Origin of the sequence: Pseudomonas sp. D4-21 (assembly GCF_051132125.1) — a bacterium.
Taxonomy (GTDB): Bacteria; Pseudomonadota; Gammaproteobacteria; order Pseudomonadales; family Pseudomonadaceae; genus Aquipseudomonas.
In genome coordinates, this window is sequence record NZ_CP071664.1 from 5,258,789 (window position 1) to 5,314,386 (window position 55,598).

At 61.7% G+C, this 55,598-nt stretch carries 56 protein-coding genes (2 of these 56 running past the window's edge); 34 read left to right on the plus strand and 22 right to left on the minus strand.

The features are described 5' to 3' along the window. The 5 genes from J3Q04_RS23765 to pilG form a co-directional block, all read right to left on the minus strand. On the minus strand, positions 1-4,194 hold the 5' portion of the coding sequence (locus J3Q04_RS23765; RefSeq protein ID WP_434609050.1) for an Hpt domain-containing protein. It extends 1,734 nt beyond the left edge of the window; the window shows 4,194 of its 5,928 coding nt (coding positions 1-4,194); the start codon lies at positions 4,192-4,194; the stop codon falls past the left edge of the window. A gap of 201 nt (positions 4,195-4,395) precedes the next feature. Further along, positions 4,396-6,456: a methyl-accepting chemotaxis protein gene (locus J3Q04_RS23770; RefSeq protein ID WP_434561815.1), complete on the minus strand. Its 2,061-nt coding sequence runs from the start codon at positions 6,454-6,456 to the stop codon at positions 4,396-4,398. 153 nt (positions 6,457-6,609) lie between these two features. Continuing rightward, positions 6,610-7,149, minus strand: a complete 540-nt coding sequence (locus J3Q04_RS23775) for a chemotaxis protein CheW (RefSeq protein WP_420765020.1) — start codon at positions 7,147-7,149, stop codon at positions 6,610-6,612. 10 nt (positions 7,150-7,159) lie between these two features. Next, positions 7,160-7,525: a twitching motility response regulator PilH gene (gene pilH, locus J3Q04_RS23780; protein WP_420765021.1), complete on the minus strand. Its 366-nt coding sequence runs from the start codon at positions 7,523-7,525 to the stop codon at positions 7,160-7,162. A gap of 45 nt (positions 7,526-7,570) precedes the next feature. Continuing rightward, the gene (pilG, locus tag J3Q04_RS23785) at positions 7,571-7,999 is read right to left on the minus strand and encodes a twitching motility response regulator PilG (RefSeq protein WP_434561813.1); all 429 of its coding nucleotides are present in this window, start codon (positions 7,997-7,999) and stop codon (positions 7,571-7,573) included. Positions 8,000-8,221: 222 nt separating this feature from the next. Between pilG and gshB the strand changes: the two genes are divergently transcribed. The 7 genes from gshB to J3Q04_RS23820 all read left to right on the plus strand — a co-directional run bounded on the left by gshB (position 8,222) and on the right by J3Q04_RS23820 (position 14,259). Beyond that, complete coding sequence (gene gshB, locus J3Q04_RS23790; RefSeq protein WP_420765023.1) at positions 8,222-9,193, plus strand: glutathione synthase; 972 nt, start codon at positions 8,222-8,224, stop codon at positions 9,191-9,193. A gap of 96 nt (positions 9,194-9,289) precedes the next feature. Next, positions 9,290-10,186: an energy transducer TonB gene (locus J3Q04_RS23795; RefSeq protein ID WP_420765024.1), complete on the plus strand. Its 897-nt coding sequence runs from the start codon at positions 9,290-9,292 to the stop codon at positions 10,184-10,186. Positions 10,187-10,366: 180 nt separating this feature from the next. After that, on the plus strand, positions 10,367-10,936 hold the full coding sequence (locus tag J3Q04_RS23800) for a YqgE/AlgH family protein (RefSeq protein WP_186612059.1): 570 nt from the start codon (positions 10,367-10,369) through the stop codon (positions 10,934-10,936). Continuing rightward, positions 10,936-11,373 carry a Holliday junction resolvase RuvX gene (gene ruvX, locus J3Q04_RS23805; protein WP_434609046.1) on the plus strand — a complete coding sequence of 146 codons (438 nt, stop codon included), beginning with the start codon at positions 10,936-10,938 and terminating at the stop codon, positions 11,371-11,373. Before J3Q04_RS23800 ends, ruvX begins: the two co-directional genes overlap by 1 nt. Positions 11,374-11,455: 82 nt before the next feature. Further along, on the plus strand, positions 11,456-11,962 hold the full coding sequence (pyrR, locus tag J3Q04_RS23810) for a bifunctional pyr operon transcriptional regulator/uracil phosphoribosyltransferase PyrR (protein ID WP_420765026.1): 507 nt from the start codon (positions 11,456-11,458) through the stop codon (positions 11,960-11,962). Positions 11,963-11,986: 24 nt separating this feature from the next. Further along, a complete protein-coding gene (locus J3Q04_RS23815) occupies positions 11,987-12,991 on the plus strand; it encodes an aspartate carbamoyltransferase catalytic subunit (protein ID WP_420765027.1) in 1,005 nt (334 codons plus the stop codon). Further along, the gene (locus J3Q04_RS23820; RefSeq protein ID WP_434609044.1) at positions 12,988-14,259 is read left to right on the plus strand and encodes a dihydroorotase; all 1,272 of its coding nucleotides are present in this window, start codon (positions 12,988-12,990) and stop codon (positions 14,257-14,259) included. The genes J3Q04_RS23815 and J3Q04_RS23820 overlap by 4 nt, the downstream gene beginning before the upstream one ends. Before the next feature lie 133 nt (positions 14,260-14,392). On the opposite strand, the gene J3Q04_RS23825 is transcribed toward J3Q04_RS23820, so the two are convergent. After that, positions 14,393-14,821 (minus strand): NINE protein, encoded by a 429-nt coding sequence (locus J3Q04_RS23825; RefSeq protein WP_434609041.1) that lies wholly within the window; start codon positions 14,819-14,821, stop codon positions 14,393-14,395. A gap of 249 nt (positions 14,822-15,070) precedes the next feature. Here J3Q04_RS23825 and J3Q04_RS23830 point away from each other — a divergent pair, with 249 nt between their 5' ends. Then, positions 15,071-15,682: a C40 family peptidase gene (locus tag J3Q04_RS23830; RefSeq protein ID WP_420765030.1), complete on the plus strand. Its 612-nt coding sequence runs from the start codon at positions 15,071-15,073 to the stop codon at positions 15,680-15,682. Between the two features lie 164 nt (positions 15,683-15,846). On the opposite strand, the gene J3Q04_RS23835 is transcribed toward J3Q04_RS23830, so the two are convergent. Then, positions 15,847-16,881, minus strand: a complete 1,035-nt coding sequence (locus tag J3Q04_RS23835) for a type IV pilus twitching motility protein PilT (RefSeq protein ID WP_198796877.1) — start codon at positions 16,879-16,881, stop codon at positions 15,847-15,849. Positions 16,882-16,937: 56 nt separating this feature from the next. Here J3Q04_RS23835 and J3Q04_RS23840 point away from each other — a divergent pair, with 56 nt between their 5' ends. The 9 genes from J3Q04_RS23840 to J3Q04_RS23880 all read left to right on the plus strand — a co-directional run bounded on the left by J3Q04_RS23840 (position 16,938) and on the right by J3Q04_RS23880 (position 23,717). Then, positions 16,938-17,630 (plus strand): YggS family pyridoxal phosphate-dependent enzyme, encoded by a 693-nt coding sequence (locus J3Q04_RS23840; protein ID WP_434609038.1) that lies wholly within the window; start codon positions 16,938-16,940, stop codon positions 17,628-17,630. 27 nt (positions 17,631-17,657) lie between these two features. Then, positions 17,658-18,476 carry a pyrroline-5-carboxylate reductase gene (gene proC, locus J3Q04_RS23845; protein WP_420765033.1) on the plus strand — a complete coding sequence of 273 codons (819 nt, stop codon included), beginning with the start codon at positions 17,658-17,660 and terminating at the stop codon, positions 18,474-18,476. Positions 18,477-18,486: 10 nt separating this feature from the next. Continuing rightward, positions 18,487-19,077, plus strand: a complete 591-nt coding sequence (locus J3Q04_RS23850) for a YggT family protein (RefSeq protein ID WP_420765034.1) — start codon at positions 18,487-18,489, stop codon at positions 19,075-19,077. 281 nt (positions 19,078-19,358) lie between these two features. After that, positions 19,359-20,498 (plus strand): homoserine O-succinyltransferase MetX, encoded by a 1,140-nt coding sequence (gene metX / locus J3Q04_RS23855; RefSeq protein ID WP_420765035.1) that lies wholly within the window; start codon positions 19,359-19,361, stop codon positions 20,496-20,498. Positions 20,499-20,505: 7 nt separating this feature from the next. Next, positions 20,506-21,126, plus strand: a complete 621-nt coding sequence (gene metW, locus J3Q04_RS23860; RefSeq protein WP_420765036.1) for a methionine biosynthesis protein MetW — start codon at positions 20,506-20,508, stop codon at positions 21,124-21,126. Between the two features lie 25 nt (positions 21,127-21,151). Beyond that, positions 21,152-21,586 carry a DUF4426 domain-containing protein gene (locus J3Q04_RS23865; protein ID WP_434561797.1) on the plus strand — a complete coding sequence of 145 codons (435 nt, stop codon included), beginning with the start codon at positions 21,152-21,154 and terminating at the stop codon, positions 21,584-21,586. Further along, the gene (gene rdgB / locus J3Q04_RS23870; RefSeq protein WP_434561795.1) at positions 21,583-22,179 is read left to right on the plus strand and encodes an RdgB/HAM1 family non-canonical purine NTP pyrophosphatase; all 597 of its coding nucleotides are present in this window, start codon (positions 21,583-21,585) and stop codon (positions 22,177-22,179) included. The genes J3Q04_RS23865 and rdgB overlap by 4 nt, the downstream gene beginning before the upstream one ends. Before the next feature lie 62 nt (positions 22,180-22,241). Continuing rightward, positions 22,242-23,375 carry a radical SAM family heme chaperone HemW gene (gene hemW / locus J3Q04_RS23875; protein ID WP_434611495.1) on the plus strand — a complete coding sequence of 378 codons (1,134 nt, stop codon included), beginning with the start codon at positions 22,242-22,244 and terminating at the stop codon, positions 23,373-23,375. A gap of 18 nt (positions 23,376-23,393) precedes the next feature. Continuing rightward, positions 23,394-23,717, plus strand: coding sequence for a DUF3392 domain-containing protein (locus J3Q04_RS23880; protein WP_014340681.1), 324 nt, complete (start codon positions 23,394-23,396; stop codon positions 23,715-23,717). Positions 23,718-23,846: 129 nt separating this feature from the next. On the opposite strand, the gene trmB is transcribed toward J3Q04_RS23880, so the two are convergent. From trmB to J3Q04_RS23900, 4 genes are all read right to left on the minus strand, one after another. Next, positions 23,847-24,572: a tRNA (guanosine(46)-N7)-methyltransferase TrmB gene (gene trmB / locus J3Q04_RS23885; protein ID WP_434609033.1), complete on the minus strand. Its 726-nt coding sequence runs from the start codon at positions 24,570-24,572 to the stop codon at positions 23,847-23,849. A 9-nt stretch (positions 24,573-24,581) separates the two neighbouring features. Then, positions 24,582-25,376, minus strand: coding sequence for a thiazole synthase (locus J3Q04_RS23890; protein WP_060740195.1), 795 nt, complete (start codon positions 25,374-25,376; stop codon positions 24,582-24,584). Positions 25,377-25,430: 54 nt separating this feature from the next. Beyond that, positions 25,431-25,631, minus strand: a complete 201-nt coding sequence (gene thiS, locus J3Q04_RS23895) for a sulfur carrier protein ThiS (protein ID WP_420765040.1) — start codon at positions 25,629-25,631, stop codon at positions 25,431-25,433. A gap of 91 nt (positions 25,632-25,722) precedes the next feature. Then, positions 25,723-26,103 carry a DUF423 domain-containing protein gene (locus J3Q04_RS23900; RefSeq protein ID WP_434609031.1) on the minus strand — a complete coding sequence of 127 codons (381 nt, stop codon included), beginning with the start codon at positions 26,101-26,103 and terminating at the stop codon, positions 25,723-25,725. A gap of 74 nt (positions 26,104-26,177) precedes the next feature. On the opposite strand from J3Q04_RS23900, the gene mtgA reads away from it, so the two are divergent. Beyond that, positions 26,178-26,900, plus strand: a complete 723-nt coding sequence (mtgA, locus tag J3Q04_RS23905; RefSeq protein ID WP_434609029.1) for a monofunctional biosynthetic peptidoglycan transglycosylase — start codon at positions 26,178-26,180, stop codon at positions 26,898-26,900. 193 nt (positions 26,901-27,093) lie between these two features. On the opposite strand, the gene rpoH is transcribed toward mtgA, so the two are convergent. The 4 genes from rpoH to ftsY all read right to left on the minus strand — a co-directional run bounded on the left by rpoH (position 27,094) and on the right by ftsY (position 31,176). After that, on the minus strand, positions 27,094-27,948 hold the full coding sequence (rpoH, locus tag J3Q04_RS23910; RefSeq protein WP_003177476.1) for an RNA polymerase sigma factor RpoH: 855 nt from the start codon (positions 27,946-27,948) through the stop codon (positions 27,094-27,096). 113 nt (positions 27,949-28,061) lie between these two features. Continuing rightward, positions 28,062-29,084: a permease-like cell division protein FtsX gene (gene ftsX / locus J3Q04_RS23915; RefSeq protein ID WP_420765043.1), complete on the minus strand. Its 1,023-nt coding sequence runs from the start codon at positions 29,082-29,084 to the stop codon at positions 28,062-28,064. After that, a complete protein-coding gene (gene ftsE / locus J3Q04_RS23920) occupies positions 29,081-29,752 on the minus strand; it encodes a cell division ATP-binding protein FtsE (protein ID WP_024778908.1) in 672 nt (223 codons plus the stop codon). Before ftsE ends, ftsX begins: the two co-directional genes overlap by 4 nt. Then, a complete protein-coding gene (ftsY, locus tag J3Q04_RS23925; protein ID WP_434561787.1) occupies positions 29,749-31,176 on the minus strand; it encodes a signal recognition particle-docking protein FtsY in 1,428 nt (475 codons plus the stop codon). The genes ftsE and ftsY overlap by 4 nt, the downstream gene beginning before the upstream one ends. A 344-nt stretch (positions 31,177-31,520) precedes the next feature. Here ftsY and J3Q04_RS23930 point away from each other — a divergent pair, with 344 nt between their 5' ends. Genes J3Q04_RS23930 through J3Q04_RS23945 form a run of 4 tightly spaced genes read left to right on the plus strand, consistent with a single transcriptional unit; the run spans position 31,521 to position 36,000 of the window. Next, entirely contained in the window at positions 31,521-32,876 is a 1,356-nt protein-coding gene (locus J3Q04_RS23930; protein WP_420765045.1) for a M16 family metallopeptidase, read from the plus strand. Further along, positions 32,869-34,359 carry a M16 family metallopeptidase gene (locus J3Q04_RS23935; protein WP_434609027.1) on the plus strand — a complete coding sequence of 497 codons (1,491 nt, stop codon included), beginning with the start codon at positions 32,869-32,871 and terminating at the stop codon, positions 34,357-34,359. Before J3Q04_RS23930 ends, J3Q04_RS23935 begins: the two co-directional genes overlap by 8 nt. Then, positions 34,359-34,970: a 16S rRNA (guanine(966)-N(2))-methyltransferase RsmD gene (rsmD, locus tag J3Q04_RS23940; protein ID WP_434609025.1), complete on the plus strand. Its 612-nt coding sequence runs from the start codon at positions 34,359-34,361 to the stop codon at positions 34,968-34,970. Before J3Q04_RS23935 ends, rsmD begins: the two co-directional genes overlap by 1 nt. A gap of 31 nt (positions 34,971-35,001) precedes the next feature. Further along, positions 35,002-36,000, plus strand: a complete 999-nt coding sequence (locus J3Q04_RS23945; protein ID WP_434561781.1) for a hydrolase — start codon at positions 35,002-35,004, stop codon at positions 35,998-36,000. Between the two features lie 122 nt (positions 36,001-36,122). Here J3Q04_RS23945 and J3Q04_RS23950 read toward each other — a convergent pair whose 3' ends face one another. Next, complete coding sequence (locus J3Q04_RS23950; RefSeq protein ID WP_434609023.1) at positions 36,123-36,977, minus strand: sulfurtransferase; 855 nt, start codon at positions 36,975-36,977, stop codon at positions 36,123-36,125. A gap of 37 nt (positions 36,978-37,014) precedes the next feature. After that, positions 37,015-37,686, minus strand: coding sequence for a TetR/AcrR family transcriptional regulator (locus J3Q04_RS23955; RefSeq protein WP_434609022.1), 672 nt, complete (start codon positions 37,684-37,686; stop codon positions 37,015-37,017). 148 nt (positions 37,687-37,834) lie between these two features. Between J3Q04_RS23955 and J3Q04_RS23960 the strand changes: the two genes are divergently transcribed. The 5 genes from J3Q04_RS23960 (at position 37,835) to J3Q04_RS23980 (ending at position 42,475) form a co-directional block, all read left to right on the plus strand. Further along, positions 37,835-39,265, plus strand: coding sequence for a coniferyl aldehyde dehydrogenase (locus J3Q04_RS23960; RefSeq protein WP_434609020.1), 1,431 nt, complete (start codon positions 37,835-37,837; stop codon positions 39,263-39,265). A 27-nt stretch (positions 39,266-39,292) separates the two neighbouring features. Further along, the gene (locus J3Q04_RS23965; RefSeq protein WP_434609018.1) at positions 39,293-39,838 is read left to right on the plus strand and encodes a twin-arginine translocation pathway signal protein; all 546 of its coding nucleotides are present in this window, start codon (positions 39,293-39,295) and stop codon (positions 39,836-39,838) included. 49 nt (positions 39,839-39,887) lie between these two features. Continuing rightward, complete coding sequence (locus J3Q04_RS23970) at positions 39,888-41,483, plus strand: GMC family oxidoreductase N-terminal domain-containing protein (RefSeq protein WP_434609016.1); 1,596 nt, start codon at positions 39,888-39,890, stop codon at positions 41,481-41,483. Positions 41,484-41,598: 115 nt separating this feature from the next. Beyond that, on the plus strand, positions 41,599-42,078 hold the full coding sequence (coaD, locus tag J3Q04_RS23975) for a pantetheine-phosphate adenylyltransferase (protein WP_007897855.1): 480 nt from the start codon (positions 41,599-41,601) through the stop codon (positions 42,076-42,078). 145 nt (positions 42,079-42,223) lie between these two features. Then, positions 42,224-42,475, plus strand: coding sequence for a YfhL family 4Fe-4S dicluster ferredoxin (locus J3Q04_RS23980; RefSeq protein WP_009683359.1), 252 nt, complete (start codon positions 42,224-42,226; stop codon positions 42,473-42,475). 130 nt (positions 42,476-42,605) lie between these two features. On the opposite strand, the gene J3Q04_RS23985 is transcribed toward J3Q04_RS23980, so the two are convergent. The 3 genes from J3Q04_RS23985 to J3Q04_RS23995 are packed head-to-tail and all read right to left on the minus strand — an operon-like array spanning position 42,606 to position 44,695. Beyond that, complete coding sequence (locus tag J3Q04_RS23985) at positions 42,606-42,926, minus strand: multidrug transporter (protein ID WP_420765054.1); 321 nt, start codon at positions 42,924-42,926, stop codon at positions 42,606-42,608. Positions 42,927-42,982: 56 nt separating this feature from the next. Continuing rightward, complete coding sequence (gene mutM / locus J3Q04_RS23990) at positions 42,983-43,795, minus strand: bifunctional DNA-formamidopyrimidine glycosylase/DNA-(apurinic or apyrimidinic site) lyase (RefSeq protein WP_420765055.1); 813 nt, start codon at positions 43,793-43,795, stop codon at positions 42,983-42,985. 30 nt (positions 43,796-43,825) lie between these two features. Beyond that, positions 43,826-44,695 (minus strand): HDOD domain-containing protein, encoded by an 870-nt coding sequence (locus tag J3Q04_RS23995; RefSeq protein ID WP_434609013.1) that lies wholly within the window; start codon positions 44,693-44,695, stop codon positions 43,826-43,828. A gap of 178 nt (positions 44,696-44,873) precedes the next feature. Between J3Q04_RS23995 and J3Q04_RS24000 the strand changes: the two genes are divergently transcribed. The 6 genes from J3Q04_RS24000 (at position 44,874) to ilvD (ending at position 52,466) form a co-directional block, all read left to right on the plus strand. After that, the gene (locus tag J3Q04_RS24000) at positions 44,874-45,413 is read left to right on the plus strand and encodes a type 1 glutamine amidotransferase domain-containing protein (protein ID WP_434561773.1); all 540 of its coding nucleotides are present in this window, start codon (positions 44,874-44,876) and stop codon (positions 45,411-45,413) included. A 109-nt stretch (positions 45,414-45,522) separates the two neighbouring features. Next, entirely contained in the window at positions 45,523-46,719 is a 1,197-nt protein-coding gene (locus tag J3Q04_RS24005; protein WP_434609011.1) for a class I SAM-dependent rRNA methyltransferase, read from the plus strand. Positions 46,720-47,141: 422 nt separating this feature from the next. Continuing rightward, positions 47,142-48,209 carry a SagB family peptide dehydrogenase gene (locus J3Q04_RS24010; RefSeq protein ID WP_434609009.1) on the plus strand — a complete coding sequence of 356 codons (1,068 nt, stop codon included), beginning with the start codon at positions 47,142-47,144 and terminating at the stop codon, positions 48,207-48,209. Beyond that, positions 48,206-49,159, plus strand: a complete 954-nt coding sequence (locus J3Q04_RS24015; protein ID WP_434609007.1) for a diiron oxygenase — start codon at positions 48,206-48,208, stop codon at positions 49,157-49,159. The genes J3Q04_RS24010 and J3Q04_RS24015 overlap by 4 nt, the downstream gene beginning before the upstream one ends. Next, entirely contained in the window at positions 49,152-50,357 is a 1,206-nt protein-coding gene (locus J3Q04_RS24020; RefSeq protein WP_434609005.1) for an MFS transporter, read from the plus strand. Before J3Q04_RS24015 ends, J3Q04_RS24020 begins: the two co-directional genes overlap by 8 nt. A 267-nt stretch (positions 50,358-50,624) precedes the next feature. Next, complete coding sequence (gene ilvD / locus J3Q04_RS24025) at positions 50,625-52,466, plus strand: dihydroxy-acid dehydratase (RefSeq protein WP_420765062.1); 1,842 nt, start codon at positions 50,625-50,627, stop codon at positions 52,464-52,466. 124 nt (positions 52,467-52,590) lie between these two features. Here ilvD and J3Q04_RS24030 read toward each other — a convergent pair whose 3' ends face one another. Beyond that, positions 52,591-53,646, minus strand: a complete 1,056-nt coding sequence (locus J3Q04_RS24030; protein ID WP_434609003.1) for a haloacid dehalogenase-like hydrolase — start codon at positions 53,644-53,646, stop codon at positions 52,591-52,593. 241 nt (positions 53,647-53,887) lie between these two features. On the opposite strand from J3Q04_RS24030, the gene J3Q04_RS24035 reads away from it, so the two are divergent. Further along, positions 53,888-55,279 (plus strand): L-cystine transporter, encoded by a 1,392-nt coding sequence (locus tag J3Q04_RS24035; protein ID WP_434609001.1) that lies wholly within the window; start codon positions 53,888-53,890, stop codon positions 55,277-55,279. Positions 55,280-55,328: 49 nt separating this feature from the next. Here the strand turns inward: J3Q04_RS24035 and J3Q04_RS24040 are convergent, their stop codons facing one another. Next, a protein-coding gene (locus J3Q04_RS24040) for a dihydrofolate reductase (protein WP_434608999.1) crosses the window boundary here: on the minus strand, positions 55,329-55,598 show its 3' portion. 243 nt of this gene lie beyond the right edge of the window; the window shows 270 of its 513 coding nt (coding positions 244-513); its start codon lies beyond the right edge, outside the window — the gene reads right to left on this strand; its stop codon occupies positions 55,329-55,331.

Sequence of the window (55,598 nt, forward strand, 5' to 3'; positions counted from 1 at the left end):
TTGCTCGATACGGCCACGGAAGATCGATGTTTCGCCAGCGAGGTTGACCAGGTCGTCGAGCAATTCGGCGGAGACCTTCACTGTGTCCACGCCGTCGCCCGACATTGCGGGCTCGGGTCGCGACGGCAGCGTTGCTGGCGCCTGGATCGAGGCAGGCTCCGGTGTTGCAACAGGTTCGGGCGCCTCGTTCTCCTGCGGATGGCCCACCGCGTGGATCCGCGCGATCAACCGATCGCCTGGCGGACACGGCTGCCCTGCGCGGACCGCGTCGAGCATCTGCGCCAGTCGGTCATGACTGCTTTGCAGCAGGACAAATAGCTCGGGGCCCGGTTGCAGCAGACCCGCCGACAGGCCTTCGTAAAGGTTTTCCAGTTCATGGGCGAGATCGCCGATGGGGGCGATTTCCACCATCCGTGCGCCGCCCTTGAGGGTATGCAAGTCCCTCAGCAAGGTTTCCACGGCCTGGCGGTTGCCCGGGTCTTCCTGCCAGCGCAGCAAAGCAGCGCCGGAACTGTCGAGGATGTCGAAACCCTCCTCGAGAAAGATTTCCAGCAGCTCCGGGTCATGCCCCGTGGCATCGCTCGGACTCGCCCCCGGTGTCTCGATGGCGTTCGGCCGGTCCTGGCGGAACCGGTGGATAGCGTCGATCAGCGCAACGGGATCGCCCAGTGGCTGGCCTTGCTGCAACTGCCCGAGCAAAAGATCGAGGCGCGCATGGCTGCTGTCGAGCAGTTGCGCCAGTTCCTCGCTGTAGCTGTAGCGGCGATCCACCAGTCCCTCATAGAGGCTTTCGAGCTCCTGGGCGAGGTCACTGACCGGCCGGATATTCGCCATGCGCGCGCCGCCCTTGAGCGTATGCAGATCGCGCTGCAGCGACGACAGCGGCGCGCCGTTGTCCGGATCGGCGAGCCAGCGCTGCAAGGCCTGGGCGGCGCTTTCCAGGATGTCCTGCGCCTCTTCGAGGAAGATCGAGGCGATGTCGTCGTCGACCGAGGTCTCGGTGGTCGCGCCCTGCTCCATTTCGGCGGTCGCCTGTCCCAGCTCGCGGATGCTAAGGGTGCGACTGCCGTCGCTGCGAATCAGCCCCGTGGCGGCTGGGTCGAGACTCTCTTCGAGCAGTTTGCGCAGGGCTTGCACCCGCTCGGACCGCGAATGCACATGCTGGCCGGCCGCCAACTCGTCGAGCATGTCGATCAACGCTTCGTGGGCGCGTTGCGCTTCCTGGAAAAAGGCGTCGCTGACTGCGAGGCTGCTTTCCTCCACCGCGCCGTAGAGGTCGAGCAACGCTTCGCAGAGCTCGTCCACCGGGTGCAGGTCGGCCAGGTGCGCGCCTTCGCCCAGGGTGGTCAGCTCATCGAGCAAGGCACTCAATTCCTGGCTTTCAGCGGGATGCTGCTGCCAACGCTGCAACAGGTTCTCTGCGTCCAACAGGATATCCATGCCTTGGGCGAGGAAGTTATTGATCAACTGCGGATCACGCTTGGTCCGCGCGCCTTGATCCACCGCGCCAACCGCCGCCTGCAAGCGCTCGGCCAGCAGCGCCCGGGCCCGCTGGATCAAGTCGGCGGCACCGGCTATCGAAGCCAACGGTTCGCTGTGCAACTGGCGCAGGCCGCGTCTCAACAGCCCCTCGCCCTCAAGCAGCAGTTCAATCTCATCCAGGTCCAGCGCCAGCGAATGCGCCTTGTATTCCCGGGCCAGCTCGTCCAGCGCCCCGGCAAGCTCGGCAATGGGCAGCACACCGGCCATCGATGCGCTGCCCTTGAGGGTGTGCAACGCCCGTTGCAGTTCGTCGCTGGCCTGCAACGGCAGTTGTTCGGCGGCTTGATCAAGGAAGCGATCGAGCGTGGCGAGGTGCCCTTGGGCTTCGTTGTCGAAAATGTTCAGGAGCAGCGGATCGAGAGCCGTCACGTCTCGCTCGTCGTCATCGTCTTCATCGCTGCCCTTGGCAAGAGCATGGGCGCGAGCCGCCAGACGATCGACGTCGTCACGCTGGGATTGGCGGTGCGCGGCGAATTCGGCGACCAGGGCCGGCAGCAGTTGCACCGTTTCTTCAATCAACTGCCGGACCGAAGCGCCTGGCTCCACGCTGCGTTCCAGCACCCGGTTGAGCAGGTTTTCCACGGCCCAGGCCAACTCACCGAGGATCAGCGCCCGAACCATCCGGCCGCTGCCCTTGACGGTGTGGAAGGCTCGGCGCAGTTCTGTGAGGGCGCCATGATCGTCCGGATGGGCAGCCCAGCGCGGCAGGTACTCGTTCAAGACATCGAGCACTTCGGCGGTTTCCTCGAGGAACACCTCGCGCAGCTCATCGTCTATCGGGCTTTCGTCCGCCGGGGGCGGCAGCAGGCTGGCCGGCATGTTTCTCGCCGGCGGGTTGACCGCCGAGACCGGGCTGGCCAGGACTTCGGCCAAGGATTGCACGGTCTGCGGGTCGTCCAGCTCTTGCAGATCCTGCATGACCTGGGCTTCGTTGGGGCTGAGCACGTCATCGAGTAACGGCACGCGGGCTTCGTCGGGGAAATACCCGAGGGCGCCCAGGCTGCGCTCGACCCCATCAAGCAGGTTCTCGGCAGGCTTGTGGGGGTCTTCGCTCAAGCGCTCCAGGTAATATTCCAGGCCGGTGATCACGTCGGCCAGGTGATCCAGCTCTTCCCAGCCCGGTCGGGCATGCTCGAGCAACAGGTGCTCGTGGATGAAACCGTGGCAAGCCTCCACGAGGCTGGCAGCACGGGTCAACGGGATCATCGCCAGCGCACCGCGCACCTGGGTCAGCAGCGCCGGCAATGGCTGGAGCTGCTCGCTGTTCCAGTCCGCGTCGATGTAGTCGACGATCAGGTCCTTGGCCTGCTGCAGGCAGGTGTGGGCTTCCTTGATGACGATCTGGTGGATCTGGGTCAGGTCGGTGGTCGGCAGACGGTTGTCTTCGCGGCTCTCCGGCTCGACAGTGCCGACCATGCCAGCCAGGGTCGCCTCGACATAGAGCAGGGCACCGGCGACGTCCATCAGGGTCGCGTCATCCGGCTCGCGTTGGCCCTGGGCCAGGCTCAGGACCACCGCCAACTGGTCGATGATCACTTTTCGGGGCTGGCCGAAACCCAGCACCGCCAGGGTGTCGGCGATCTGGCGCAGGGGCGCCAGCAAGCTGTCCAGCTCCGTGACGTGCTGCCGATCGCTGCGCACGAAAAGGTCCAGGCGTTCCTTGACCCGGACCAGTTCCTCGCAGAGCGCCGCCAGCACCGAGCGCATGGCATCGCGGTCGGGCCCGGCCAGGCGGGCCCGTTCCTCATCGACCATGGCGCTGTCGGGCAGCGCGTCGTCCAGTGAGTAGCGTTCTTTCATGATCTGCATCTGCCCGCTGGGATGTTCGGCCTTGGCAATATAGAACAACAGGCTCTTGACCAGGTGTGACGGGGCCGGTTGATTGACGCCTGGCATGCCCTGCACCAGCAGGCGCTTGAGCTCCTTGTCGGCATCCTTGAACAGGCTGCGCAACGCCGGGCTGTTGGCGATGCGCCCCTCGCGCATGCCCTCGACCAATGCCGAAGCGACCTGCCACAACGCATTGAGTGGCGCCCCGGCGCACAGCGTTTCCAAACGGTGGAAGACCTTGGCCAGGTAGCCGAGGTGAGTGGCGTCGTCTTGTTCGCGCAACAACCCCACCAACGCGACCTGCAAGGTTTGGCGCAGCTTGCGCAGGGTGCCTGGCAGGTCGGCGGGTTCGAGCCGTTTCAAGGCGTCATCCCTGAGAGGCGCGACATCAGGCAACTGCGGGCTGAACAGGCTGGTCTCCGACAACAGGCTTTCGCCCCTGGCGCTGCGCAAGTCGTTGATCAACGGCAGCACCACCAGCGGCAGGTCGCGACGGGCGCCTTGCACACGTTCAAGATAGGCCGGCAATTGGCCCAGGGCCTGGCGCAACAGGCTGACGGCCTCGTCGCGGTGGGCAATACGATTGTCCTGCAGCGCGATGCACAGTTGCTCCATTTCTTCGGCGAGTAACGCCGCGCCATAAAACTCGACCATCTGCAGGCCACCGTGGACCTGATGGATACAGGCCAGGCATAGGGCAAGTGCATCCGGCGCCTGCGGGTCGTCCTCCGGACGATTGAGTGCCAGATGAGCCTGCCTCAGCGTTTCGGCAATCTCGCCCTTGACCCACTCCAGGGCCACGTAGTCGTGCCGATCACCCATATCCACTCCAAATCAACAGTCATATGCAGCAGAGCACCTCAGCCCTTTTGGCGAGGGAGCTTGCTCCCGCTGGGCCGGTTCGACGCCTCGGGCGCAACGGCCAAGGATTTTATGAGCGCTGCGCGCTCAAGCGGGAGCAAGTTCCCTCTCCACAAAAACTTCCTCGCCAGATGCGTTTTTTCAATGTGCAGCGCTGGTCAGTCACTGCTTGTCCTCATCGCCAGCCGGTGCTGGCGGCAAGGTGAAACCCGACACCGAGCGGCGCAGTTGGCTGGCCATCTTCGCCAGGTTGCCGATGCTCTCGGCGGTGGCGGTGGAGCCGGACGAGGTCTGCGAGGTGATCTGCTGAATCACGTTCATGGTCAAGGAAATCTGCCCTGCGGAGGTGGTCTGCTGCTGCGCCGCGTTGGAAATGCTCTGGATCAGTGCCGCCAGGGTCTTGGACACACCTTCGATTTCCTCCAGGGCGACGCCGGCGTCCTGGGCCAGGCGGGCACCGCGCACCACTTCGGTGGTGGTCTGTTCCATGGAGATCACCGCTTCATTGGTGTCGGCCTGGATCGCCCGCACCAGCGTTTCGATCTGCCGGGTCGCCGCCGAGGAACGCTCCGCCAACCGCTGCACTTCGTCGGCCACCACTGCGAAGCCGCGACCGGCATCACCGGCCATGGACGCCTGGATCGCCGCGTTGAGTGCCAGGATGTTGGTCTGGTCGGCGATGTCGTCGATCAGGCTGACAATGTCGCCAATTTCCTGGGACGACTCGCCCAACCGCTTGATGCGCTTGGCGGTGTCCTGGATCTGTTCGCGAATGTTATCCATGCCATGGATGGTGTTGTGCACCACCTCGTTGCCCTTGTTGGCGATTTCCACGGAGCGCTCGGCCACCGCCGACGACTCGGCGGCATTGGCCGAAACCTGGTCGATGGATTGCGCCATTTCATTGATTGAAGTCGATGCTTCGGAAATTTGCTGGGCCTGGTGCTCGGATGCCTGGGCCAGGTGCATCGCCGTGGCCTGGGTTTCCTGCACGGCGGCAGCGACCTGGCCGGCGGTGAGGTTGATGGTCGCCACCAGATCACGCAACTGATCCACCGAGTAGTTGATCGAGTCGGCGATGGTCCCGGTGAAATCCTCGGTGACCGAGGCAGTGACGGTCAGGTCGCCGTCGGCCAGGTCCTCGATTTCGTCGAGCAATCGCATGATTGCATTCTGGTTGCGCTCGTTCTTTTCCGCCGTCTCTCTCAACTGGCGGTTGGTTTCGCGAACCATGACCAGGCCGATAAGGATAATCGACATCAGCGCCAGCAGGCCCAATACATAGCCGCCAATGGTGTTGACCGAACGCCCGCCCGCCAGGTTCTCGAACGCCGTGGCCAGGTGCGAGGCCTCATCGAGGAGGGTTTGCGACAGGCTGAAGATATTGCTCGCCGACTCGCGGACCTTGAACAGCTCCGGGGAGGTCTCGAGGATTTCATCCACCGAGCCCGAGACGAACTCGAACAGCTCGCTGATTTCCGACAGGCGCGCCCGGGCATCGCGATCCTGTACCTGGGGGATCTTCAAGGTCGGGTCCCCTTGCAGCATGCCGTTGAGCACCTGGCCGAAACGCGCGGCGTCGCGGCCAAAGGTATCGGCGGCCTGGCTGGCATTTTCATCGCCGGCCAATACGGTATTCACCGCGCCGAGGATGCGTTCGGCCAGCAGCGACTGGCGCTGGGCCATGGCCACCTGGGCGGCCGGCGCTCCACGTTGCAGGAGGATCTCGACGACTTTTTCATACTCGACCTGCAGTTGCGGAACGGTTTCGGCCAGGGTCGCCGCGACTTGATGCAGCGACAGGACGGTTTGCTCGCTGGAGAGGATGGCATCGGTATTCTTCAGCAGCCGCTCCCAGTCCAACTGCACGGCACGCATCTGCGGCCGCAGGGTGGCGGGCGCCGGCGGCAGGCCGGTCACCGGATCGCCCTGTTTCAGGTAGCCCCAGCGCTGGGCGAAGTCGTTGCGCGCATCGCTCAGCAGCTTGAACGCAGCCGCCTTGCCGGCCGCGGCCTCGGTGGCGTTCTTGGCGATGCGCTGGGACAACACCCGCAGCTCACCGGCATGGCCGATGTACTGTTTGTCATAGGTGGACTGGACGTTGAGGTACGCGAAATTGGCGAACAACAGCATGATGAAGACAATCAGCGCGACGAACAGCACGATGATCTGCGAACGACTGCGCGACGCTTCCAGTGGCTTGCCTGTTTTTGCTTTGATCATCGGTTCTCGCCTGTCCCCAAAACCCCAAACCACCGCCATTCAAATGTGGGAGCGAGCTTGCTCGCGATAGCGGCGGTACAGCTTGCATCAATGTTGACTGCACTGGCGCCATCGCGAGCAAGCTCGCTCCCACAGGGGCCGCGCTGCGGCCTGTTAAACCGCCACATCCATGAACCCCGGCGAACGCGCCAAGGCAAACGGGCTGAACACCTGCCATTGCCGCTCGCCGGCGAAACGGCCCTGGACGTACGCCGATTCCGGGCGATCCAAGGAGGCCGTGGGAATCGCTTCAAGGCTGTCCTTGGCAAAATGCTGCAAGCCGAGCACTTCGTCCACCAGCAAACCGGCGAAGACTTCGTCATGGTCCACCACCAATACCCGCCGCTGCTTGCGCACGCTGGACAGTTCATGGCCGAAAAAACCGCACAGGTCCATCAGCGGCAACAAACGCCCCCGCAGGTTGGCGACTCCGCGAACCCATGGCTTGACCCCGGGCAACGAGGTGTGGCGCGGCTCATGCAGCACTTCACTCACTTCGCCCATGGGCGCCACGTACCAATGTTCGCCCAGGCGAAAACCGATGCCGCTCCAGCTGTCCCGGTGCATGGGCTGGGACGGGAGGTCCGCGCCCAGCAACCGGCAGCGTCGATCGATCTGAAGCAACAGTTCGAATGCGGTCAGGGAGTGGCTCATGCCCGCGTCGTCAGCCTTCCAGCACTTTGTTCAGGGTCGTGATCAGGGTGTCCTCGTCCACCGGCTTGGTCAGATAGTCCTTCGCACCCTGGCGCGTACCCCAGACCTTGTCGGTGTCCTGGTCCTTGGTCGTGATGATGATCACGGGGATGTGTCCGGTATCAGGGTCCTTGGTCAGCTGGCGCGTGGCCTGGAAACCGTTGAGGCCGGGCATGACGATATCCATCAATACCGCATCGGGTTTTTCCTGGCGGGCCAATGCCACGCCATCGGCGCCGTTTTCGGCCTTCAGGACCTCGTGGCCGTGCTTTTCCAGCATGCCAGTGAGCTTGTACATCTCAGTCGGCGAATCATCGACGATCAGAACGCGTGCCATGGTGTTCCCCATTCTTCTGGACCTCGGGCCCGAGGCCGAGCGTCATTAATGTGCCTGGTGCGACTGGACAGCGGCAAAGCCCGGGACATGGGCCTGTATCGCGCCCAGCAGTTCTTCCTTGCTGAAAGGCTTGGTCAGGAATTGATCGGAGCCGACGATGCGCCCCTTGGCCTTGTCGAACAGACCATCGCGGGACGACAGCATGATCACGGGCGTCGCCTTGAAGGCGCTGTTGTTCTTGATCAGGGCGCAGGTCTGGTAACCGTCCAGGCGCGGCATCATGATATCGACAAAGATAATGCCTGGATGATGATCGACGATCTTGGCCAGGGCATCGAAGCCGTCGACCGCCGTTATCACTTCGCAACCAACGTTGCGCAGCAGGGTTTCGGCGGTGCGGCGGATGGTCTTCGAGTCGTCGATGACCATCACCTTCAAAGCGCTGGGTTGCTGCTGCGTAAGATGCTCTGCCATTGCTACTGCGAACCGGTTTTTAACGCATAAGTGTGATCGACAGCGCAAACCCTTGATGTTCAAGGCCCGCACGTCACATGGCAGCCTTTTTAGCACAGTCTCCAGCAACGATCTATCCGCCGCTCGGTACGGTGGTTTTTCCTTGACCGCCAATCTTCGGGGCGCCACTCTGACGCCACTTTTTCAGCCATTTGTGCCCATCAAATTTCGAGGAACCAAGCCATGAGCGTACGCGTCGGCATTGTCATGGACCCAATCGCCAGCATTTCCTATAAGAAGGATAGCTCGCTGGCCATGCTGCTGGCCGCTCAAAAGCGCGGCTGGGAGTTGTTCTACATGGAACAGCGCGACCTCTACCAGGCCGAAGGCCAGGCCCGGGCACGGATGAAGCCGCTGAAAGTCTTCGCCAACCCCGAGAAATGGTTCGAACTGGGTGACGAGAACGACGCGCTGCTAAGCGACCTGGACGTGATCCTGATGCGCAAGGATCCGCCGTTCGACATGGAATTCGTGTATTCCACTTATCTGCTGGAACAAGCTGAAAGCGCCGGCGTGCTGGTGGTCAACAAGCCGCAGAGCCTGCGCGACTGCAACGAAAAGCTGTTCGCCACGCTATTCCCGCAATGCACGCCGCCCACCATCGTCAGCCGTCGCCCGGACGTGTTGCGCGAATTTGCCGATCATCATGGCGACGTCATCCTCAAGCCCCTGGACGGCATGGGCGGCTCTTCGATCTTCCGCCACACCGCAGGCCATCCGAACCTGTCGGTGATCCTGGAAACCCTGACCTTGCATGGCCAGCAACAGATCATGATCCAGGGCTACCTGCCGGCTATCGTCGACGGCGACAAGCGCATCCTGATGATCGACGGCGAACCCGTCGATTATTGCCTGGCGCGCATCCCGGCGGCCGGCGAAACCCGTGGCAACCTGGCGGCCGGTGGTCGTGGCGAAGCTCGTCCGCTGACCGACAAGGATCGCTGGATCGCCGCCCAGGTCGGCCCGACGCTGCGCGAGAAAGGCCTTCTGTTCGTCGGCCTGGACGTGATCGGCGAGCATCTGACGGAGATCAACGTCACCAGCCCGACCTGCATCCGCGAGATCGACAATGCCTTCGGCACGGACATCGGCGGCATGCTGATGGACGCCATCGAGAAGCAGCTGCAAGCGGCAAGCCACACGCGGCAAGCTTGATGCAGCTTGTCGCTTGCTGCTTGAGGCTTGAAGTTAAAAACCAACATTGCGTTATCATGCCCGGCCTGTGAAACCCGCGATGTTGGTTTTTTTGCCATGACACTCCCGTCCGATCTGCCCCAAGAGCTCGCCCATCGTGGCGTGCGCCCGGCTGATCGCCTTGGCTTCACCCTTTTCCTGGCGGCATTGATCCACCTGGCGCTGTTGTTGGGCGTCGGCTTTGCCACGGTCGAACCCAAGCAGATCAGCCAGACCCTGGAAATCACCCTGGCCACCTTCAAGAGCGAAACCAAGCCACAGAAGGCGGACTTCCTGGCCCAGGAAAACCAGCAGGGCAGTGGCACCCTGGAAAAGAAAGCGACCCCCAAGACCACCGAGATCGCGCCGTTTCAAGACAATAAAGTGCAGAAGGTGACCCCGCCGCCCACGGCCAAGCCGGAGGTCCAGGAGACGGCGCCCAAGGCTGCCGTGACCACCGTGGCGCCGAAGCCGAAAAAAGCCCCGGTAAAGGAAGAGGTCAAGCCCGATCCGAAACCCAAGGCGCCAGAACCGACTTTCGACAGCTCGCAGTTGTCCAGCGATATCGCCAGCCTGGAAGCCGAACTGGCCCAGGAACAGCAGTTGTACGCCAAGCGCCCGCGCATCCATCGCCTGAGCGCAGCTTCGACCATGCGCGACAAGGGCGCCTGGTACAAGGACGAGTGGCGCAAGAAGGTCGAGCGCATCGGCAACCTGAACTACCCCGACGAAGCCCGGCGCAAGCAGATCTACGGCAACCTGAGATTGATGGTTTCGATCAACCGCGATGGCTCGCTGTACGAAGTGCTGGTGCTCGAATCCTCCGGCCAGCCGCTGCTGGACCAGGCGGCCCAGCGAATCGTGCGCCTGGCCGCGCCCTTCGCACCGTTTACCGGTGACCTGTCGGACATCGACCGCCTGGAAATCATCCGCACCTGGAAGTTCGCCCGGGGTGATCGGCTGTCCAGTAACTGATCTTCAGACAGTATCAATACCCTGTGGGAGCGAGCTTGCTCGCGATAGCCATCGATCATTCAGCATGAATGGCGACTGACACACCGCATCGCGAGCAAGCTCGCTCCCACAGGGGATTGGTGACAGCCCCAAGCATTTCCCAGCTTGTCAGTTCGCCCCCACGCCGCCACACTAGCGCCTATGAAAAACGTCAGCCCCACCTACCTCAAGCATCACTTCCTGATCGCCATGCCGCACATGGCCGATCCGAATTTTGCCCATACCTTGACCTACATCGTCGAGCACACGGCCAATGGGGCCATGGGACTGGTGGTCAATCGCCCACAGGAGCTGAACCTGGCGGACATCCTCGAGCAACTGCGCCCCGAGGTCGAGCCGCCATTGCTGTGCCAGCATGTGCCGATTTTCATCGGTGGCCCGGTGCAGACCGATCGCGGTTTCGTGCTCCACCCGTCGGGTCCCAAATTCCAGGCCACCGTCGATTTGAACGGTGTGTCGCTGTCCACATCCCAGGACGTGCTGTTTGCCATCGCCGACGGCGTCGGCCCGGAAAAGAGCCTGATCGCCCTTGGCTATGCCGGCTGGGAACCCGGGCAACTGGAGGCCGAACTGGCCGACAATGCCTGGCTGACCTGCCCGTTCGACGCCGACATCCTGTTCAACACCAGCAGCGAACTGCGCCTGGAAGCGGCCGCCAGCAGGCTGGGCGTCAACCTCAGCTTGCTCACCAGCCAGGCAGGACACGCCTGATGGCTCTCCGCCTGCTGCTGGGCTTCGACTACGGCGCCAAACAGATCGGCGTTGCGGTCGGCCAGGTCGTCACCGGCCAGGCCCGCGAACTGTGCACCTTGAAAGCACAGAACGGCGTTCCGGACTGGAACCAGGTCGAAGCGCTGATCAAGGAATGGAAACCCGACGCCGTGGTGGTCGGCCTGCCGTTGAACATGGACGGCACGCCCAGCGACATGTGCGTGCGCGCGGAGAAGTTCGCTCGACGGCTCAACGGCCGCTTCAATCTGCCCTTCTATACCCATGACGAACGCCTGACCACGTTCGAGGCCAAGGGCGAACGCCTGGTCCGCGGTGGGCAGAAAGGCAGTTACCGCGACAACCCGGTGGACGCCATCGCCGCCGCCCTGCTGCTGCAAGGCTGGCTCGATGCCAACGCCGCCCTGTTCGAAACCTGATTTTTTGAAAGCGCCGCGAGGCGCTTTCTTTTAGCGATAAACCGAGTCACCAGCACCGACCCGGAAACCTGAAGGAGCCAGCATGAGCCTGCCCAATCCCGCCGAACTGATCAGCCAGATGGCGATCCGTCTCACGGCGCACCTGGAACAACGCGGCATTAGCGAACCGCGCTACATCGGCATTCGCACCGGCGGCGTCTGGGTTGCCCAGGCCTTGCTCGATGAACTGGGCAGCGATTCGCCGCTGGGTACCCTGGATGTGTCCTTCTACCGCGATGACTTCAGCCAGAACGGCCTGCATCCACAAGTACGTCCCTCGGCCCTGCCGTTCGAGATCGAAGGCCAGCACCTGGTGCTGATCGACGACGTGCTGATGAGCGGCCGGACCATCCGCGCCGCCATGAACGAACTGTTCGACTATGGCCGCCCGGCCAGCGTGACGCTGGTGTGCCTGCTGGACCTGGACGCCGCCGAGCTGCCGATCCGCCCGAACGTGGTCGGCGCGACGCTGACGCTGGCCACCCATGAGCGGGTCAAGCTCTCCGGGCCGTCGCCGCTGCAACTCGAACTGCAAGACCTTGCCCTTTAACTGCCCTTGTAAGAGTCCATCGCGATGACGCCTCTCGAAACCAAGCGCCCGCTGCAGCTCAACGATCAGGGCCAGCTGCGGCATTTCCTGTCCCTCGACGGCCTGCGCCGCGAGCTGCTGACGGAAATCCTCGACACCGCCGACTCATTCCTCGAAGTCGGCGCCCGAGCGGTGAAGAAAGTCCCGTTGCTGCGCGGCAAGACCGTGTGCAACGTCTTTTTTGAAAACTCCACCCGCACCCGCACCACTTTCGAACTGGCGGCCCAGCGGCTGTCGGCGGATGTGATCAGCCTCAACGTGTCCACATCCTCGGCGAGCAAGGGCGAGACCCTGCTCGACACTCTGCGCAACCTCGAGGCCATGGCCGCCGACATGTTCGTCGTGCGCCACGGTGACTCCGGCGCGGCACACTTCATCGCTGAACATGTCTGCCCGCAAGTGGCGATCATCAACGGCGGCGACGGCCGTCACGCCCACCCGACCCAGGGCATGCTCGACATGCTGACCATCCGTCGTCACAAAGGCAGCTTTGAAAACCTGTCGGTAGCGATCGTTGGCGACATCCTGCATTCGCGGGTGGCGCGCTCGAACATGCTGGCCCTCAAGACGCTGGGCTGCCCGGACATCCGCGTAATCGCGCCGAAAACCCTGCTGCCCATCGGCGTCGAGCAGTACGGCGTGAAGGTCTACACCGACATGACCGAAGGCTTGAAGGACGTGGACGTGGTGATCATGCTGCGCCTGCAACGCGAGCGTATGACCGGCGGCCTGCTGCCCAGCGAAGGCGAGTTCTACCGCCTGTTCGGCCTGACCACGGCACGCCTGGCCGGAGCCAAGCCGGACGCCATCGTCATGCACCCGGGGCCGATCAACCGCGGCGTGGAGATCGAGTCGGCGGTGGCCGACGGGCCGCGTTCGGTGATTCTCAACCAAGTGACCTACGGCATCGCCATCCGCATGGCCGTGCTGTCCATGGCCATGAGCGGGCAAACGGCCCAGCGCCAACTCGACCAGGAGAACGCCCAGTGAAGCTCAGCATTCTCGGCGCACGCGTGATCGATCCGGCCAGCGGCCTGGATCAAGTGACTGACATTCATATCGATGCCTGCAAGATCGTCGCTCTGGGCGCCGCGCCGACAGGCTTCGCGGCGGTCGAGACCCTCGACGCCCACGGCCTGGTAGCCGCCCCCGGTCTGGTTGACCTCAACGTCGCCCTGCGCGAGCCGGGCTACAGCCGCAAAGGCAGCATCATCAGCGAAACCCGGGCGGCCGCCGCCGGTGGCGTGACCAGCCTGTGCTGCCCACCGCAAACCAAACCGGTGCTGGACACCTCGGCCGTGGCCGAACTGATCCTCGACCGCGCCCGCGAAGCCGGCAACACCAAGGTCTTCCCCATTGGCGCACTGAGCAAGGGCCTGGAAGGCGAGCAACTGGCCGAGCTCATCGCCCTGCGCGATGCCGGTTGCGTGGCGTTCGGCAATGGCCTGAACAATTTCCGCAACACCCGTACCCTGTGCCGCGCGCTGGAATATGCGGCGACCTTCGGCCTGACGGTGATCTTCAACTCGCAGGACCTTGACCTGGCCGAAGGCGGCCTGGCCCACGAAGGCCCCACCGCCAGTTTCCTTGGCCTGCCGGGCATCCCGGAAACCGCCGAGACCGTGGCACTTGCCCGGGACCTGCTGCTGGTGGAGCAAAGCGGCGTGCGCGCGCACTTCAGCCAACTGACCAGCGCCCGCGGCGCCGCGCTGATCGCCCAGGCCCAGGCACGTGGTTTGCCAGTGACCGCCGATGTGGCGCTGTACCAGTTGATCCTCACCGACGAAGCGCTGATCGACTTCAATAGCGTCTATCACGTCCAGCCGCCGCTGCGCACCCGCGCCGACCGCGATGGCTTGCGCGAGGCGGTGAAGTCCGGGGTGATCTCGGCCATTTCCAGCCATCACCAACCCCACGAGCGCGATGCCAAGCTGGCCCCCTTCGGCGCCACCGAGCCGGGCATCAGCAGCGTCGAGCTGTTGCTGCCGCTGGCCATGACACTGGTGGAAGACGGATTACTGGATCTACCGACCCTGCTGGCACGCCTGAGCGCCGGCCCGGCCCAGGCGCTGCAATTGCCTGCCGGGAAACTGGCCGTGGGTGCCGCGGCGGACCTGGTGCTGTTCGATCCCGCCGCGTCCACCGTGGCCGGTGAAGCCTGGCGCTCCAAGGGTGACAACTGTCCGTTCCTGGGTCACAGCCTGCCGGGGGTGGTGCGCTATACCCTGATGGATGGGCGGATCACTCACCAGGTTTGATACCGCGTCGTCCCTATCGCGAGCAAGCTCGCTCCCACAAGGGGATCTTTGGTGAACACAGGATATGTGAACACCCTCGATCCAGTGTGGGAGCGCGCCTGCTCGCAAATGCAGGCGACACGATCTACCTGTCTTAATGGAAAGCCCCACGCTTCTGCGCATTACGAATCGAGACCTGGTCATTCAGCGTCCAGAAGTCATACAGCACCCCCAGGAAAAACACCCCACCGGTCAGCAGGTAAAGGAGCCCACTGAGCCACTTGCCTTGGTACATGCGATGCACACCAAGCACCCCGAGGAACGTGAGCAGGATCCACGCCACGCTGTATTCGATGGGGCCAGGGGTAAAGCGCAGGTCCGCTTCGCGGTCCATGGCCGGGATCAGGAACAGGTCGATCAGCCAGCCAATGCCCAGCAGGCCGAAGGTGAAAAACCAGATCGTGCCGGTCACCGGCTTGCCGTAATAGAAACGGTGAGCGCCGGTAAATCCGAAAATCCAGAGCAGATACCCGATGACTTTGCTGTGGGTATCGCGGATTGCGTCCTGTTGATAGCTGTTCATGAATGGTCTCTTTTGCCTCGATAGAAAAATTTGTTCGGACTTTTTGTGACTTTTTTGTGTCTCGCCGACAAGCGGTCCTGGTCGACCCGAGCCGGGGAAACGCCCGTACTACGGGGCCTGTGTCGGACAATCAGGCCAAAATGACGGTATTGTGCGGCGTTTATGCTGGGTTCCGGATCGACAAACGGCCTCGGAAAGCGAAAAAAAGCTGTTATAAAGTTGCGCGCTAACCTTTATGAGCCCTGCCTAATGCGTCCATTTTTAAAGACATGGCTGACCATCTGCCTATTATTGCCACTGGCCGCCCACGCCACCAACCGTGAGCAACGTCTTCCCAACATCAATGGCTACACCCCTAAATCCCATGTTTCTGCTCCGTCGAGCAAGAACAAGCAAGGCGTCCAGCGCGTGAGCACGGCTCAGAGCCGATTGGTGCCACCCATGGCGACCAAGACCACCAGCAATGTCTTGAGCCGCGCCGTGAATGTACTCGGCACACCTTACCGTTGGGGCGGCAGCAGCCCAAGCAAAGGTTTCGATTGCAGTGGGCTGGTGAAATACGCCTTCAACGACGCCACCTTCGATTTGCCGCGCACATCCAACGCGATGGCAGCCGGCCACGGTGAAAAAGTCGAGCGCAAGGACTTGAAGCCTGGGGACCTGATTTTCTTCAAGCTCAAGAGCCGGCGAGTCAACCATGTGGCCATCTACCTGGGCAATGACCGCTTCATCCACGCCCCGCGCCGTGGCAAGTCGGTGACCATCGACACGCTGAACAAGCCGTATTGGAACACCCATTACGTGGTTGCCAAGCGGGTACTGCCCAAAGAGCCGGGTGCGATGCGGGTGGTTCAGCGCTGATCTGAAGACCACTTGGTCCTTGTGGCGAGGGAGCTTGCTCCCGCTGGGGCGCGGAGCGGCCCCGACGGTGCATGCCTGGGTGACGGTGGCGTCTGATTTGGGGCTGCTTCGCAACCCAGCGGGAGCAAGCTCCCTCGCCACAAGAGCGGTACTGCCTTCTTGCCCTAGAAATTATCCGGCGTACGCGCCCGCTCCCGCGCATGCTCGCGGCTGATCAGCCCCTTGTTCACCAACTCCTTCAGGCACATGTCCAGCGTCTGCATCCCCAGCGAGCCGCCGGTCTGAATCGACGAATACATCTGCGCGATCTTGTCTTCCCGGATGAGATTGCGGATCGCCGAGGTGCCGAGCATGATTTCATGCGCCGCAACCCGGCCGCCGCCGATCTTCTTGACCAGCGTCTGGGAGATCACCGCCTGCAACGACTCCGACAGCATCGAACGAACCATGGACTTCTCGTCACCGGGAAACACGTCCACCACCCGGTCAATGGTCTTGGCCGCCGATGTGGTGTGCAGCGTGCCAAACACCAAGTGCCCGGTTTCTGCGGCAGTCAGCGCCAGCCGGATGGTTTCCAGGTCGCGCATTTCCCCCACCAGGATCACGTCCGGATCTTCCCGCAGGGCCGAGCGCAGCGCCGTGGAAAAGCCCTGGGTATCGCGGTGCACCTCGCGCTGGTTGATCAGGCATTTGCGCGGTTCATGGACGAATTCGATCGGGTCCTCGATGGTGAGGATGTGATGATGCTTGTGGCTGTTCAGGTAATCGATCATCGCGGCCAGGGTGGTGGACTTGCCGGACCCCGTCGGCCCGGTCACCAGCACGAGCCCACGTGGGGCCTCGGTGATCTTGCGAAACACCTCGCCCATACCCAGGTCTTCCATGGTCAGGACTTTCGAAGGGATGGTCCGGAACACCGCCCCCGCGCCACGATTCTGGTTGAAGGCATTGACCCGAAACCGCGCAACGCCTGGCACGTCGAAGGAAAAGTCGGTCTCCAGAAACTTTTCGTAATCCACTCGTTGCCGGTCATTCATGATGTCGTAGATCAGTTCATGGACCTGCTTGTGGTCCAACGCCGGCAGGTTGATACGCCGCACATCGCCATCGACACGGATCATTGGTGGCAACCCGGCGGACAGATGCAGGTCCGACGCCCCCTGTTTGGCGCTGAACGCCAGCAGTTCAGTGATATCCATAGCGCTCCTCAATTCCAGTAGAATGCCGCGAACCTCAGACCCGCTGGCCTTTCTTTATGACCACGATAGCAGACAACATTGCTCAGGTTAGATCGCGCATCCATGCGGCGGAACAGGCCGCCCGACGCGCCGGACACAGCGTCCATCTACTGGCCGTCAGCAAGACCAAGCCCGCCCAGGCCCTGCGCGAAGCCTACGCCGCCGGCCTGCGTGACTTCGGCGAGAACTACTTGCAAGAAGCCTTGGGCAAGCAGGCCGAACTGACTGACCTGCCCTTGATCTGGCACTTCATCGGCCCCATTCAATCGAACAAGACGCGCGCTATCGCCGAACATTTCGACTGGGTGCATTCCGTGGATCGCTTGAAAATTGCACAGCGCCTGTCCGAGCAGCGGCCAGCCGAGCTGCCACCATTGAACATCTGCATTCAGGTCAACGTCAGCGGCGAAGCCAGTAAATCCGGCTGCGCGCCAGCGGACCTGCCCGCCCTTGCCAGCGCCATCAGCACGTTGCCACGCCTCACGTTGCGCGGGTTGATGGCGATTCCCGAACCGACCGACAATCGCGCTGAACAGGACGCGGCTTTTGCTGCTGTCCAGCGCCTGCAAGCCAGCCTGGACCTGCCCCTGGATACGCTGTCCATGGGCATGAGCCATGACCTCGAATCCGCCATTGCTCAAGGCGCCACCTGGGTGCGCATCGGTACTGCGCTGTTTGGGGTTCGCGACTACGGTCAATCGCCCAGCTGACTCACTCATCTTTCATAAGGATCCGTCATGAGCAACACGCGTATTGCCTTTATCGGCGCCGGCAACATGGCCGCCAGCCTGATCGGCGGCCTGCGGGCCAAGGGCCTGGATGCAGCGCAGATCCGCGCCAGCGATCCGGGTGAAGAAACCCGCCAGCGGGTGAGCGCAGAGCACGGCATCGAAGCCTTCGCCGACAACGCCCAGGCCATCGACGGCGTGGACGTCGTGGTGCTCGCGGTCAAGCCGCAAGCAATGAAAAGCGTGTGCGAAGCCCTTCGCCCGCATCTCAAGCCACATCAACTGATCGTGTCGATTGCCGCTGGTATTACTTGCGCGAGCATGAACAACTGGCTCGGCGCCCAGCCCATCGTGCGCTGCATGCCCAACACCCCGGCACTGCTGCGCCAGGGCGTCAGCGGCCTGTTCGCCACCGAACAGGTGACGGCCGCCCAACGCCAGCAGGCTGAAGAATTGCTGTCGGCCGTGGGTCTTGCGCTGTGGCTGGAAACCGAGCAGCAACTGGACGCGGTCACCGCCGTCTCCGGCTCTGGCCCGGCGTACTTCTTCCTGCTGATCGAAGCCATGACCGCCGCCGGCGAGAAACTCGGCCTGCCCCGGGAAACCGCCGCTCAGCTGACCTTGCAGACTGCCCTGGGCGCCGCGCATATGGCGGTCGCCAGCGATGTCGATGCGGCGGAGCTGCGTCGCCGCGTGACTTCGCCGGCCGGTACCACCGAAGCGGCCATCAAATCATTCCAGGCCGGAGGCTTCGAAGCCCTGGTTGAAAAAGCACTCGGCGCCGCCGCGCACCGCTCGGCCGAAATGGCCGAACAACTGGGCCAATAAGGAGCCATTCATGATTGGATTGAACACTGCAGCGGTCTATGTCCTGCAAACCCTCGGCAGCCTGTACCTGCTGATCGTGCTGATGCGCTTCGTGCTGCAACTGGTGCGCGCCAACTTCTACAACCCGTTGTGCCAGTTCATCGTCAAGGCGACCCAACCGCTGCTTAAACCATTGCGCCGGATCATTCCGAGCCTGTTCGGCCTGGACATGTCCTCGCTGTTGCTGGCGATCCTGTTGCAAATGGCGCTGATGGCCCTGACGCTGCTGCTGACCTATGGCATCACCGGCAATCCGCTGCAATTGCTGATCTGGTCGATCATCGGCGTTACCGCACTGTTCCTGAAGATATTTTTCTTTGCCCTGATCATCAGCGTGATCCTGTCCTGGGTCGCGCCGGGCAGCCACAACCCGGGCGCCGAACTGGTGAACCAGATCTGCGAGCCGGCCCTGGCGCCGTTCCGCCGCATCGTGCCGAACCTCGGCGGCCTGGACATCTCGCCGATCCTGGCATTCATGGTGCTCAAACTGATCGATATGCTGGTGATCAACAACCTGGCGGCGATGACGATGATGCCGGAGATCCTGCGGGTGCTGATCTAAAGCACGCTGCAACTTTTCCTATGGCGAGGGAGCTTGCTCCCGCTGGGCCGCGAAGCAGCCCCAAACCGGGCGCCACCGTCGTCCAGACAGCCCCGGGCGGCAGCATTCAGGGCCGCTTCGCGCTGGAGCGCCAGCCCGGCCCAGCGGGAGCAAGCTCCCTCGCCACAGATTGATCCAGTCACCACAGGGTTTGCATCAGCGGACAATCAGCGCCGCCCTTTGCTTGCCGCTAACCCCAGCGGTCTTTAGACTTACGCCTCATTTCAACGAGAGCAGGGTCGATGCCAGCTGCCTTTCCCCCCGATTCCGTTGGTCTGGTGACGCCGCAAACGGCGCATTTCAGCGAGCCCCTGGCCCTGGCCTGCGGCCGTTCGTTGCCAGCCTATGACCTGATCTACGAAACCTACGGCACCCTCAACGCCACGGCGAGCAATGCCGTGCTGATTTGCCACGCCTTGTCGGGGCATCACCACGCCGCCGGCTACCACAGCGTCGATGACCGCAAGCCCGGCTGGTGGGACAGTTGCATCGGCCCCGGCAAGCCCATCGACACCAACCGGTTCTTCGTGGTCAGCCTGAACAACCTCGGCGGTTGCAACGGCTCCACCGGCCCCAGCAGCCTCAACCCCGACACCGGCAAGCCCTTCGGCGCCGATTTCCCGGTACTGACCGTGGAAGACTGGGTCCACAGCCAGGCCCGCCTGGCCGACCGCCTCGGCATCGGTCAATGGGCGGCGGTGATCGGTGGCAGCCTCGGCGGCATGCAGGCCCTGCAATGGACCATCACCTACCCGGATCGCGTGCGCCATTGCCTGGCAATCGCCTCGGCGCCCAAGCTGTCGGCGCAGAACATTGCCTTCAACGAAGTGGCGCGCCAGGCGATCCTCACCGACCCCGAGTTTCACGGAGGTTCGTTCCAGGAACATGGAGTGATTCCCAAGCGCGGGTTGATGCTGGCGCGGATGGTCGGGCACATCACCTACCTGTCCGACGATTCCATGGGTGAAAAATTCGGCCGAGGCCTCAAGAGCGAAAAGCTCAACTACGACTTCCACAGCGTGGAATTCCAGGTCGAGAGCTACCTGCGTTATCAGGGCGAGGAATTCTCCGGGCGCTTCGACGCCAACACCTACCTGCTGATGACCAAGGCGCTGGACTACTTCGATCCGGCGGCGAACTTCGACGATGACCTGGCGAAAACCTTCGCCAATGCCACCGCCAAGTTCTGCGTGATGTCGTTCACCACCGACTGGCGCTTCTCCCCGGCCCGTTCCCGGGAGCTGGTGGACGCACTGATGGCCGCGCGCAAGGACGTCTGCTACCTGGAAATCGACGCACCCCAGGGCCACGACGCCTTTTTGATTCCGATCCCGCGCTACCTGCAGGCGTTCGGCAACTACATGAACCGTATTACGCTGTGAGGACGCCATGAGAGCCGATCTGGACATCATCCAGGAATGGATCCCCGCCGGCAGCCGCGTGCTCGACTTGGGCTGCGGCAACGGCGAACTGCTGACCTGGCTGCGCGACAACAAGCAAGTGACGGGCTACGGGCTGGAAAACGACCCGGACAACATCGCCGAATGCGTGGCCAAGGGCATCAACGTCATCGAACAAGACCTGGACAAAGGGCTGGGCAACTTCGCCAGCAACAGCTTCGACATCGTCGTCATGACCCAGGCCCTGCAAGCCGTGCATTACCCAGACAAGATTCTCGACGAAATGCTGCGCGTCGGGCGCCAGTGCATCATTACCTTCCCCAACTTCGGCCACTGGCGCTGCCGCTGGTACCTGGCGAGCAAGGGACGGATGCCGGTGTCGGAATTCCTGCCCTATACCTGGTACAACACCCCGAACATCCATTTCTGTACGTTCGAGGATTTCGAAGAACTGTGCCGCGAGCGCAAGGCCAAGGTCATCGACCGGCTGGCGGTGGACCAGCAGCACCGCCACGGGTGGGCCAGCAAGCTATGGCCTAATCTGTTAGGTGAGATTGGCATTTACCGGGTCAGCAGCCCGGGCCTTGCCGACCATCAGGTCGCGGTGTGAGCACCCGCCTTTTCAGGAGCACGACATGAAGCGTCTAGCGTTGCTGTTAATCACCTCCTGCCTGAGCATCGGCGCCATGGCCGCCGATGTCATCAAGGCCGAGCGCAAGGAAGTGTTCGGTGACGTCACCGTTCACTACAACACGTTCAACTCCACCTTCCTGACCCCGGACATCGCCAAGGGCGCCGAGCTGATTCGCAGCAAGCACCAGGGCGTCATCAACGTCTCGGTGATCAAGGAAGGCAAGCCGTTGATGGCCCAGGTCAGCGGTACGGTCAAGGACCTGACCAGCAAGACAGTCCCGCTCACCTTCCGTCAGGTCACCGAAGCAGGCGCGATCTACTACATCGCCCAATATCCAGTGGAACAGCAGGAAACCCGCACCTTCGAGATCAAGGTGCAAACCGGCGACAAAATCAACACCATCAACTTCAACCAGGAACTGTTTCCGGGCCAATGATCAACCTTACCCAACTCGTACTGGCCAGCCACAACGCCGGCAAACTCAAGGAACTCCAGGCGATGCTCGGCGGATCGGTGCAGCTGCGCTCGATCGGTGAATTCAGCCAGGTCGAGCCGGAGGAAACCGGTTTGTCGTTCGTCGAGAACGCCATCCTCAAGGCCCGCAATGCGGCGCGCATTTCCGGCCTGCCGGCGCTGGCCGACGATTCCGGTCTGGCGGTGGACTTCCTCGGCGGCGCGCCGGGCATCTATTCGGCCCGTTACGCCGATGGCAAAGGTGACGCAGCGAACAACGCCAAGCTGCTCGAAGCCCTCAAGGACGTGCCCGAAGCCGAGCGCGGCGCGCAATTCGTTTGTGTGCTGGCGCTTGTGCGCCATGCCGACGATCCACTGCCGATCCTCTGCGAAGGCCTGTGGCACGGGCGCATCCTCGCCAAGGCCAGCGGCGAACACGGCTTTGGCTACGACCCGTTGTTCTGGGTGCCTGAGCGCAATTGTTCCAGCGCCGAGCTGGGCCCCGTTGAAAAGAACCAACTGAGCCACCGCGCCCGCGCCATGGCCCTGCTGCGCCAACGCCTGGGCCTGCAATGACCACCGACTCCCCCGCACCGCTGATCCACGGCGGCGCACAGACACCTCGGGCGCCGCTGCCCATGCTGCCGCCCTTGGCGTTGTACATCCATATCCCCTGGTGCGTGCGCAAATGCCCGTATTGCGACTTCAACTCCCACACCGCCAGCCCGCAGCTGCCGGAGGAGGAATACGTCGACGCCTTGCTGGCCGATCTCGACCAGGATTTGCATGGGGTTCACGGCCGGCCGTTGTCCTCCATTTTCTTTGGCGGCGGCACGCCAAGCCTGTTCAGCGCCCAAGCCCTGGGGCGTCTGCTGCGGGGCGTCGAGGCGCGCATCCCTTTTGCGCCCGATATTGAAATCACCCTGGAAGCCAACCCAGGCACCTTCGAGCAAGAGAAATTCGTCGCCTACCGGGCGCTGGGCATCAATCGTCTGTCCATTGGCATCCAGAGCTTCCAACAGGCCAAGCTCCAAGCGCTTGGCCGAATCCATAACGGCGACGAGGCGGTGCGTGCCGCTGGCATGGCCCGCCAGGCCGGGTTCGATAATTTCAATCTCGACTTGATGCATGGCCTGCCGGATCAATCCCTCGAAGATGCCTTGAGCGATCTGCGCCAGGCCATTGCCCTGAAGCCCACCCATTTGTCCTGGTATCAACTGACGCTGGAGCCGAACACGGTGTTCTGGAACCAGCCGCCAATCTTGCCGGAAGACGACACGCTGTGGGACATCCAGGAAGCCGGGCAGGCGCTGCTCGCCGAGCATGGCTACGCCCAATATGAGGTCTCCGCCTATGCCCAGCCAGGGCGCGCGGCGCGGCACAACCTCAATTATTGGAGCTTCGGTGACTTCATCGGCATCGGCGCCGGGGCCCACGGCAAGCTCAGCCATCCGGACGGGCGCATCGTGCGCACCTGGAAGACTCGCCTACCCAAGGATTATCTCAACCCGGCCAAACGTTTCCTGGCCGGCGAAAAGAGCCTGTCCAACGAAGAACTGCCTTTCGAGTTCCTGATGAACGCGCTGCGTCTTACCGAAGGTGTAGCGGCGCAGCTTTATCCGCAGCGCACCGGCCTGTCTTTGGAAAGCCTGGCCGACGGCCGGCGCGAGGCCGAACAAAGTGGGTTGTTGCAGGTCGAACCGTCACGTCTGGCGGCGACCGAGCGCGGACAGCTGTTTCTCAACGACTTGCTGCAGAAATTTCTGAGCTGATCAACACAAGGAAATCGAATGGATCTGGTACTCGACCTGCTCGCCACCGTATCCCGCTGGAGCCGCAGCAACCTGTCGGAAATCTCCCTGGCGTTGGTAGGCTGCCTGCTGGTGTTGTTTGGTGCGGATATCAAGGGCTGGGTCGAACAGCGCCTGGGCAGCATCGCCGGCGCCTTGCGCGTCCCGCTGATCGCCCTGCTGTGCATGATCGGCAGCGGCGCCGCGCTGATCTACGCCACGCCGTGGATCGTCCGGGGCTTGAGCCAGTTCAACAACTACAGCCTGGCGCCGGTGTTATTGGTGGTGCTGGTGTTGATTGGTGTGGTGGCTGACCGCCGCTGATTTAAGCCATCACATAAAACACATGTGGGAGCGAGCCTGCTCGCGAAGAGGGAGTGTCAGGCAATGCTTTTTTGGCTGACACACCGTATTCGCGAGCAGGCTCGCTCCCACAGTTTTATTGCGTGATGTTTAAGGCAGCTTCTCGAACTTCAAGTCCCAAACCCCATGCCCGAGCCGTTCGCCACGACGTTCGAACTTGGTGATCGGCCGTTCAGTCGGGCGCGGTACGCACTTGCCGTCCTCGGCCAGGTTGCGATAACCCGGCGCGACGTTCATCACTTCCAGCATGTATTCGGCGTAGGGCTCCCAGTCGGTGGCCATGTGCAACACACCGCCGACCTTCAACTTGCTACGCACCAGCTCAGCGAACGACGCCTGGACGATCCGGCGCTTGTGGTGTCGGCTTTTGTGCCACGGATCCGGGAAGAACAGCATCAGCCGATCGAGGCTGTTATCGGCCACGCAACGATTAAGCACTTCGATAGCGTCGCAATCGTAGACCCGCAGGTTGGTCAGCCCTTGGGTCAGCACACCGTTGAGCAGCGCACCGACACCCGGACGATGGACCTCCACGCCGATGAAATCCTGTTCCGGCGCGGCGGCGGCCATCTCCAGAAGCGAGTGGCCCATGCCAAAACCGATTTCCAGCGAGCGCGGCGCCGAGCGTCCGAAGACCTGGTCGAAGTCGACCGGTGCATCGGCCAGGGGCAGGACATACAGCGGGGCGCCCTGTTCCAGGCCGCGTTGCTGGCCTTCGGTCATGCGCCCGGCGCGCATCACGAAACTCTTGATGCGGCGGTGCTGGCGCTCTTCGCCTTCTTCCGGCAGGACAGGCGTGTCGTTCGATTCAGTCATCAATGGCTCTTACTTGATCAGACCATCCAGCGGCGAGGACGCGCTGGCGTAGAGTTTTTTCGGCATGCGGCCGGCCAGGTAGGCCAAGCGGCCGGCAACGATGGCGTGCTTCATGGCTTCGGCCATCAGGACCGGCTGCTGGGCATGGGCGATGGCCGAGTTCATCAGCACCGCTTCGCAACCCAGCTCCATGGCGATGGTGGCGTCGGAAGCGGTACCGACACCGGCATCCACCAGCACCGGGATCTTGGCTTCTTCCAGGATGATCTGCAGGTTGTATGGGTTGCAGATCCCCAGGCCGGTGCCGATCAGGCCGGCCAACGGCATGACCGCGATGCAGCCGATTTCCGCCAACTGACGGGCGATGATCGGGTCATCGCTGGTGTAGACCATCACGTCAAAACCTTCCTTGACCAGGGTCTCGGCGGCCTTGAGGGTTTCGATCACGTTGGGGAACAGGGTTTTCTGGTCCGCCAGCACTTCCAGCTTCACCAGGTTGTGACCGTCGAGCAGCTCACGGGCCAGGCGACAGGTGCGCACGGCCTCGATGGCGTCGAAGCAACCGGCGGTGTTCGGCAGGATCGTGTAGCGATCCGGCGGCAGGATATCCAGCAGGTTCGGTTCGCCCGGGTTCTGGCCGATGTTGGTGCGGCGCACGGCGACGGTCACGATCTCGGCGCCCGAGGCCTCGATGGCCAGGCGGGTTTCTTCCATGTCGCGGTATTTGCCGGTACCTACCAGCAAGCGCGACTGGTAGGTACGACCGGCCAGGACGAAGGGCTTGTCGCTACGAACGATGCTCATGGGAAATCCTCTGTTGGGGTGAGGTTCTTGCGAAAGGCTGCGAAACCGAGGCGACTAACCGCCACCGATGGCGTGGACCACTTCGACGCTATCACCGTCGTTCAATTTGGTTTCGGCGTGCTGGCTGCGCGGGACGATATCCAGATTGAGTTCCACCGCGACGCGGCGTCCGGTGAGTTCCAGACGGGTCAGCAGGGCCGCGACGGTTTCACCGTCGGGCAGATCAAGGGGTTCGCCGTTCAACTGAATGCGCATGCCGGATGCCGCCATCATTTTTAGGGGCTGGCATTCTAGCCCGATCAGTCTGGGTGACCCAAGCCCCTTGGTCAGCTACAAGCGACAAGCTTCAAGCGGCAAGTTGCAGGCGCCAGGCCGCGATGCCCAGGCACAACCAACCGATCAGGAAAGCCACGCCGCCCAGGGGCGTGATCATGCCCAGCTTGGTGATACCGGTAAGGGTCAGCAGATACAGGCTGCCGGAGAACAGCAGGATGCCGATCACGAATGAAATTCCGGCCCAAGTGACGATACGACCCGGGATGTGCGTGGCCAACAGCGCAACGCCGAACAGCGCCAGGGTATGCACCAGTTGGTAGGTCACCCCAGTGTGGAAAATCGCCAGATAATCGGCGCTCAGGCGGTTTTTCAGGCCATGGGCGGCAAACGCCCCCAGCGCCACGCCCGTGAAGCCGAAAAAAGCCGCCAGCATCAGAAAGCTACGCAACATGGGGAACTCCGGTCAGACTCGATGGACAGGGTCTGTATAATGGCCCGCTCGACGGGTTCGGCCAAGCCATCTCTATGCTGCGTTCATTGTTTCGACGATTCATTAAAGCCCTGTTCTGGTTCGCCGCCTGCAGCGTTGTGCTGGTGCTGCTGTTTCGCGTGGTGCCACCGCCGTTCACCGCGCTGATGATCGAGCGCAAGGTGCAATCCTGGTTCGGAGGCGAACCGATCGACCTGCAGCGTGACTGGCAACCCTGGGACAAGATTTCCAATCATCTCAAGGTTGCGGTCATTGCCGGGGAAGACCAGAAATTTCCCGAGCATTGGGGCTTTGACATCGGCGCAATCCAGGCCGCGTTCGCCCACAACGGGCGCGGCGGTTCGATTCGTGGCGCCAGCACCCTTAGCCAGCAGGTTTCCAAGAACCTTTTCCTGTGGTCGGGCCGCAGTTGGCTGCGCAAGGGGCTGGAGGCCTGGTTCACCGCGCTGATCGAAGTGATCTGGCCCAAGCAGCGGATCCTCGAGGTGTACCTCAATAGCGTCGAGTGGGACGACGGGGTGTTTGGGGCCGAAGCGGCGGCGCGGCATCATTTTCGTGTCGGTGCAAACGCCTTGTCCCGACAACAGGCCAGCCTGTTGGCCGCAGTCCTGCCCAACCCGAGGGCCTGGAGCGCCAGTCGGCCGAGCCCTTATGTGCTCAGGCGTGCGAGTTGGATTCGCCAGCAGATGAGCCAATTGGGAGGTGATGGTTATCTGTTGCGGTTAGATGAGTCTCGGCCGGCGCCCTGGGCTCAATAGCCGCGACACCACGGATTCTTGTGGGAGCGAGCCTGCTCGCGATGACAATCGAGCACTCAGCAGAGATGTCGCCTGACCCACCGCCATCGCGAGCAAGCTCGCTCCCACAAAGGCTGAGTTGACGCTTGCATCGCACAAACAAAAACGCCCCGATCAGTAATGATCGGGGCGTTTTTGTGATAGCTGTCGCAGGTCAAGCCGCAATCGACACCTTGAGCTTGTTCATCGCGCTCTTCTCAAGCTGGCGAATTCGCTCGGCCGACACGTTGTACTTTTGCGCCAGGTCGTGCAGCGTGGCTTTCTCCTCGGCCAGCCAGCGCTGGTAGAGAATGTCGCGGCTGCGCTCGTCCAGCACTTCCAGCGCTTCGTGCAGGTTGGTGTTGGAGTTGTCACTCCAGTCGGCGTCCTCCAGTTGACGCGCCGGGTCGTACCGGTGGTCTTCCAGGTAGTTGGCCGGCGATTGGAAAGCGCTGTCGTCGTCCGCTTCGGCGGCCGGGTCAAAAGCCATGTCATGGCCGGTCAGGCGACTTTCCATTTCGCGCACTTCACGAGGTTCCACACCGAGGCTCTCGGCCACGCGATGGACTTCCTCGTTGTTCAACCAGGCCAGGCGCTTCTTCTGGCTGCGCAGGTTGAAAAACAGCTTGCGCTGGGCCTTGGTGGTCGCGACCTTCACGATGCGCCAGTTGCGCAGGATGAACTCGTGGATTTCCGCCTTGATCCAGTGCACTGCAAACGACACCAGGCGCACACCCATTTCCGGGTTGAAACGCTTGACCGCCTTCATCAGGCCAACGTTGCCTTCCTGGATCAGGTCGGCCTGGGCCAGCCCGTAGCCGGAATAGCTGCGGGCAATATGTACGACAAAACGCAGGTGGGCGAGCACCATCTGCCGAGCCGCCTCAAGATCCTGCTCATAGTAGAGACTCTCGGCCAGTTCACGCTCCTGCTCGGGGGTCAGCAGCGGGATGCTGTTGACCGTGTGCACATAGGCCTCCAGGTTCGCACCTGGGACCAGAGCATAAGCAGGTTGCAAAGAAGTGGTCATACGAAAAAACCTCCGACTCACATAACTCGTGCAGTTCAGCACTGCGAAAATTGACCGGGAACCGTAGGACAAGTTCCCACAAAAACCGAAAGGTCAATACGCGCAAAAAACAACTATTTTGGCGCAAGCTCACGTAGGTGGCGTGCTACCGCAATCCATGCACCGATATAACCCAACAGCACCGCGCCAAGCAAGAGCGACAGACCGTCAGCGACTGGCACTCCGGCCAGCGCGAAGTCACTGCCATACAAACCGGCCAGTCCCACTACCGCATCGTTCAGCCAGTCCAGGCCGAACGCCAATACGCCCCAGGACAGGATGCCTGCGCCGAAGCCATACAACGCTCCCATATAAAGGAAAGGCCTGCGTACATAACTGTCCGTACCGCCGACGAGTTTAATCACTTCTATCTCGGTGCGGCGGTTTTCAATATGAAGACGAATGGTATTGCCTATCACCAAAAGTAATGCAGAAACCAAGAGCACCGTCAGGCCGAAGACAAACCTGTCGCCGAGCTTGAGGATCGCCGCAAGACGCTCGACCCAGACTAGATCAAGTTGCGCCTGTTGTACCTTCGGCAGCTCGGAAAGTCTTTGTCTTAATGCTTCAAGGGTCGGCTTGTCGACCTCATTTGGGGTGACCAGCACAACGCCTGGCAGCGGGTTCTCCGGCAGCTCCTTGAGGGCTTCGCCCAGGCCCGACTGCTGCTGGAACTCTTCCAGCGCCTGCTCGCGACCCACGTATTCGGCATCGGCCACGCCCGGCATGGTCTTGATCTGCTCACGCAGCGCCTCGCCTTCGCCTGGCGTCGCATCCAGTTGCAAATAAAGGGAGATCTGCGCCGCGCGCTGCCAGGAACCGCCCAGGCGCTCCACATTACTCAGCAGCAATGACAGGCCCATGGGCAGGCTCAAGGCCACCGCCATCACCATGCAGGTAAAGAAGCTGCCGATCGGTTGCTTGCCCAGGCGCCGAAGGCTGTCCAGCAGGCTGGCGCGATGGCTTTCGATCCAGGCGTGCAACAGCGTGGTGAAATCCGGGCCATCGTCATCGTCGCGCTTTTTCTTCTGCGGCTGCGGATCGGTGCCCTTCGGGGCCACGCGTTCGGCCACTTTCGGGCTGCGAGTAGCACTCATACGCCTGCCTCCCCGTCGCCGATCAGTCGACCGCGTTGCAAGGTCAGCATGCGGTGACGCATACGCGCGATCAGTGCTAGGTCGTGGCTAGCGATCAGCACGCTGGTGCCCAAGCGGTTGATGTCTTCGAATACGCCCATGATCTCCGCCGCCAGTCGCGGGTCGAGGTTACCGGTGGGTTCGTCCGCCAACAGCAAGGCCGGGCGATGGACGATTGCGCGGGCAATGCCGACGCGCTGTTGCTGGCCGGTGGACAGGTCGCCCGGGTACAGATCGGTCTTGTCCGACAGAGCCACGCGCTCCAGCGCCGAATCAACGCGTTTGTTGATTTCGGCCTTGGACAGCCCAAGGATCTGCAAAGGCAGCGCCACGTTATTGAATACCGTGCGATCGAACAGCAGTTGGTGATTCTGGAATACCACGCCGATCTGGCGCCGCAGATAAGGGATCTGGGCGTTGCTGATGGTGCTCAAATCCTGGCCGGCCAGCAGCAGCTTGCCGGTGGTGGGCCGTTCCATCGCCAGCAGCAGGCGCAGCAAGGTACTTTTACCGGCACCGGAGTGGCCGGTCACAAACAGAAACTCGCCCCGACGGACCCGAAAGCTCAGCTCGTGCAAGCCGACGTGACCGTTCGGATAGCGTTTACCGACCTGTTCGAAACGAATCATGAATGCTCCCGCTCGGCAAACAGCGCCTGGACAAAGGGCTCGGCTTCGAAGGTGCGCAGGTCATCGATGCCTTCACCCACGCCGATGTAGCGAATTGGCAGGCCAAACTGCTTGGCCAGGGCGAAGATCACCCCGCCCTTGGCGGTACCGTCGAGCTTGGTCAGGGCCAGCCCGGTCAGTTCGACGGTCTGGTTGAACTGCTTGGCCTGGTTGATGGCGTTCTGGCCGGTCCCGGCATCCAGCACCAGCAACACTTCGTGGGGCGCATCGGCGTCGAGCTTGCCGATCACCCGGCGGACCTTCTTCAACTCTTCCATCAGGTTGTCTTTGGTGTGCAGGCGACCGGCCGTGTCGGCGATCAGCACATCGATGCCACGGGCCTTGGCGGCCTGCACGGCGTCGAAGATCACCGAAGCGGAGTCGGCACCGGTGTGCTGGGCGATGACCGGGATCTTGTTGCGCTCGCCCCACACTTGCAGTTGCTCGACAGCGGCGGCGCGGAAGGTGTCGCCGGCGGCAAGCATGACCTTCTTGCCTTCGAGCTGCAGCTTCTTCGCCAGCTTGCCGATGGTGGTGGTCTTGCCGGCACCGTTGACGCCAACGACCAGAATCACGAACGGCTTGTTCTGCGAGGCAATCACCAGCGGCTGCTCCACGGGCTTGAGCAGGTTGGTCAGTTCACCCTGGAGGGACTTGTACAGCGCATCGGCATCGGTCAATTGTTTACGCGCGACTTTCTGGGTCAGGCTCTGGATGATCACCGAGGTGGCCTCGACGCCTACGTCGGCGGTGAGCAGGCGGGTCTCGATGTCTTCCAGCAGCTCGTCATCGATGACTTTCTTGCCCAGGAACAGGCTGGCCATGCCCTCGCCAATACTGGCGCTGGTCTTGGACAGGCCCTGCTTGAGGCGGGCAAAAAAACCGACCTTGCTCTCTTCAACGGGCCGCGGCGGTTCGACCGGGGCCGAAGCCTCTACCACGACAGGTTCCGGCTCGGGAGCGAGCTCCGGGGTCGAAGGCGCGAGCACGGCAGCCGGCGCCTCCTCCGGTTGCGTCGGGGCTGGGATTGGCGGCGTGACGTGGGGTGCCTGGGCGTCCTCTACCAGCGCGACCGGTTCTTCCGCCACGGGCAAGGTGAGCCAAGGGGCCTGCCCGGGAGGCGGGGTAAGGGGTTGCTCGACCACCGGCTCATCCACCGGTTCAGCCACTGGCTCGGCTTCGGCCTCGGCCGGTTGCAGCACCGGCTCGGCGATCGGCAGGACAATGGGCGCAGCCTCTTCGACCACCGTCTCTTCGGCGGGCTCAGGCTGCGGTTGCGGCTGTTCGCCCACGGTTTCCTGCGGCTTCTTGCGCAGCCATCCGAACAGGCTTTTTTTCTCGCCAGCCGCAGCTGGGGTCTTCTTGTCGTCGTTGGAACCAAACATGGAGGACGGCTATCTCACGGTAGCGACGCGCCTGGAGGGCGCCTCGGTGATAAATATTCGATGCTGAACAGACTGCGTTTCATCGAGCTTGTTCACGCGCAACAGATTGTCGAAATGTCGCCAGGACACCTCATGGTCGATTTTTTCGAAGGACTGGTACGGCATCGTCGGCGAAAACGCGGGGATACAGGAACAAACCCAACGTTTGTGCACGGAACCCAGACAGCCTTGGGCCGATAAAAGACCCGATAGGCGTGGCCGCCAGTAAAACGGACCGTTATCCTAGCACCTCCTCGCCTGCTGAGGCTAAGACCCGGCAGGCAGCCCGACAGGTTTAAACACGAATGAATGCTCTTGCCCGCCGCGCCGCAGGCCTGCTGCTCAGCACGGTTTGTCTGCCCTTTTCAGTCTTTGCTGCCGATCCACAACCTACCCACGAATTCACCCTCGACAACGGCCTCAAGGTCGTGGTGCGTGAAGACCATCGCGCCCCGGTCGTGGTTTCCCAGGTCTGGTACAAGGTCGGCTCCAGCTACGAAACGCCGGGCCAGACCGGTTTGTCCCATGCCTTGGAACACATGATGTTCAAAGGCAGCGATAAAATCGGCCCCGGCGAAGCATCGTTGATCCTGCGCGACCTGGGCGCCGAAGAAAACGCCTTCACCAGCGATGACTTCACTGCCTACTACCAAGTGCTGGCCCGGGATCGCCTGGGCGTCGCCTTCGAACTTGAAGCCGATCGCATGGCCAGCCTGCGCCTGCCGCCGGAAGAGTTCAGCCGCGAGATCGAGGTGATCAAGGAGGAGCGCCGCATGCGCACCGACGACAAGCCGATGTCGAAGGCCTTCGAGCGCTTCAAGGCCATGGCCTATCCAGCCAGCGGCTATCACACGCCGACCATCGGCTGGATGGCCGATCTGGACCGGATGACCGTCGGCGAGCTACGTCACTGGTACGAATCCTGGTACGCCCCGAACAACGCAACCCTGGTGGTGGTGGGTGACGTGACGCCGGATGAGGTCAAGAACCTGGCCCAGCGCTATTTCGGTCCGATAGCGCGGCGCGCGGTGCCCGCCGCCAAGATCCCACTGGAGCTGGCCGAACCGGGCGAGCGCAAGCTCACCCTGCATGTACAGACCCAACTGCCCAGCGTCATGCTGGCCTTCAACGTGCCCAGCATCGCCACCGCGACGGATAAGGGTTCGGTCAACGCGCTTCGCTTGATCTCGGCCTTGCTGGACGGCGGCTACAGCGGCCGGATTCCGACCCAGCTGGAGCGTGGCGAGGAACTGGTGTCGGGGGGCTCGTCGAATTATGACGCATTCACCCGTGGCGACTCGTTGTTCACTTTGTCGGCAACGCCTAACACACAGAAAAACAAAACCCTCGCCCAGGCCGAAGCAGGTTTGTGGCGCTTGCTCGAACAACTGAAAACCACGGCCCCGACCGTCGACGAACTGGAGCGCGTCCGCGCCCAGGTCATCGCCGGGTTGGTGTATGAGCGCGACTCGATCACCAGCCAGGCCACCGCCATCGGGCAATTGGAAACCGTCGGCCTGTCCTGGAAGCTGATGGACACCGAGCTTGCCGAACTGCAAAGCGTGACCCCGCAGGATATCCAGAAGGCAGCCCAGCTGTATTTCACCCGCTCGCGCTTGAGCGTTGCGCACGTCCTGCCCGAGGAGAAAGCCCATGAGTAAGCGCCAATCATCACGCCTGGTGCTGATGGGCCTGGTGTTGGTTGCCCTGGCCGGTTCCCTGGCCGTCTACCTATCGCCATCGAAGAACACCGATGCCAGCCAGGCATTGGACAAGGCCAAGTCAGGCAACAAGTTGCAATCGCTGGCCGAACTGGATGACAAGGCACCGAGCCGCCGCCAGCTCGATGTGCAGACCTGGAAAACCGCTGACGGCGCCAAGGTCCTGTTCGTCGAGGCCCGGGAATTGCCAATGTTCGACCTGCGCCTGACCTTTGCCGCCGGCAGCAGCCAGGACGGCGACGCCCCCGGCCTGGCCCTGCTGACCAATGCCATGCTCAACGAAGGCGTGGCCGGCAAGGATGTCAGCGCCATCGCCCAAGGCTTCGAAAGCCTCGGCGCGGACTTCGGCAACGGCGCCTATCGGGACATGGCCGTGGCCTCCCTGCGCAGCCTCAGCGCGACGGACAAGCGTGAGCCGGCGCTGAAGCTGTTTGCCGAAGTCGTCGGCAAACCGACCTTCCCCGCCGACTCGTTCGCCCGAATCAAGAACCAGATGCTCGCCGGTTTCGAGTATCAGAAGCAGAACCCCAGCAAACTGGCGGGCTTGGAGTTGATGAAGCGCCTGTATGGCGATCATCCGTACGCCCACTCCAGCGACGGCACCGAACAGAGCATTCCACCGATTACCCTGGCCCAAACCCGGGCCTTCCATGCCAAGGCCTATGCCGCCGGCAACGCCGTGATCGCCCTGGTGGGGGACCTGTCCCGCGCTGACGCCGAAGCCATCGCCAACCAAGTATCAGCCGCGCTGCCCAAGGGCCCTGCGCTGGCCAAGACCCCGCCACCGGTGGAGCCGAAAGCGAGCGTCAACCATATCGAGTTCCCGTCCAAGCAGACCAACCTTATGCTCGCGCAGTTGGGCATCGACCGGGACGATCCGGATTATGCCGCCGTGTCCCTGGGCAACCAGATCCTGGGCGGCGGGGGTTTCGGTACACGACTGATGACCGAGGTCCGGGAAAAACGCGGCCTGACCTATGGCGTGTACTCCGGCTTCACGGCAATGCAGGCTCGCGGTCCGTTCATGATCAATCTGCAAACCCGCGCGGAAATGAGCGAGGGCACGCTCAAGCTGGTGCAGGACGTGTTTGCCGATTACCTCAACAATGGCCCGACCCAGAAAGAACTCGACGACGCCAAGCGCGAGTTGGCCGGGAGCTTCCCGCTGTCCACCGCCAGCAATGCCGACATCGTTGGCCAGCTCGGCGCGATGGGCTTCTATGATTTGCCGCTGAGCTACCTGGAAGATTTCATGCGCCAGTCCCAGGCGCTGACGGTCGAGCAGGTCAAGGCTGCGTTGAATAAACACCTGAGCACCGACAAGATGGTCATCGTCACCGCTGGCCCGACCGTGCCGCAAAAGCCATTGCCGGCCCCCACTGACAAACCTGCCGAGCAGCCGCTCGGGGTTCCGGAGCACTAATGGCCCGCCCATCGAATTCCAGCAAGAAACCCGTGCACAACGGCTTGAACCAGTTGCGCATCATTGGCGGCGAATGGCGCAGCCGGCGGCTGAGTTTCCCGGATGCTCCAGGGTTGCGACCGACACCGGACCGGGTTCGTGAAACCCTGTTCAACTGGCTAGCGCCTTACGTGGCGGGCGCCAAGGTGCTCGACCCGTTTGCCGGCAGCGGCGCACTGTTTCTCGAGGCGTTGTCCCGTGGTGCCGCCATGGGCCAGGCGCTGGACGCCAGCAGCCTGGCCGTGTCCAGCCTGAAGGAACACCTCGGCACCCTACGCTGCACCGTCGGCCAGGTGCAGACAGCCGATGCGCTGCGTTACCTTGACAGCCAGCCGGCAACTCCATTCGACCTCGTCTTCCTCGACCCGCCATTCAACCAGAATCTGCTGCCGACGGTATGCGCCTTGCTCGAGGAACGTCAGTGGCTGGCCGAGGATGCCTGGGTCTACACTGAAAGCGAGACCGCTCCGTCCACCCTGGGCTTGCCGAGCAATTGGCGCTTGCATCGCGAGCAGAAATCCGGACAGGTGCATTACGCGTTGTGGCAGCGTTTACCAAAGGACATTGGCTGAACGGCTGGCCGTGCATCGAGAAATAGTCAGAATGTCCGCCGCATCCGAACCTTTCGTCCCTGCCCCTGGGCTTGGCAACCCGCACCTGCAAACATTGTGGGGGCCGTTATGGCGGAAGTCCTGCCCCATCGATCGCGAACGGGAGCGGCTGTGGCTGGAAGACGGCGACTTCCTCGACCTCGACTGGTATGGACCCCATAGCGCCGAGGCGCCATTGGTACTGGTACTTCACGGGCTGACCGGTTCTTCCAACTCGCCCTACGTGACCGGGCTGCAACAAGCACTCAACGACCAAGGCTGGGCCAGCGTCGCGTTGAACTGGCGCGGGTGTTCGGGGGAGCCGAACCTGCTGCCCCGCAGCTACCATTCAGGAGTGAGCGAAGACCTAGCCGCCGCCCTGACGCATCTGCGCACCCGGCGACCTCTGGCGCCATTGTTTGCCGTGGGCTATTCACTGGGCGGCAACGTCTTGCTCAAGCATCTGGGCGAGACCGGCAGCGACAGCCAACTGCTGGGCGCGGTGGCCGTTTCGGTGCCGTTTCGCCTGGACCAGTGCGCCGATCGTATCGGGCAGGGCTTCTCCAAATTCTACCAAGCGCATTTCATGCGGGAGATGATCGCCTACATGCGCAACAAACAGCGCCAATTCCAGCACGACGGACGCCAGGAAGGGCTTGCGGCCTTGGCCGCGCTGGGCTCGCTGGACAATATGCGCACGTTTTGGGATTTCGATGGGCGCGTCACCGCGCCCCTACACGGATTCTCGGATGCGGCGGACTATTATCGTCGCGCCTCCAGCCGCTATTTCATGGCGGGGATCAAAACGCCGACCTTGCTTATCCAGGCCGCCGACGATCCGTTCGTATTTCCCCACAGCCTGCCCGCCCCTGAAGAGTTGTCAGCGTCGACCCGGCTTGAATTGCATGCCCGAGGCGGACATGTCGGATTCGTCGACGGGACGTTACGGCGTCCCGGCTACTATCTGGAACGACGCATCCCCAAATGGCTCGCCACCCTGGGCCATGGCTGACGATTCGCAAGCGAGAAAACTTTTGTGGGAGCGAGCTTGCTCGCGATAGCGACAGATCAGCGACATGACTGATACACCGCCATCGCGAGCAAGCTCGCTCCCAATTGGTTGTAGGTGCCTCGTTATTCGCCCTTCGCCACGCCCCGCCGCGGATCATTGATCCACTCGCTCCACGAGCCGGCGTACAGCTTGCCCAACGGATACCCTGCCAGGCACAAGGCGAACAGGTTATGGCATGCTGTCACGCCCGAGCCGCAATAGGCCACCAGGCCGCTCGGCGAGCGATCGCCGAATTTTGCGGCAAAGCGCTGCTTGAGCTGGTCGGTCGGCAGGAACCGCCCATCGGCGCCAAGGTTATCGGTGAAGGCCGCGCATTGCGCGCCCGGGATATGCCCGGCCACCGGATCGATCGGCTCGACCTCACCTTTGAATCGCGGCAACGCCCGCGCATCCAGCAACGTCATGTCCGGCTGGCCGAGACGTTGTTGCAATATGTCGGCATTGACCAGCAGATTCGCGTCCGGCGAACCACTGAAGGAGCCGGCCTGGATGGCCGGCGGATCGAGACTCAGGGGCAAACCGACCGTGTGCCAGGCCTTGAGGCCGCCGTCGAGAATGTAGACGCCCTCGCGCTTGCCCAGCCAGGCCAGCAGCCACCAGGCCCGGGCAGCGTAGGTACCGGGACCATCGTCGTACAGCACGACGTCACTCTCATTGTTGATGCCCCAGGACTGCAGACGCGTAACCAAGGCCTCAGGTGCGGGCAAAGGATGGCGCCCGGTCACGCCTTTGACCACCGGACCGCTCAGGTCGCGCTCAAGGTCCGCGTGAGACGCACCGGCGATATGGCCTTCGGCATAACTGCGCTGGCCGTAGTCCGGGTCCTCCAGGGCAAAACGACAATCAAGGATCACCAGCCCAGGCTGTGATCGCCTCTGTTCTAGGGCCTGGGGGCTGATGAGTTGCGCGATGGGCATCGTGAACTCCTGTGGCTGAATCAAGCAGGTCCGATCCTTATTGCCCTTCCTCCAGGGTCTGGGCCAGGGGGACATAAAATTCTTTGAACAACGCATCCACCGCTTCACGGGCCTGGTCAGTCACGAAACCCGCCTCGAGCACCAGGACCTGGTATACGCCACGCTTGATGGCTTGTTCGCTCAAGTGGCTGGAGTTTTCACGGGTCGTGCACAGGAACCGTACCCAGGACGTGAGGATGATCCAGGCGTTGAGGGTCAGGGATTCGATCTGCACACGGTCCATCTTCAGGACACCGGCTTCGACGAAGCCCTCGTAGATGGCGGTGCCATGGATCAGGCAGCGCTGGGAAAACCGCCGATAACGCGCCGCAAGTTCCGGGTCGCTGTCGAGCAGGTGTTCCAGGTCGCGATGCAGGAACCGGTAACGCCACATCGCCGACAGCAGCTCTTGCAGATAAAAGCGCTTGTCGTCCACCGTGGCTAGGCGGCCTTGGGGCGGGCGCAAGAAGCTGTCCACCAGGTTTTCATACTCACTGAACAGCACGGCGATGATCGCCTGCTTGTTGGGGAAGTGGTAGTAGAGGTTGCCAGGGGACATCTCCATGTGAGCGGCAATATGGTTGGTGCTGACGCTGCGCTCGCCCTGGCGGTTGAACAACTCGAGGCTGTTCTGCACGATGCGCTCGCTGGTTTTCATTCGTGGGGCCATGGCTTGGGCTTTAATAAAAAGTGATCGAAGGGCATCTTACGACCTATCGGTCACAGGATAAAACCCAAGGGATTTACAGAGGCTCATTTGACTTTCTAGAGCATAAGCTCTAGAAAACACCGATGCCAATAATAATCCGGTGCCCGCCATGCCTGCTGATGTCGCTTACCTGCACGAGTCTCAACAGCAGCTGGACGAGCTCCAAGCGCTCTTCATCGCCCAGCGCCAAGCCTACGCGGCTCACCCGATGCCACCGGCGGCGCAGCGACTGCAATGGCTCAAGGCATTGGGCGAACTGTTGAGCAATGAACGGCAGGCCTTGATCGACGCCATCAGCGAGGATTTCAGCCACCGCAGCGCGGACGAAACATTGTTGGCCGAGCTGATGCCGAGCCTGCACGGTATCCATTACGCCAGGCGACACCTCAAAGGCTGGATGAAGCCCTCTCGACGCAAGGTTGGCCTGGCCTTCCAGCCGGCATCGGCCAAAGTGGTCTATCAGCCGCTGGGGGTGGTCGGGGTCATCGTGCCCTGGAACTATCCGCTCTTCCTGGCCATAGGGCCTTTGGTCGGAGCCTTGTCGGCGGGCAACCGGGTGATGCTAAAACTCAGCGAATCGACCCCTGCCACCGGCTTGTTGCTCAAGCAACTGCTGGCCCGGATATTTCCCCAGGACCTGGTGTCCGTCGTGCTTGGCGAAGCAGACGTAGGCATCGCGTTCTCCAGGCTGCCGTTCGATCACCTGCTGTTTACCGGCGCCACCAGCATCGGCAAGCACGTCATGCGTGCGGCCGCGGAAAACCTGACGCCCATCACCCTGGAACTGGGCGGAAAATCTCCGGCCATCGTTTCCGATGACGTCCCGCTTGAACACGCTGCCGAGCGCATCGCCTTCGGCAAGACCCTCAACGCCGGGCAAACCTGTGTCGCACCGGATTACGTGCTGGTGCCGCAAAATCGTGTCGGGGCGTTCGTCGAGGCGTATCGCGAGGCCGTACGCGGGTTCTATCCGACGTTGATTGACAACCCGGACTACACCGCCGTAATTAACGAACGACAACTGGCACGGCTTAACGGCTACATCGGCGATGCAACAAGCAAAGGGGCGTTGCTGATCGAGCTGTTCGAGCAAAGCCAGGGACAACGCATGGCCCACAGCCTTTTGCTCAATGTCACGGACGACATGACGGTCATGCAGGACGAGATTTTCGGGCCGCTGCTCCCCATCGTCCCTTATGAGAACCTCGACCAGGCATTTGCCTACATCAATCAGCGACCTCGCCCCTTGGCGCTCTACTATTTCGGCTACAACAAGACCGAACAGAATCGCGTACTCGACGAAACCCATTCCGGCGGCGTCTGCCTCAACGACACGCTGTTGCACGTGGCCCAGGACGATATGCCGTTTGGCGGTATTGGCGCCTCGGGGATGGGGCACTACCACGGACATGAGGGGTTCCTGACCTTCAGCAAGGCCAAGGGCGTGCTGGTCAAGCAGCGGTTCAACGCGGCGAAACTGATCTACCCGCCCTATGGAAAGCCGTTGCAGAAACTGATCCAGAAGCTGTTTATCCGCTAACCAGTGTCTTCCCGGGTAATAACAATAATGAACCCAAGCCTGACCGATAAGCCCGTCCTGTCACGACGCGGTTTACTGCAACTGAGCTTCGGCGCCAGCGTCTTCCTGGCCACGGTGGGATTGGGCGCCAGCCTGAGCGGCTGCTCCTCCAGCCAACCGGCCCTCGGGCTGGCGGCATTGCGCGACAGCGACTTGCCGTTCTTGCGTGCCGTGATAGCCGTCATGCTCGACGGGGCCACAACAGCTGGAACGCTCCCCGCCGCCACCGATGCCACGCTGCAAAGCCTGGATCGAGGGCTGGCGCACCTGTCGCCCGCCATGCTCAAGCTAACGCACCAGCTATTCGACGTGCTGACGCTGGGGATTACCCGCGGGCCGCTGACCGGGATCTGGGGCGCGTGGGAAAACGCCAGCGCCGATGACATTCGACAGTTTCTGACGCGGTGGGAAAACAGCTCGCTGAGCTTGTTGCGCCAAGGCCACGGCTCGTTGCTGCAAATGGTGATGATGGCGTGGTACAGCCGGCCCGAGTCCTGGGCCCATTGCGGGTACCCGGGACCACCGATGGTTTGAAAGCCACAGTGGACTCCAGCGCCGTCCATAACAACAAGGGACCCCTAGCATGCCCGTACCCGACCCGTTCCGTGAAGGCCTCGCCCGTGGCTGGACCACCTACAACGGCGCGCAACTGAGCCAGGACCTCACGCTGGAAGCGGACGTGGCGATCATCGGCAGCGGCGCCGGCGGTGGCACCACGGCGGAAATCCTCAGCGCCGCCGGTTACAAGGTATTGCTCATCGAAGAAGGTCCGCTGAAGACCAGCCACGACTTCACGCTGCGGGAGGACCAGGCCTATACCAGCCTGTACCAGGAAGGCCTCGGACGCATGAGCAAGGACGGCGCCATCACCATCCTCCAGGGACGTGCGGTGGGCGGCACGACGTTGATCAATTGGACTTCAAGCTTGCGCACCCCAACGCAAACCCTTGAGCACTGGGCGGCCGAACACAACGTCAAAGGCCACGGCCCCGCCGACATGGCCCCTTGGTTTGAACGGATGGAACAACGCCTCGGCGTGGCACCCTGGATGATTCCACCCAACGCCAACAACGACGTGATCCGCAAGGGCTGTGAACAATTGGGCTACGCCTGGCATGTCATCCCACGCAACGTGCGAGGTTGCTGGAACCTGGGATACTGCGGCATGGGCTGCCCGACCAACGCCAAGCAATCGATGCTCGTCACCACCATACCCGCCACGCTGGACAAGGGCGGCGCGCTGCTTTACCTCGCGAGGGCTGAGCGTCTGGTCATCAAAAACGATGCGGTCGTCGGCTTGGATTGCCTGGCCATGGACGAGCATTGCGTGGCACCGACCGGGCGGCGCATCACGATCAAGGCGCGGCATTATGTATTGGCCGGCGGCGGTATCAACAGCCCTGCCCTGCTGTTGCGCTCCGAGGCACCGGACCCGCACGGACGGCTGGGCCAGCGCACGTTCCTGCACCTCGTGAACATGTCGGCCGGCCAGTTCGATGAAGTGATCAACCCGTTCTACGGCGCTCCGCAGTCGATTTATTCGGATCATTTCCAATGGCAGGACGGCGTCAGCGGCAGGATGTCGTACAAGCTGGAAGTGCCGCCATTACATCCCGCCCTTGCCGCCACGCTGCTGGGTGGCTTCGGCGGCGAAAATGCGGCGCACATGGCTCACCTGCCCCATACCCATGCAATGCTGGCGTTGCTGCGTGACGGCTTCCATCCGGATAGCCCCGGCGGCAGCGTCGAATTGCGCAGCGACGGCACGCCAGTGCTCGACTATCAGCTGTCGCCCTACGCCTGGGATGGCCTGCGCCGGGCATTTCACAGCATGGCCGAAATCCAGTTCGCCGGAGGCGCCCGGGCCGTGATGCCCCTGCACAGCGATGCCAATTATGTGAAAACCCTGGCGCAGGCCCGCGAAATGATCGACGGGCTTGATATGGTCCTGTACGGCACGCGCCTGGGCAGTGCCCATGTTATGGGCGGCTGCGCCATGGGAGAAGATCCGAAGGCTGCCGTGACAGACAGCCTCGGCCGACATCATCAATTGGGCAATCTCTCCATTCACGACGGCTCGCTGTTCCCCACCAGCATCGGCGCCAACCCGCAATTGTCGGTGTATGGATTGACGGCACAACTGGCGACATCCCTGGCCGAACGTCTGGAAAAACCTTGAAAACATGGATTGTTCGCAGCGTCTATAGTGCTTTCTTCGCCAACAGCCGACTTGGCCGGCCGAGATGGCTGCGATACCATCCGACTCCCCAACGGACTCCCGCCAGGACGACGCGATGAACCGAGTGTTGTACCCAGGTACCTTCGACCCTATTACCAAGGGCCATGGCGATCTGGTCGAACGCGCCTCGCGCCTGTTCGACCATGTGATCATCGCCGTCGCCGCCAGCCCGAAGAAAAACCCGCTGTTCCCGCTGGAACAACGAGTGGAGCTGGCCCGCGAGGTCACCAAGCACCTGCCCAACGTGGAAGTGGTCGGTTTCTCGACCCTGCTCGCGCATTTTGCCAAGGAAAAGAACGCCAACGTGTTCCTTCGTGGCCTGCGAGCGGTCTCGGATTTCGAGTACGAGTTCCAGTTGGCGAACATGAATCGCCAGCTGGCGCCGGACGTCGAGAGTCTTTTCCTGACGCCGTCGGAACGCTATTCCTTCATTTCTTCGACGCTGGTGCGAGAAATCGCGGCCCTGGGCGGCGATATCACCAAGTTCGTCCACCCGGCGGTGGCCGACGCGCTGACCCTGCGCTTCAAGAAATAACCCCTACGGGCGACGATCCCTAACGCGGCTCGACAGTCATGCGTGCGCAGTCCATCGCGCCCGCGTGCACTGCGCGCGTGATTGCGGCACAATTGCGTCTATTCGTTTTCAACTGCCCGGGCCCTACGCCCCGGCCGGAGTCTGCATGTCCCTTATCATCACCGACGACTGCATCAACTGCGACGTCTGCGAACCCGAGTGCCCGAACGAGGCCATTTCCCAAGGCGAAGAAATCTACGTCATCGACCCGAACCTGTGCACCCAGTGCGTCGGCCATTACGACGAACCCCAGTGCCAGCAAGTCTGCCCGGTGGATTGCATCCCGCTGGACGAGGCTCATCCGGAGACGGAAGAACAGCTGATGGCGAAATATCGCAGGATTACTGGCAAGGCTTGAGCTTCTGGACGGCCTTGCCGGCCCTATCGCGAGCAAGTGATTTATTTCTGCCACACAGCAGATCCCTGTGGAAGCGAACCTGCTCGCGACAGGGCCATCAGCCACACCACCAATGCACACAAGTGACGATTCACTCCTGCCGCTCGAACCCCTCACCGATACACCCCAGGCATCGCACGAATGTGGCCTTCGCCGGGTCCACCACCAACGCCTTGCCCGCATCGCCCACGCCGCCGCCCAGCGCGGTAAAGGGTAACGAAACGACAAACGCGCCGGCGCCGATCACAGTGGCAGCGAGCAGCAGCGGTCGCGCGATCAGCAAGTCGCCGATCATGGCGTAGGCCGGTGGGTTCTGGATGGTGTAGCGCGGATCACCGCTTTCGGTGTTTGCGAATACAGGCAAACCCACACTCAGCGAGAGCGCCAGAACGACAGGTCGAATCAGACTCATGGGTGCGATCCTTCGGCTAAATCAATATGACTACTGACTATAGACCGTAGGACGAATCAACTCTGGCAGCGTGGACACCAGACACTCGCTCGCTGCCCCAGGCGGATCTCCCGCAGCCCCGTGCCGCACATCTTGCACGTCTGCCCGCCTCGTCCGTACACAAACAGTTCCTGCTGGAAATACCCAGGCTGGCCGTCGCCGCCAATGAAATCCCGCAGCGTGGTCCCGCCGCGCTCGATGGCATGGGCGAGGATGCGCTTGATCTCGATCGCCAGTTTCAAATAGCGCGCCCGGGAAATGCCCCCCGCTTCGCGGCGCGGGTCGATTCCGGCGGCGAACAGCGCTTCCGTCGCATAAATATTGCCCACGCCCACGACGATCGCGTTATCCATGATGAACGGCTTGACCGCCATCGAGCGGCCGCGGGAAAGCTGGAAAAGCCGTTCGCCGTCGAACAGATCGGTCAGCGGCTCAGGCCCAAGGCGGATCAGGAGTTCGTGGTTGAGCGGATCAAGACTCCAGAGCATCGCGCCGAAGCGACGAGGGTCGGTGTAGCGCAGAGCCAGGCCCGACTCCAGTTCGATATCGACATGCTCATGCCTCGCGGCGGGCATGCCGGTTTCAACCAGCCGCAAATTGCCGGACATGCCCAGATGACTGATCAACGTGCCGACTTCGGCGTTGATCAGCAAATACTTGGCCCGCCGTTCCACTTGAACGATGCGCTGCCCCGAGAGGCGCACATCGAGGTCTTCAGGAATCGGCCAGCGCAAGCGGTGATCGCGCACCACCACGCGGCTGACCCGCTGCCCCTCGAGATGTGGCGCGATTCCGCGGCGAGTGGTTTCGACTTCCGGCAGTTCTGGCATGGGGTTCTCGAATCAGGCGAAGACTGGCATTCAACGACTGGCCAGGTCGCGTATTTCCTGTTTCTGGGTCTGGAAGTCATATTCCGACAACCCGATATAGTCGAGCACCAGCGGTCCGACGCATTCCCACTCGTGATCGTCGGCCTGGTTACCCAGCACGCGGTGGGACGAGCAGATGTTTTCCGACATCTTCAGGATCGCCAGCAGGTTTTTCAGCGGGCAGTTATTGCGCGCATTTTCGTCGCTGAAGATCGCCAGGGCGTTGTGGTGATTGGCGATGGCCTGGCTGACATGGTCCGGCAGGCGCCAGGACTTGGACGTGTAGTAACCGACCACGGCATGGTTGGTATTGAACACACGGTTTTCGGTGTCCACCACCCGGCATTCGGCACTGGCGTTGGCGTAGGCCTCCTCCAGCACGCTCATGTAGGTTGGGAATTGCTTGAGCATCAGCGGCACGCCACAGTCGTGGAACAGCCCGAGGGCGTAGGCTTCGTCACCATTCTGCATACCGAGGCGCTTGGCCAGGGTCAGGCAGGTCATCGCCACGTCCTGGGCGGTGTCCCAGAAACGATTCAAGGTCACGATGGTGTCGTCGTGCAACTCTCCCTTGATCGATTGGGCATTGATCAGGTTAATGATCGAACGGCTGCCCAGCAGGTTCACCGCGCGCTGGATCGAGGTGATCTTGTTGCTCAAGCCGTAATACGGCGAATTGACGATCTTGAGCAAGGCCCCGGAGAGGCCCGGATCCTGGGAAATCAGCTTGGCGATGGTCTCCAGGTCCGGATCGGGCATGTACTGCTCCATCTGCAGATCCACCATGATTTGCGGCTGCGGCGGGACGCTGATCCCTTGCAGGGACTGTTGGATCTGTTCGGTGGAAAGCTCTTTGGACATGGGTACGCACTCTGGGCCAGGCGGGGATTCTAACCCTTAAAGATAAATCCGGCACACCGCCGGGTAGACCGGCGGAACTTTCATTCAAGCCTCGGCTTCGGATTTTGTAGGACCGACAACCAAGCCTGCATACCGGCTTAGGTCGGCAGCTCACCCACTCAGCTTGAGGAGATTTTTCATGCCCGGCTCCCTGAATGACAAACGCGTGGCCATCCTGGTGACAAATGGTTTTGAACAGGCCGAACTGACCGGTCCGAAGCAGGCGCTGGAGCAGGCCGGGGCCAAGGTGGAAATCGTTTCGGCCAGCGAAGGCCAGGTCAAAGGGTGGAACCATGACCAGCCGGCCGACGATTTCCAGGTCGACCTGACGTTCAAGGCCGCCAATGTCGAGCAATACGATGCCGTGGTGCTGCCCGGTGGGGTACAGAACTCCGACACGATCCGTATCGACCCCGACGCCCAGAACCTGGTCAAGGGCTTCGAGGCGGCCGGCAAACCCATCGCAGTGATTTGCCATGGCGGCTGGTTGCTGGTGTCGAGCGGGCTGGTCAAAGGCAAGACAATGACCAGCTACAAGACCCTCAAGGATGATTTGACCAATGCCGGCGCGAACTGGGTCGATCAGGAAGTGGTCAAGGATGGCAAACTGATCAGCAGCCGCCAGCCTGATGACATTCCTGCTTTCAACCGCGAGCTGATCAGCGCGCTGTCCGCCTGAAGCCGTTACATTGCGGCGAGGCGAGCGCGCTCCTTCGCCGCATGTCCAGCACAAGCCCCGCAACGGTTGCAACACGGTATACTCCCGCTCTTTTTTCCGGAGCGACGTCATGTCCCTGCCTAGCCTGCGCCTCAAAGCCAACGCCGACCGTCGCCTGCGCGCCGGCCATTTGTGGGTCTACAGTAACGAAATCGACGTAGCCGCCACCCCGCTGCACGGTTTCAAGGCTGGCGACCAGGCCATCCTGGAGGCTGCGGGCGGCAAGCCGCTGGGCATCGTCGCGATGAGCCCCAACAACCTGATCTGCGCCCGATTGCTGTCCCGTGACGTGAAGCTGCCCCTGGACAAATCCCTGCTGGTGCATCGCCTCAACGTGGCGTTGTCCCTGCGCGAGCGCCTGTTCGACAAGCCGTTCTATCGCTTGGTCTATGGTGATTCCGATTTGCTGCCGGGGCTGGTGGTCGACCGTTTCGGCGACATCCTGGTGGTCCAGATCGCTTCCGCCACCATGGAAGCCCATAAAGACGACGTGATCGCCGCCCTGACCCAGGTCCTCAAGCCCAGCGGCATCCTGTTCAAGAACGACTCCGCGGCCCGTGACGCCGAAGGCCTCGAACGCTACGTCGAGACTGTGTTCGGCCTGGTACCGGAATGGGTCGCCCTGGAAGAGAACGGCGTGAAGTTCGAAGCCCCGGTGATGGAAGGCCAGAAGACCGGCTGGTTCTATGACCATCGCATGAACCGCGCGCGCCTGGCGCCGTATGCCAAGGGCAAGCGCGTGCTGGACCTGTTCAGCTATATTGGCGGCTGGGGCGTGCAAGCCGCCGCGTTCGGGGCCAGCGAAGTCTTCTGCGTCGACGCATCGGCATTCGCCCTTGACGGCGTGGAGCGCAACGCTGCCCTGAACGGCTTCGCCGAACGGCTGACCTGCATCGAAGGCGATGTATTCGAAGCCTTGAAGGAGCTCAAGGCCGGCGAGGAGCGTTTCGACGTCATCGTGGCCGACCCGCCCGCCTTCATCAAGCGCAAGAAGGATCTGAAGAACGGCGAAGGCGCCTACCGACGCCTCAACGAGCAAGCCATGCGCCTGCTCAGCAAGGACGGCATCCTGGTCAGCGCTTCGTGCTCGATGCACTTGCCCGAGGACGACCTGCAAAACATCCTGCTGACCAGCGCCCGTCACCTGGACCGCAACATCCAATTGCTCGAACGCGGCGGCCAAGGCCCAGACCATCCGGTGCATCCGGCAATCGCCGAAACGCGCTACATCAAGAGCATTACTTGCCGTCTGCTGCCCAACAGCTAAGGCCTTGTTGGGCGTAGCCGCTGCTGCGCCCAGCCTGCAACAATTAGAACGTCCCCACGCAGCCCAGGCTGCGTTTTTTTTGGTCGTAAGAAAAGTTACCGCATCAGGAAGCAAATAATTGTATTAGTAGATCTTGTATGAACTATCCCACGCAATTACTGGAGCCGTCCTACCTGATATTTGCTTGCCATGCATTCGTTAGAAACTATGATTGAGCTGTCACACCGGAAGTGACAACCCATAGTAAAAAACAACACTTAACGAACAAGGAGTTTCGTCATGAAAACAATTACCCTCGAAGTCAGCAAAATCGCCAACCTGGCAGGCTTGGTGACGCCTAAAGCCCGCTAAGCAAGACGACGGGGACGCGGTTGCCGGCGCCTCGCCCCCTTCTTTCTCTTCGCCACAGCGGAAACGATGCCATGCAAATAAACCCTTGCCTGTTCATATTGGCGCGCCCACCCCATCAAGTCGTATGGAATTATGAACAACACACCCAGTTCGAACTGGACATCTATTACGCAACCAGACTGGCGCAACTTATAAACGACCCTTCACGATTCGATCGTTCAAACCCCATCGACAGGGAATTTGCCAAAGTCGATATATTGGTCGAGGGTCGGACTAAGAATATTGACTGGAAGTGGGACGAACTCTCCAGGATCTTTCATATCGGAACAAAAAACATTCCCTGCGAGAGCGTCCCCCAGGATGTGGACGAATGGGCGACGCTTTACCTGCACCATTGCGCCGAAGTCCTCTCCTCTCCCGCGCCCCCAGCCAGGACAACACCCTGTCCCGTCGGGCGAACCGTCCTTGAGCGCCCTTCATGGGATGAACTCAAAGAGGTGTCGCTGGTACGGACGCTCGTCAGCCGAAGCACCTCCCGCTCATTCGACAATCGCGCCATTTCCATTGCTCAGGTCAGCACTCTCCTTTACCTGGCCTTGGGTTACCTGAACGAACGATCATGCCCTCTCGAACGGTTCGCCGCGCGAAGAAGCAGCCCCTCGGGTGGTGGTCTTAATGCCTGCGAAGGTTATTTGTACGTGCGTAACGTCACGGGACTTGATGCGGGCCTCTATGCCTATCACCCGGACGAACATTCGGTCAGCCTGATCCGGACGCTGCCGGATGAATCCCTGGGCCAGCTGCTGTGCGGCCAGCATTTCATCAACAACCTGCCGTTCGGGCTGTTCATTACTTCGCGCTTCGACAAGCTCTGGTGGAAGTACGAACATTCGCGCGCCTATCGGATGGCTTTTGTCGAGACCGGCCATGTCTCCCAGAGCTTCCTGATGGTAGCCACTGCCATGGGCCTCGATACATGGCTGACAGGGGCCTTGGCCGACTGCCAGGTGGAGCACTTGCTCGGCCTTGAGGGAACCCCCGAACAACCGTTGTTCTTTGTCGGCTGCGGCCACGGTGACGGCCAGGTCCACTGCCGCGAGTTGATATCGTTGCTCGACGAACAGGACGCTGCGCCATGAGCGAGCAGACCTTTGTCCAGCCACCGCTTTACTCCTTGGCCGACTGGAATCGCAAAGCCGCCGTAAGAGCAGGTAAGGACGACTATCGCCTGCCTGACGATCTGGAGCGGCAGTTATCGAGCCGGCACTGGTTTCCACCAGCCTTCATTCCCTATGTCGAACACCCGTTGGTCATACACGCAGGTCAATCCGTTGCCCAACGGCTGGCGGCCAATCACCTGGTGTACTTCCTCGATTACACGACGATGCTGGAACACCGGATCGTCAACCGCTCCGTGGAGGCACTGGTCCATGGCGAACTGGCCGTGCCGATTCCGACCGAAATGAAAACCGCGGCCCTGCAGCTGTATACGGACGAGGGCTACCACGCACTGTTTTCCAACGAGGTGGCTGAACAGATCGCTGCCTTGTACGGCATCCAGGATCGCCCTCCGGCCAGGCGAATCGGTTGGCTGTTGGGCGTGATCCAAAAATGCCCACCCCCGGACCGCCCCCTCGCGTGGTTCCTGTTGGGGTTTGTCTCCGAAACGATCATTGCCCGGGAGCTGCTCACCCTCACCCGGAAAACCTTGGTCTGTACGGTCTACCGCATGCTCAAAACTCATCTGCAGGACGAAGCGCGCCACAGCCGATACTTCAGCGAGGTCTTCGGCTACCTCTGGCCGATTCTCGACGCAACACAACACGAGTGGGCGGCGAGGCTGCTGTTGGAGATCATCGGGCTCTATTTCGAACCGGATATCCCCTGGTTGATGGGCAGCCTCGCCAGCGTGGGCTTCGACGAGACGGCATCCCTCCAGATCGTTGCCGACATCGTGCCGCCACACGCCCATGCCGCACGGGTTCGCTCAGGTGCGGTATCGACATTCGCGGCCATGCAACGAGCCGGTTTTTTTGACAATGACCACAACCGAGCGCTCTTTTGCGAGGCGGGGTTCCTTGATGGCTGACCTATCCAGTCGTCCATCTGTGGACAAGCCAGCCATCGTCGGGCTCTTGACGATGTTGACGCTGCTTGGCGTGTTTCCGATCGATGTTGTACTGCCTTCGTTTCCGGCGCTGGCTGGGCACTTTCGCAACTCATCCTCAGACATTGCCCTGTCTGTCAGCCTGTTTGCCGTAGGCATTGCGCTCTCACAGCTATTGATTGGCCCGCTTTCCGATGCCATGGGCCGCAAGACACTGTTGTTGGTCGGCATCGCCGTCTCGGTTGTCGGCGCAGCGGGGTGCACCTTGACTGACGACTTCCGGCTGTTCCTGGTTTTTCGAATCATCCAGGCGTTGGGGTGCGGTTGCTTTGTGCTCTCCCAGGCACTGGTCCAGGACCTGTTTACCGGAACGCAACAGCAGCGGCTGCGTATCTTTCTGGTCACCTGCGGCGGCGTCTTTATTTCCATCTCGCCACTGGCCGGCACTGGCCTACAAGGTTGGATGGGGTGGCGCGGCAGTTTTCTGGTGTTCATCGTACTGGCAATCGGCGCATTTGCCGGCGCCTGTCTTTTACTTGAAGGCCCGGCCCAAAACTGCCGATCCAGGCGGATGAACTTCTTTGCGTCTTATCGCAGAGTCTGCGGTCATTTCAGCTTCATGGCCTATTGGCTGATTTCGGCACTTGCGTTTTCCTGTCATTTTTCATTCATTGTCATTTCGCCATTGATCTTCATCGACCAATTGCAGCTCTCGCAGCAGGCTTTCTCAGTGATGCTCCTGGGCTACGGGCTGGCCTATATCGGCGGCGGCGCATTCGCGACCGTACTCGACAACCGAATCGACTCGCACACCCAGATCATCACCGGCCTGAGCCTGATCCTGACGGCGGGTCTATCGATGCTGGTGCTTTTCTACATCATTGGCCTGTCCATCACGACCGTTCTGCTGCCCATGGTTGTATGCACCACTGGCACAACGATTGCGCGCGCGGCCGCCCATACCCGGGCGATGAACACCTTTGCGGAGCAAGCGGGTACCTCCGCATCGGCGGGCAGCGTGCTGATCTTCATCACGGGCGGCCTGGCCAGCGCCGGAATCAGCCTCTCTCCCTTACCCTTGCCTTTCACGCTTGCGCTATGCCTGACCGCGTTCAGCCTCCTTGGCATGACGCTCAACACGCTGGTCAGGCTTCGTCACCGAAGGTTATTGCCCGGCTGAACGCTGCCAGTCGTCATCCCGAGCGTGAGATTGGCGACAGATCGGCGCTTTGCGTCATTTCATCCTGGCGCCAGCGGTGTAGAATCGGGGCATTCATCGCCATTCATCCCCGGCGGGTTTATGAGCTCATGCTGAGGCACGCAGCGATCCTGCAAAGTCATCGGCCACTTCCGGACACACCGCCAATCCCGAGTGTTCCAGACGTCGACAGAAGCTCACTCCCCATTGATACCTGATAAGTACCTGATTAGCCGCCCGGAGTGCTCCATGCCTGATTACCGTTCGAAAACATCCACCCATGGCCGCAACATGGCCGGCGCCCGTGCATTGTGGCGCGCCACGGGGATGAAGGATGACGACTTCAAGAAGCCGATCATCGCCATTGCCAACTCTTTCACCCAGTTCGTACCGGGTCACGTCCACCTCAAGGACCTGGGCCAATTGGTTGCCCGTGAAATCGAACGTGCCGGCGGTGTTGCCAAGGAATTCAACACCATCGCCGTGGACGACGGCATCGCGATGGGCCACGACGGCATGCTTTATTCGCTGCCCAGTCGCGAGATCATCGCCGACTCGGTCGAGTACATGGTCAACGCCCACTGTGCCGACGCCATCGTCTGTATCTCCAACTGCGACAAGATCACCCCCGGCATGCTCATGGCCGCACTGCGCCTGAACATCCCGGTAATCTTCGTTTCCGGCGGCCCGATGGAAGCCGGCAAGACCAAGCTCGCCAGCCACGGCCTCGACCTGGTGGACGCGATGGTAATCGCCGCCGACTCCAGCGCTTCTGACGAGAAGGTCGCCGAGTACGAGCGCAGCGCCTGTCCGACCTGCGGTTCGTGCTCCGGCATGTTCACCGCCAACTCGATGAACTGCCTGACCGAAGCCCTGGGCCTGGCATTGCCAGGCAACGGTTCGACCCTGGCCACCCACAGCGACCGCGAGCAACTGTTCCTGCAGGCCGGCCGGACCATCGTCGAGCTGTGCAAGCGTTACTACGGCGAAAACGATGAATCGGTGCTGCCACGCAACATTGCCAACTTCAAGGCGTTCGAGAATGCCATGACGCTGGACATCGCCATGGGCGGTTCCACCAACACCATCCTGCACTTGCTCGCTGCCGCTCAGGAAGCCGAGATCGACTTCGATCTGCGCGACATCGACCGCCTGTCCCGTCACGTACCGCAGCTGTGCAAAGTCGCGCCGAACATCCAGAAGTACCATATGGAAGACGTGCACCGCGCCGGCGGCATCTTCAGCATCCTCGGCTCCCTGGCCCGAGGCGGTCTGTTGCATACCGACCTGCCAACGGTACACAGCAAGACCATGGCCGAGGCCATCGCCAAGTGGGACATCACCCAGACCACCGACGAAGCCGTGCATCACTTCTTCAAGGCCGGTCCGGCGGGCATCCCGACCCAAACTGCCTTCAGCCAATCGACTCGCTGGGAAACCCTGGATGACGACCGTGAAAACGGCTGCATCCGCAGCGTCGAGCACGCCTACTCCAAGGAAGGCGGCCTGGCTGTGTTGTACGGCAACATTGCCCTGGACGGCTGTGTGGTAAAAACCGCCGGCGTCGACGAGTCGATCCATGTATTCGAAGGCAACGCCAAGATCTTCGAAAGCCAGGACAGCGCCGTGCGCGGCATCCTTGCCGATGAAGTGAAGGCCGGCGATATCGTGATCATTCGCTACGAAGGCCCGAAAGGCGGCCCGGGCATGCAGGAAATGCTCTACCCGACGTCCTACTTGAAGTCCAAAGGCCTGGGCAAAGCCTGCGCGCTGCTGACGGACGGGCGGTTCTCTGGCGGCACCTCTGGCCTGTCCATTGGCCACGCTTCGCCGGAAGCGGCGGCTGGCGGCGCCATTGGCCTGGTGCGCGATGGCGACAAGGTATTGATCGACATTCCCAACCGCTCGATCAACCTGCTGATCAGCGACGAAGAATTGGCCGAACGCCGCGTCGAGCAGGACAAGAAAGGCTGGAAGCCGGTGGAAGTGCGTCCGCGCAAAGTCACCACCGCCCTAAAGGCCTACGCCCTCCTCGCCACCAGCGCCGACAAAGGTGCGGTGCGCAACAAGGCGATGCTTGACGGGTTGTAAGCGTCCTAGCTTCGAACAAAATGCCCCGCCAAGCGCGGGGCATTTTTTTGGGCTTCAGTCTGACCCTTTTGGGCCAAGTGCTCCCTCGCCACAGGGTTACTTGGTATCAGTGTGGGGGACGGGTTTACTGAATGTCCTCGGGCTTGACGATCACCCAGTTCTTGTCAGCCGTCACCGGCAATCCTTCCTTGGCCTGGGCGGCGGCGTGCTTGGCCATCATGCCGTTGATCTGGGTCATGTACTTGTCCTTGCGGTTGACCCACAGGTGGATGCCGCCCTTGGCCACGTCCACATCGTGGAACAACATGTAGCCGTCGCTGCTCGGCGTATCGCCGGCGACGAGTACGGGTTTTTTCCATTCGTCGATGTAGGTCAGGATCGCCGCATGCTTGCCGGCCATCCAGGTCGCCGGGGTCCAGAGGTAGGGGGTGTACTCCAGGCCCAGGTTGGCGTTCTCGTCGTATTTGCCGTTTGTGATCTGTTTGCGCGCGGTGGTCAGCTCGCCGGTCTTGCGGTCCTTGAGCAGCGTGGTCACGCCGATCACGTTCTGCGGCTTGAGGTTGTAGCCGTACTTCGGATCGGCCGCGACCATGCGCACCAGCTCTTCGGAAGCCGCGGTCATGACGTAGACCTCGATACCGTTTTCCATCAGTTTGTTGTACAGCTCGGTCTGGCCGGTGAAGATTTTCGGCGGGTTGACGTTGTACTGGACCACTTTGTCGCCATCGTAATAGGTGGTCGGCACCGGTTTGCCTGAAGCCATCAATTCATCGACATAACCCTTCAGCTCCTTGAGCGTGAACCCAGAGAACACCTGGGCCACCCACGGGTAGCAAACCATGTCGTCCAGTTCGCACAGGCGGTAGTAATAGCTGAAGAGGCTTTCCTTGTGTTCAGCCGTATCCTTGAACGGCATCAGCTTCAGGGATGGGTCCAGGGTTTCACGGCTGATGAGGCCCTTGTTCTCCATGAACGGCAACAGCGACTCCTCCAGGTCGTAGCGGTAGCTGGTGTTGTCCATGTCAAAGACCGCGTAGTTACCCTTGTTGGCGTTGGCCGCGATCATCGCTTCCAGCGCCTTGGCCTGTTCCGCCGGCCAGTGCTTGAGATCGGTGGCGAGCGCTTGGCCGACGAGGCCCAAGCCTAGAGCGACAGCGAGCAGGTGCGGTACGAGCTTCATCGGCGTTTACTCCCAGTTTGTAAGAATTTGACGCTAACAAATGCCTGTGACGGATCCCGCCTGTGGGCGACCGCTTGCGTCCCGATAACGGCAGCGGCATGTCCGTGGACGCCAACGCCTTATTCCAAAAGCGACAGTAAACATTCTTTTTTAGTATTAATTCTTTAGATATCAGACTGTTAGGCTTTCCGGCTCACAGTCGCGGCTCGTGGCGACTGGCAAAGTCTTATCGGAGTTTTTCATGAATGTGCCGCTGATACTCAATCTGCTGGTGTTCATTGGCCTGCTGTTCGGCCTTGCGCAAACCCGCCACGGCACCTGGAGCCTGGCCAAAAAAGTCTTGCTGGCGCTGGCGCTGGGCGTGGTGTTCGGTATCGCCCTGCATACGATTTATGGGGCAGCGAATCCCGTGCTCAAAGCGTCGATCGGTTGGTTCGACCTCGTGGGCAATGGCTATGTGCAGTTGCTGCAGATGATCGTGATCCCGCTGGTCTTCGCCTCGATCCTCAGCGCCGTGGCCCGCCTGCACAATGCCGCGTCCCTGGGCAAGATCAGCTTCCTGACCATCGGTACGCTGCTGTTCACCACCGCCATCGCGGCGCTGATCGGCATCGGCCTGACCAACCTGTTCGGCCTCACCGCCGAGGGCCTGGTGGCCGGCACCCAGGAACTGGCGCGCCTGCAAGTGATCCAGGGCGACTACGCCGCAAAGGTCGCCAACCTGAACATCCCGCAGCTGCTGCTTTCGTTCATTCCACAGAATCCTTTTGCCGACCTTGCCCGGGCGAAGCCGACGTCGATCATCAGCGTGGTGATTTTCGCCGCGTTCCTCGGTGTCGCCGCGTTGCAGTTGCTCAAGGATGACGTTGAGAAAGGCCAGAAGGTGGTCGACGCCATCGACACCCTGCAAAGCTGGGTGACGCGCCTGGTGCGCCTGGTGATGAAGCTCACGCCATACGGCGTGCTGGCGCTGATGACGAAGGTGGTCGCCGGCTCGAATCTGCAGGACATCATCAAGCTCGGTAGTTTCGTAGTGGTGTCGTACCTGGGGCTGGGCTTGATGTTCGTGGTCCATGGCCTGCTGGTGTCGGCCGCCGGGATCAACCCGCTGCGTTTCTTCCGCAAGATCTGGCCGGTGTTAACGTTCGCCTTCACCAGCCGTTCCAGCGCCGCGACCATTCCGTTGAGCATCGAGGCCCAGACCAGTCGCCTCGGCATTCCCCGGGCGATCGCCAGCTTCAGCGCCTCGTTCGGCGCCACCATCGGCCAGAACGGTTGTGCTGGGCTGTATCCGGCGATGCTGGCGGTGATGGTCGCGCCCACCGTGGGCATCAACCCGCTGGATCCGGTGTGGATCGCAACGCTGGTCGCCATCGTGACCTTGAGTTCGGCGGGCGTGGCGGGAGTCGGTGGTGGCGCGACGTTCGCCGCGCTGATCGTGCTGCCGGCCATGGGTTTGCCGGTCTCGCTGGTGGCGCTGCTTATTTCGGTGGAGCCGCTGATCGACATGGGCCGCACTGCATTGAATGTCAGTGGCTCGATCACTGCGGGGGCGATTACCAGCCAGGTGATGCAGCAGACTGACAAAGCACTGCTCGATGCCGACGAGCATGGGGAGTTGGCGCAGGCTTGACGGGGGGCCTGCTAAATCGGCTATCGCGAGCAAGCTTGCTCGCGATGCTTCAGCGTTTTTCCCAGACTTCGAAACTGTAGGCCGGCTTGTCCCCTTCGGCCGGATTCGGCTGGTTCGAAACCAGCTTCCACTGGTTCGAATCAAACGCCGGGAACCAAGCATCCCCTTCCGGGCTCAGCGCCACGCGGGTCAGGTACAGCCGATCCGCCTGATCCAATGCCTGCGCATAGAGCTGGGCACCGCCGATCAGCATCAGCTCGTCCACGCCCTGTTCCAACGCCCAGGCTTCGGCCCGTTCCACTGCGGCTTCAAGCGTGGA

Bases quoted from the DNA above. Each gene is read 5' to 3' on its own strand.
- J3Q04_RS24030 (WP_434609003.1), bottom strand. From the start codon at position 53,646: ATGAAGCTCGTACCGCACCTGCTCGCTGTCGCTCTAGGCTTGGGCCTC.
- J3Q04_RS23930 (WP_420765045.1), top strand. From the start codon at position 31,521: ATGAATGCTCTTGCCCGCCGCGCCGCAGGCCTGCTGCTCAGCACGGTT.
- rpoH (WP_003177476.1), bottom strand. From the start codon at position 27,948: ATGACCACTTCTTTGCAACCTGCTTATGCTCTGGTCCCAGGTGCGAAC.
- mtgA (WP_434609029.1), top strand. From the start codon at position 26,178: ATGCTGCGTTCATTGTTTCGACGATTCATTAAAGCCCTGTTCTGGTTC.
- J3Q04_RS23935 (WP_434609027.1), top strand. From the start codon at position 32,869: ATGAGTAAGCGCCAATCATCACGCCTGGTGCTGATGGGCCTGGTGTTG.
- rdgB (WP_434561795.1), top strand. From the start codon at position 21,583: ATGATCAACCTTACCCAACTCGTACTGGCCAGCCACAACGCCGGCAAA.
- J3Q04_RS24010 (WP_434609009.1), top strand. From the start codon at position 47,142: ATGCAAATAAACCCTTGCCTGTTCATATTGGCGCGCCCACCCCATCAA.
- pyrR (WP_420765026.1), top strand. From the start codon at position 11,456: ATGAGCCTGCCCAATCCCGCCGAACTGATCAGCCAGATGGCGATCCGT.
- J3Q04_RS23950 (WP_434609023.1), bottom strand. From the start codon at position 36,977: ATGCCCATCGCGCAACTCATCAGCCCCCAGGCCCTAGAACAGAGGCGA.
- J3Q04_RS23900 (WP_434609031.1), bottom strand. From the start codon at position 26,103: ATGTTGCGTAGCTTTCTGATGCTGGCGGCTTTTTTCGGCTTCACGGGC.
- J3Q04_RS23955 (WP_434609022.1), bottom strand. From the start codon at position 37,686: ATGGCCCCACGAATGAAAACCAGCGAGCGCATCGTGCAGAACAGCCTC.
- rsmD (WP_434609025.1), top strand. From the start codon at position 34,359: ATGGCCCGCCCATCGAATTCCAGCAAGAAACCCGTGCACAACGGCTTG.
- J3Q04_RS23830 (WP_420765030.1), top strand. From the start codon at position 15,071: ATGCGTCCATTTTTAAAGACATGGCTGACCATCTGCCTATTATTGCCA.
- trmB (WP_434609033.1), bottom strand. From the start codon at position 24,572: ATGACTGAATCGAACGACACGCCTGTCCTGCCGGAAGAAGGCGAAGAG.
- hemW (WP_434611495.1), top strand. From the start codon at position 22,242: ATGCTGCCGCCCTTGGCGTTGTACATCCATATCCCCTGGTGCGTGCGC.
- mutM (WP_420765055.1), bottom strand. From the start codon at position 43,795: ATGCCAGAACTGCCGGAAGTCGAAACCACTCGCCGCGGAATCGCGCCA.
- thiS (WP_420765040.1), bottom strand. From the start codon at position 25,631: ATGCGCATTCAGTTGAACGGCGAACCCCTTGATCTGCCCGACGGTGAA.
- J3Q04_RS24015 (WP_434609007.1), top strand. From the start codon at position 48,206: ATGAGCGAGCAGACCTTTGTCCAGCCACCGCTTTACTCCTTGGCCGAC.
- J3Q04_RS24035 (WP_434609001.1), top strand. From the start codon at position 53,888: ATGAATGTGCCGCTGATACTCAATCTGCTGGTGTTCATTGGCCTGCTG.
- J3Q04_RS24005 (WP_434609011.1), top strand. From the start codon at position 45,523: ATGTCCCTGCCTAGCCTGCGCCTCAAAGCCAACGCCGACCGTCGCCTG.
- J3Q04_RS23985 (WP_420765054.1), bottom strand. From the start codon at position 42,926: ATGAGTCTGATTCGACCTGTCGTTCTGGCGCTCTCGCTGAGTGTGGGT.
- J3Q04_RS23980 (WP_009683359.1), top strand. From the start codon at position 42,224: ATGTCCCTTATCATCACCGACGACTGCATCAACTGCGACGTCTGCGAA.
- ftsY (WP_434561787.1), bottom strand. From the start codon at position 31,176: ATGTTTGGTTCCAACGACGACAAGAAGACCCCAGCTGCGGCTGGCGAG.
- J3Q04_RS23770 (WP_434561815.1), bottom strand. From the start codon at position 6,456: ATGATCAAAGCAAAAACAGGCAAGCCACTGGAAGCGTCGCGCAGTCGT.
- ilvD (WP_420765062.1), top strand. From the start codon at position 50,625: ATGCCTGATTACCGTTCGAAAACATCCACCCATGGCCGCAACATGGCC.
- ftsX (WP_420765043.1), bottom strand. From the start codon at position 29,084: ATGAGTGCTACTCGCAGCCCGAAAGTGGCCGAACGCGTGGCCCCGAAG.
- J3Q04_RS23890 (WP_060740195.1), bottom strand. From the start codon at position 25,376: ATGAGCATCGTTCGTAGCGACAAGCCCTTCGTCCTGGCCGGTCGTACC.
- J3Q04_RS23865 (WP_434561797.1), top strand. From the start codon at position 21,152: ATGAAGCGTCTAGCGTTGCTGTTAATCACCTCCTGCCTGAGCATCGGC.
- J3Q04_RS24020 (WP_434609005.1), top strand. From the start codon at position 49,152: ATGGCTGACCTATCCAGTCGTCCATCTGTGGACAAGCCAGCCATCGTC.
- ruvX (WP_434609046.1), top strand. From the start codon at position 10,936: ATGGCTCTCCGCCTGCTGCTGGGCTTCGACTACGGCGCCAAACAGATC.
- pilG (WP_434561813.1), bottom strand. From the start codon at position 7,999: ATGGCAGAGCATCTTACGCAGCAGCAACCCAGCGCTTTGAAGGTGATG.
- gshB (WP_420765023.1), top strand. From the start codon at position 8,222: ATGAGCGTACGCGTCGGCATTGTCATGGACCCAATCGCCAGCATTTCC.
- metX (WP_420765035.1), top strand. From the start codon at position 19,359: ATGCCAGCTGCCTTTCCCCCCGATTCCGTTGGTCTGGTGACGCCGCAA.
- metW (WP_420765036.1), top strand. From the start codon at position 20,506: ATGAGAGCCGATCTGGACATCATCCAGGAATGGATCCCCGCCGGCAGC.
- coaD (WP_007897855.1), top strand. From the start codon at position 41,599: ATGAACCGAGTGTTGTACCCAGGTACCTTCGACCCTATTACCAAGGGC.
- J3Q04_RS23840 (WP_434609038.1), top strand. From the start codon at position 16,938: ATGACCACGATAGCAGACAACATTGCTCAGGTTAGATCGCGCATCCAT.
- J3Q04_RS23995 (WP_434609013.1), bottom strand. From the start codon at position 44,695: ATGTCCAAAGAGCTTTCCACCGAACAGATCCAACAGTCCCTGCAAGGG.
- J3Q04_RS23775 (WP_420765020.1), bottom strand. From the start codon at position 7,149: ATGAGCCACTCCCTGACCGCATTCGAACTGTTGCTTCAGATCGATCGA.
- J3Q04_RS23835 (WP_198796877.1), bottom strand. From the start codon at position 16,881: ATGGATATCACTGAACTGCTGGCGTTCAGCGCCAAACAGGGGGCGTCG.
- J3Q04_RS23815 (WP_420765027.1), top strand. From the start codon at position 11,987: ATGACGCCTCTCGAAACCAAGCGCCCGCTGCAGCTCAACGATCAGGGC.
- J3Q04_RS23970 (WP_434609016.1), top strand. From the start codon at position 39,888: ATGCCCGTACCCGACCCGTTCCGTGAAGGCCTCGCCCGTGGCTGGACC.
- J3Q04_RS23825 (WP_434609041.1), bottom strand. From the start codon at position 14,821: ATGAACAGCTATCAACAGGACGCAATCCGCGATACCCACAGCAAAGTC.
- J3Q04_RS23795 (WP_420765024.1), top strand. From the start codon at position 9,290: ATGACACTCCCGTCCGATCTGCCCCAAGAGCTCGCCCATCGTGGCGTG.
- proC (WP_420765033.1), top strand. From the start codon at position 17,658: ATGAGCAACACGCGTATTGCCTTTATCGGCGCCGGCAACATGGCCGCC.
- J3Q04_RS23880 (WP_014340681.1), top strand. From the start codon at position 23,394: ATGGATCTGGTACTCGACCTGCTCGCCACCGTATCCCGCTGGAGCCGC.
- J3Q04_RS23800 (WP_186612059.1), top strand. From the start codon at position 10,367: ATGAAAAACGTCAGCCCCACCTACCTCAAGCATCACTTCCTGATCGCC.
- J3Q04_RS23850 (WP_420765034.1), top strand. From the start codon at position 18,487: ATGATTGGATTGAACACTGCAGCGGTCTATGTCCTGCAAACCCTCGGC.
- J3Q04_RS23945 (WP_434561781.1), top strand. From the start codon at position 35,002: ATGTCCGCCGCATCCGAACCTTTCGTCCCTGCCCCTGGGCTTGGCAAC.
- J3Q04_RS23960 (WP_434609020.1), top strand. From the start codon at position 37,835: ATGCCTGCTGATGTCGCTTACCTGCACGAGTCTCAACAGCAGCTGGAC.
- J3Q04_RS23965 (WP_434609018.1), top strand. From the start codon at position 39,293: ATGAACCCAAGCCTGACCGATAAGCCCGTCCTGTCACGACGCGGTTTA.
- ftsE (WP_024778908.1), bottom strand. From the start codon at position 29,752: ATGATTCGTTTCGAACAGGTCGGTAAACGCTATCCGAACGGTCACGTC.
- pilH (WP_420765021.1), bottom strand. From the start codon at position 7,525: ATGGCACGCGTTCTGATCGTCGATGATTCGCCGACTGAGATGTACAAG.
- J3Q04_RS24000 (WP_434561773.1), top strand. From the start codon at position 44,874: ATGCCCGGCTCCCTGAATGACAAACGCGTGGCCATCCTGGTGACAAAT.